The organism is Ruegeria sp. CDSA246, from assembly GCF_059611225.1.
Genome location: NZ_JBXWPD010000003.1, coordinates 172,143 through 229,813 on the forward strand (window position 1 = coordinate 172,143; position 57,671 = coordinate 229,813).

The following is a 57,671-nucleotide window of genomic DNA, read 5'->3' on the forward strand; positions in this document are numbered from 1 at the left end:
GTGGCTGCCCGAAGGAGACGCCCCGTCCTATGGGGACGTCTGGTCCGAAGCAAACGCAGGCAAGACTATGGGCCGCGCGCATTCGATGATGCTGGGTGCGGGTCTGTATATGGAAGCCTCTGGCGAGATGGAGCCTGGCTCTGTCTGGGCCGCGTACGGCGACGAAGACACCATGCGCAAGGTCTGGGGCCAAATCACTGACTGGTGCGTCGAGCGGAAGAACCGGATCAAGCTGATCTGGAACGATGCCGACACCCAGAAAAACGGCCTGTTGAACGAAGGCGTTATTGTCGGCCAGACCTGGGATGGTCCGCCGCTGGCGCTGAAATCAGCGGGTGAGCCGGTGCACTATCAGGCTCCGGTCGAAGGTGCGATGGCATGGGTCGACGGAATGTCGATGCCGACCGGTGCGCAGAACATCGATCAGGTTTATGCCTTCATCGATTTCGCCTATCAGGCCAAGCCTGCAGGTGTCGCCATCGACAGCCACGGGTACAACTCGCCAGTACTGGGTGCCGACCAATATGCGGGCGACACCTACAAGAAGAACTTCGCTGAGGCCTATCCGGGCGACTCGCTGGCAAACCTGAACCCATGGCCTGCTGAGGCTCCGTGGTATGCCGAAACTCGGACCGAGTTCGTCAACAAGTTCAAAAGCGCCTGATTGCTTTGACAAGGTGCCCTCCGCCACTGTGCGGAGGGCTATCAACCCGCATGCCACAAAGGCGTGACGGACGCTATTTCGGTGCGGTCATGGACTGTACCTGACGGAGATACCAAAAATGAGTGCAGGGGTCGGTGTAGATCTTGAGAACCTGTGGATCCGTTTCGGTGATTTTGTTGCCGTGAGGGATGCAAACGTGAACATCAACGGGGGCGATTTCTTTTCGTTTCTCGGTCCCTCGGGGTGCGGCAAAACAACGATCCTGCGGGCAGTTTCGGGCTTTCTTGAACCAAGCGAAGGCAAAGTTCTGATCGGCGGCAAGGATATGCGGGGCATTGGTCCGAACAAACGCCCGACCGCCCTGATTTTTCAGAACCTCGCGTTGTTCCCGCTGATGAAAGTGTGGGAAAATATCACCTTCTCATTGGAGATCAGCGGCGCAAGCGCAAAAGAACGCCGAAAGCGTGCCGATGAGCTGCTGGACATGATCGCGCTGCCCGATCAAGGTGACAAGCTGCCAAGCGAGTTGTCCGGTGGTCAGCGCCAACGGGTTGCCATCGCCCGCGCGCTTTGTGCGGAACCGGACGTGCTGCTGCTGGATGAACCGTTGTCCGCGCTGGACCTCAAACTGCGCCAGCATATGCGCACCGAGCTGCGAGAGATTCAAAAGCGCGTCGGCATCACTTTCATCTATATCACCCACGACCAGGGCGAAGCCCTGACCATGTCAGACAATATCGCTGTCATGCGGGCTGGCGTGATCGATCAAATCGCCGATGGCAAGACTATCTATAATGATCCCAACACTGCATTCGCGGCCTCTTTCGTAGGTGAAAACAACGTATTTCGCGGCAAAATTAAACAGGTTATGGGGAACGAAGCGCTGATTTCAACGAACCGGTCTGGTGAACTGGTTGCACGCATCTCGACCGCCAACCAAGGAAAGCTGACAGTGGGTGATGACGCCATGATGTTCATTCGCCCCGAAGCTTTTGCGATCGCCGCCGATGGTGCGGCAGGCGATCACTTTGTTACCGCGCGGGTGAACCACGAAGAATTCGAAGGTAACGTCTTCAACATCTTCACCGAAGGTGACGGCGGTAAAGAGATCAAGGTGTCCTTGCCAAATCTCGGCCAATCCTTCGATGACCACACAGGCCAAAACATCACGTTGGAATATGAGACCCGCAATGCGGTTCTGGTTCCGGCGGGTGATTTGGCCGCAGAATAAGGGGGCCTTCTATGCCAGGCTTCCTGAAAGAATTCTTCAACCGAAACGGCATCGGCATGGGCGCCGCAATATTGGGTCTTGTCCTGTTCTGGACCATTGGCCTGATCATTCTGCCCCAGCTGTCGATGCTGGATTTCTCCTTCCGTCCGAACCTGCCACCGCCCGAGATTGGCGGGCCTAAGGACGTTTATACGCTGGAGAACTACAAATACCTGATCTATGGCCCCGAAGGCGGCAGTCAGTCCTATAATGCAGTCGACCTGAGGGTCTTTTTTCGCACACTGCTGGCCGCAGTCTGTGTGACGGTCTTCAACCTGATCCTCTGTTACCCGATCGCTTACTACCTGGGTCAGTCCAAAGGCAGCCACATTCGCATCTTCGCGATCATGCTGATCATCCCATATTGGATCAACGAGATTTTGCGCGCCTTTGCCCTGCGGATTATCTTTGGTGAGACCGGTGTTTTGAATACCCTGTTCGTGGGGCTGGGCATCTGGGATACGCCGTTTGACTTTATTCGCAATGACATCGCGCTCTATGCGGGTCTTGGCTATGCCTACATCCTGCTGATGATCTTCCCGATGTACAACGTGATCGAAAGTCTGGACAAAAACCAGATCGAGGCCGCGCGTGATCTTGGTGCGCCATGGTGGCGAATTCACTGGCGTGTGGTCATTCCTTACGCCAAGCCGGGCATCAGCTCGGGCTGTACCATGGTGTTCATGCTAAGCGCCGGTGCGCTGGCCGCGCCGCAAATCCTGGGCGGACCGTCAAGTCTGTGGTTCACGCAGCTGATTTACCAGCAATTCAATGACAACAATGACTGGCCGCAAGGTGCTGCCTACGCCATCGTTCTTCTGGTGACCTGTATCCTGTTCGTGCTGGCGATGATGCGCCTGTTCAAGGTGAACATGGGGGATATCGGGAAATGAATAATTCCTTCCTTCGTGTAAGCATCTGGGTCTATCTGATCATCTTCTTCCTGTACCTGTTGGGCCCGCTGGTAATCATGTCGGTCACGGCCTTCAACTCGTCGGCTTTCCCACGGATGACGCCGTGGGAGTGTCTGACCTTCCAGTGGTTCGGCGAGCTGTTTCAGGATCAGCGTATCCTGAACGGCATCAAGAACTCGCTGATCATTGGCGCCGGAACGGTTGTTCTGTCGGTGGCGATGGGTCTGGCCGGTGCGCTGATGCTGACCCAGATCTGGCCTAAGTTACGGGCGACCTACTATACGATCATCATCGCTCCGATCCTGATCCCGGGTGTTGTTCTGGGCATCTCGACTTTGGTGTTCTGGGATCGGATCAACCGGATGCTGGGACTGGGTGCAGATAGCTTCCTGTCCAACGGTATCTTCCTGACGGTAATCGGCCAATCTACCTTCATTGCAAGCTATTGCATGTTGGTTCTTGTGGCGCGCCTGCAGCGTTACGATGTGGCATTGACCGAAGCGGCACTGGACCTTGGTGCAACGCATGCTCAGGCTTTCCGCAAGATCCTGTTGCCCTTCATGCGTCCTGCGATTGCCTCGGCTGCAGTGCTGGCGTTCCTCGCTTCGTTCGAGAACTACAACACCACCACTTTCACCTTTGGTGAATACCCGACGCTGACGATCGAACTGGCGCAAAAGGTGCGCTACGGCATTACGCCTGCCATTTCGGCTCTGGCCTTCATCATCGTGGCACTGACAGTGTTCTTTGCCTTGTTGAACGAAGCCAAGCTCAAGCGCCAGGAACTGGTGGCCGCAGCCCGCAAGAGCGCCACAGTTGAGGAGCTGGCCGGCAAGATTAAGCTGCCCAGCTTCTTTGCTGGCAACATGGCGGCTGTCTTGCTGGTTGTGTTTGCGGTTGCGACGATCACTGTCGTTGGCACCGCAACGGCCTACAACCCCGGCCAATGCATCGCCAATGTGAAAGAGCAGAAACGCCTAGAAGCCGAACAGCGTATTCAAGAGCTGCGCAAGCAGCGCGAAGAACAGCGCAAAAAGCGTGAGGCCGAAGAAGCCGAACAAGGTGGTGCGCAGCAATCCACACCGAAACCGTCCAACAACAGTGGTTTTGGCAACGTCTTCGCGCCGAATGCTCTGGGTGGCGACGCGGAAGAGGAGAGTTCGGATACTGAAACTCCACCTTCAAACAACGGTGGTTTCGGGGGCGCGTTCGACCCCAACAGTCTGCAGACTGACCAGTAGGTTTCGGAGCGAAATCCAAAACCAGCGCCCGGAGAGGTTATTCCTCTTCGGGCGCATCTTTCTGCGTGAGTGCTACGTCACAGGCGTCAACGACGTCACCGTTCCATGCGACCGGTTGCGCGTTGTAGTTGATTAGGAAAACATGCGTGGCCGTCTCGCGACGGCGCAACCCCTTGGGCATCGGATGAAGGGCAACGTCGGTTTTGCGCGCGGCCATTTCAACAACCCGGTCCCATAATGTGTCATCCGGGAAACCTGCCAGATACCAAAGACGATTTTCGCCCAAAAGCGCAGGGGTGCCGTCTGCAAATGTCAGCAAATTGGGGGCAGTACCCGAAACCCTGTCGATCCAATGTTGCGCCGCGCCGCCGCCTTCAACGCCACGGCGGATGTTAGGCGGCAGTGTCTCGACCAAATCGACGTCGCATTTCAGACCGTTCAGACCGGGTCGTGCCCGAGGAATCTGGAAATCATGTGTGATCGCCCCGCTGCGTGGACCCAGGATGAGCAGATCACTGACCTCCGCCAATTGTCGCTCCAAATTGTCGCTCACGGTGGCTATCCCCGGAGCAAGGATGAACTTGTAGCCAACACGCGGAATGTTGGTTGAGGACACGAAGTCCACAGACAAGCCAGCCCGCCGCAAGGCGCGATACGCCGAGAAAACCAGACGGAAATAGTCAAATCCCGCCCCCTGAGGCTGTGTCGACCAAGCCCAATCCGAGGCGTAGTCGAACAGGATGGCCACCTGGGCCTGTGTTTGCACAACGTTGCCTATTTCTGACAACGCGTCCGAAGTCTGCTTTGCCTCGGTCAGGGCCGGGGCAGGGCGGTTGTTGGGTGTCAGCAACCCCGCATGCATTTGCTCTTGTGCAAACGGGGCCTGCCGCCAGCGGAAATAGCTGACGACCTCTGCCCCGTGCGCCACTGCCTCAAGCGACCAAAGCTTAACCATTCCAGGTAGTGGTGCCGGATTGTATGGTGCCCAATTCACCGGGCCGGGTTGCTGCTCCATCACCCACCAACGGCCTCGGCCGACCGCGCGATACAGGTCATGGTGAAATGCCTGCATGTCCGGGTCGCCCTGCTGAAGAAAGGCGGTTTTGTGCGCTTCATCCGCCTCTAGCCGGTCGGAGAGGAAGCCGATTGGGTAGCTGTCCCATGTGGCGATATCCAGATCTTCGCCAACCTTGAAATGGTCGAAATCCAGCACTCGGCCCATATAATTGTGCAACAAAGGCGCATCGGTCAAGGCGTGCAGTACATCTGCCTGGGCTTTGTTATACGCAACGACCTGATCCGAACTGAAACGCCGGAACGCCAGAACATGCGCCGGGTTGGGTTCGGTCACTGTCAGATTGGGCAGATCAATCTGGTCGAAATCGCGATACTCCATCGCCCAGAATATGTTGCCCCATGCCTCGTTTAGCGCGTCAATGCTGCCGTATCGATCCTTTAGCCAAAGCCGAAAGGCATGCAGAGCGGCGGGGCCGTAACTGACGGTCGTATCGTGACAACCATATTCATTGTCGATCTGCCAGGCCGCAACATGCGGGTTTTGCCCGTAGCGCTCGCCCATGATCCGGGCGATGCGGACGGATTCCTGGACATAACCCGGATGGCTAAAACAATAATGCCTGCGTGAGCCGAATTTGCGGGGGTTTCCTTGCGCATCCACCGCCAGCATGTCGGGATATTTCTCAAGCATCCAACGCGGAGGTGTCGCAGTGGGCGTCCCCAGCACAACCTTGAGCCCAGCCGCCCCCAGCGTGTCGATTGCACGGTCCAGCCAATCCAACTGCAGCTCACCGGGAACTGGCTCCATTCTGCTCCAGGCAAACTCACCGATCCGGACCCAGCTTATGCCAGTTTCGACCATTCGAGCCGCGTCTTCGGCCCACATGGCCTCGGGCCAATGTTCCGGGTAATAGCAAACACCAAGTTCTGGTTTCATAGAAGGACTCTGTGTTCTGCTTGGCCTGTGCCCGCGTCCAATGCGCCAAAGGTCATGCCATTGGTTGGTTGTGCTTCAACAGTGTCTGCGTCCAACCCCTGACGGGCAGTGGTGCAAAACAGCGTCGTCAGATCGTCGCCGCCAAAGGCGGGACAAGATGTATGTGCGGCCTGAAACGAGACCGCATGCCGAAACCGTCCGTTCGGTTCGTAGCAGGCGACACGGTTTGCCCCCCATTGGGCGATCCAGATATTGCCTTCTGCGTCGACCACAGCACCATCGGGGTAAAGGCCATCAGCGCGCAAGTCGAGAAACACCGTGCTATTGCCTTCGGGCCAGCCCATCTCAGCCTCCAGCGAGCAGCGCCTGACCTGTTGTGTGACTGTATCGGTGTAATAGACGCAGGACCTGTCTGGGGCAAAACAGATCGCGTTCGAGATTGTGACCTCGGGCACAAGCAGGCGCAGCTCACCCTGCCAGTACCGATAGATCGCGCCAGCCTGCTTTTCAGCGTTCTTTCCCATCGTCCCGATCCAGAACCCGCCCCACGGGTCTGCGCGCCCGTCATTGGAGCGGGTGTCCGGGTTGTTCGCCTCAAGCGAGACGATCAGGTCTTTTTGACCGCTGTCCAAACCAAACCGCCACAGACCGGTTTCCGATGCCATCACTATTGTATCCCGGTCCACCCAACCTGCCGCTGAGACATGTTCCGAAAACTGCCAGCTGTGTTGCTCGCCCGCTGTCTGCGTCATCAGACGTTTGTTGATGATGTCGAACCAGAACAGTTGCTTGCGTTCAGGATGCCACAGGGGCCCTTCGCCTAACTCACATGGACGGTCGTCAAAAACAAAGCTCATCCAGCTGCCTCGTCATAGGCAGCGACGATCCGCTTGGCCTGACCGGCAATTTCCGCGACGGACATCCCCGGTTTGAACAGGGCCGATCCGATGCCAAACCCGTCTGCCCCAGCCTTGATCCATTCGGCGAAGTTCTCAGGTCCAGCGCCACCAACGGCATAGACCAAAGTCCCCGATGGCAATACAGGTCGCAGTGCGGCCAATCCACTTGGCCCGGCAGTGACACCCGGGAACAGTTTCAATCCCGTCGCGCCAGCCTTAAGTGCCGCAAACGCCTCGGTCGGGGTATAGACGCCCGGCCAGCTTTGCATGTTTAGTGCGACAGAACGCACAATGACCTCGGCGTCATAATTCGGGGAAACGATCAGCTTACCGCCAACTTGCGCAACGGCTTCGACCTGTTCGGGGGTCAGAACCGTGCCAGCGCCGATCAGAGCTTGATCGCCGAATGAGCTGGCCAACGATTCAATGCTGTTCAGCGGGTCAGGCGAATTCAACGGAACCTCGATCTTGTCGATACCGGCTTCGATCAGGGCATGACCCACATCGACGGCTTCTGCCGGTTGCAAGCCACGCAATATGGCGATGATGGGGCGGTTCATGCGGTTTGCCTCGTTAGTTTACGGGCCTGCGACAGGCCTGCCAATGTGCATTGGGTTGCGCTAGCGGTGTCCACGAAAGCACCCTGCAGTTGCAACGCGCCCGCATAGATTTGGGAAATCCCTTCAGCGCCGATGATTGCCAGCTGCTGCCCCAACCAATAGGGGCGTGTTGCGCCCAGTTCAGCCCCGATCAAGAGCCCGGATAATTTTGCCCGGGCTGTCCCCTTGTCCTGATCGTGCAACAAATCCGCCGCCCGCAGTCCAAACAGACGTGCAGCCAATTGTTCGGGTTTTGACAACGTGTCTGCCGTAGCTTCTGCAAAGGCATCGGCGTCCCAGCCGTCACCGACCGAATGCTTGAGCACTGATTGCTCGGAGAGAAGCTCAAACATCTCACCTGTCATGAACGTTCGAAAGCTCACGACTTCTCCTGCGCTGATCTGAACCCATTTTGAATGCGTCCCGGGCAGGCAGATAACCCCGTCCCAGTTCGGGCGGGTTGCCAGAAAGCCAGAAATTTGAGTTTCCTCGCCGCGCATCACATCCGGCGGTGCGTTCTGCTTCAGCCCAGGCACCACGAATGCGCGTATCCGGGCATCGGTACCGGGTACCCGTATAGGCGCATCAGGCAGTGGCGCTGACGGGACGGCCGAGTAGGGGGCTTCGACCCAGCCTTGCCGCGCACCGACCATGCCGCAAGCCACAACATCGACAGGTTCAGCGCCCAACCAATCTTCGATAAGGTCCAGCAAGACAGATTGGAAGTCATCTCTACTCAGACGCGCCATGCCGCGGTCAGACTGCCTTTGCGCCAGTACGGTGTCGGACTGCATAGCCCAGGCCCGCAGTTGGGATGTTCCCCAGTCGACGGCTATCCACTCTGCATTCATGGCCTTACCCCGTTACCACAACGCCGCCATCGACGGCCATGCACTGTCCGGTCATCGCGCGGCTGGCATCCGAGGCCAGGAACAATGTCGGTGCGATCATGTCTTCGGGCGTCAGGTGTTCTTTCAGGCACTGGCGCTCCAAATGCGCTGCCAAGTCATCCGGCGTCGCCCACATATCAAGTTGCTTTTGCGTCAAAACCCATCCGGGAGCCAGCGCATTGATACGGATTTTTTTCGGCCCCAACTCGCGCGCCAATGATCGCGTCATCCCCGTGATACCGGCATTCGACGTCGTATAGATAGGGTACCCCGCATTCCCCATCATGTAGCTGATCGAGCTGAAGTTGACGATTGAACCCCCTTTGCCAGTCATTTGGCGCGCAGCCTCCTGACAAGCGAAGTAGTAGGCCTTGAGGTTCACCTCAATCATCCAGTCCCAGAACTCGGCGGTGGTTTCCTCAAGCGAGTGACGCTTGTCGTTAGCGGCGTTGTTGACCAACACATCCAAAGGTCCATGTGCCTCGGCAGCCTTTTGCATTGTGGCGTGCAGCAATTCGGTATCCGTCATGTCGCCCTGCATGAACAGCGGCGCGCGGCCATGTTTGTCTCGCATTTCCTCAATGAATGCGCTGGCGTCCGAGCGGCCGATAAAGGCAACGTTTGCGCCCTGGGCCAAAAAACCGTCTGTCAGTGCGGCCCCTACACCAGAGCCGCCGCCGGTAATATAGACCGAGGCGCCGTTGAGGTCGTGGAATGTGGCTGGATTGTCCATCAGTGGCTCTCTCTGGTTACAAGGCGCGTGTCTTTGCCAACGAGAAAATCAAGGTCCGCGCCTTTATCGGCCTGTAGCACGTGGTCGATATAGAGTTTCGCGTAACCGCGCGTGTAGTGCGGATCGTCCGGTTGCCACGTGGCACGGCGGGTTTCCAGTTCCTTTTCATCGACCAGCAGCTCTAATTCGCCCTTGCTGGCGGACACGCGGATACGATCGCCGGTTTTGACAAGGGCCAAGGTGCCTCCGGCTTGCGCCTCGGGGCTTAAATGCAGGATCACGGTGCCATATGCAGTGCCTGACATGCGCGCATCCGAGATACGGATCATGTCGCGCACGCCTTCTTTGATCAATTTTCCGGGGATTGGCATGTTCCCGACTTCGGGCATGCCGGGATAGCCCTTTGGGCCGCAACCCTTCAGGACCAGAATGGTTTCGGACGTCACTGGCAGATCATCCCGGTCGATATTGGCTTTCAAATCCTCGACGTTCTCGAAAACGTAGGCCTCAGCTTCGGTTTCCAGCAGCGTATCCGTCGCGGCCGAAGGTTTCACAATGGCCCCGTTGGGCGCGAGGTTTCCGCGCAGCACGCGCAATCCCGCGGCGGGTTTCACCGGATTGTCGAAGGGGCGGATGACGTTGGGGTTAAAGCATTCTGCCCCCTCAAAATGCGCCGAGATATCTTTGTTCAGAACGGTTTTTGCAGGGCGCAGGAAGGGTCTCAACTCGTTCAGAACCACGGGCACACCGCCTGCGTAGCAGAAATCCTCCATCAGGTATTTCCCTGAGGGCATGCAGTTCACCAGCAGCGGGATTTCCGACCCGATTTCAAAGTCTTTCAGCGCCAGGTCTACCCCCACGCGGCCCGCCAGCGCGAGTAAATGCACCACTGCATTGGTCGAGCCGCCAACGGCTGCATTGGCCAGAATGGCATTTTCGAACGCTTCCTTGGTCAGGATGTCCGACGGTTTTAAATCTTCGTCCACCATCTCCACAATCCGTTTGCCTGTCAGATGCGCCAGCGCCATCCGGCGGGCATCAACTGCTGGTAGGGCGGCGTTGGTTGGGAGGGACATGCCCATTGCTTCGACCAACGATGCCATGGTCGAGGCCGTGCCCATGGTCATGCAGACCCCGGCGCTGCGTGACATGCCGGACTCGGCATTCATGAAATCCTTCAGTGTCATCTCACCCGCGCGCACAGCTTCTGAGAATTTCCAAACATCCGTGCCCGAACCAATGTCTTTTCCCTGGTACTTCCCATTCAACATCGGGCCAGAGCTGACCACGATAGAGGGCAGATCTACCGAAGCGGCCCCCATCAGCTGCCCCGGCGTGGTCTTATCGCAACCACCCAACAGGACTACGCCGTCGATGCCATAGGCGCGAATAGATTCCTCGACATCCATTGCCAGCAGGTTGCGGAACAGCATGGCGGTGGGTTTCATTTGGGTCTCGCCCAGCGACATGACGGGAAATTCGACCGGAAACCCTCCAGCCTCCCACACGCCGCGTTTGACACCTTCGGCCAGATCACGCAGGCCCGAGTTGCAGGGTGTGAGTTCCGACCACGTGTTGCAGATGCCAATGATCGGACGACCATCGAAGGCGTGATCAGGAAAGCCTTGGTTCTTCATCCACGATCTGTGGATAAAGCCATCCTTGTCCAGCTTGCCATACCAATGCTGAGAGCGGCGTTTTTTTGTCATTATTTTCAGCCTTCTAAAATTGGGATCAGGCCGCCTTGGCGGGTTTGCACCAGTCTGGCAACCAATCGGCATGTGCCACCAACAGGTCACTAACCAAACTGCGGATCTGACGCAGGTCCAGTTCAGCGGCCGTATGTGGGTCCATCATGGCGGCGTGATAAATGTGTTCGGGGTTCTGCTCAACCAATGCCCGTACAGTCAGTTCCTGCACGTTGATCTGGCTGCGCATTAACGCGATCAGCTGCGGTGGAATGTCGGTGACGACCGAAGGTTGGACACCGTTAGTGTCGACAAGGCAAGGTGTTTCGACAGCCGCGCCAAGGGGGAGTTGAGGGATCTGTCCAGTATTGGGCAGGTTCCCATACGCCACGTAGGGCGTATCAGTCACGATCGCATTCATCAGGTCAGCGGCGAACTCATGGCTTCGGATCACTTCAATATCACGCCCGTCAGTCAGGGTCTTTGCCTGTTCTTTCCAACTGGCGATCTGTTCTTCGCAGCGGGTTGGGTATTCATCTAGAGGGATACTGAACTGCTCAATCAGGTCCCGTCGGCCGTCTTTGATGAACCACGGGACGTATTCCGCCAGGTGTTCGGAACTTTCCGTGCAAAAGTAGCCCAGATGATCCATCACTTCGTACCGCACTTTGTTGGCGCAACGTGGCATCAACAGTGGTGGTTTTGGTATTTGTCCGCTGGCATACCCTTGCCGCAATGCAGGGTAGAGATCGCGCCCGTCATGCTCCAGCCTCAAGAAAAAAGCGACGTGGTTCACGCCTGCCACTTTGTAGCGGAATTCGTCCTTGGGCAGGTCCAGATCGTGCGCCAGTTCCTCGACCGTATTCTGGACCGAATGGCACAAGCCGACATGCTTCAGCGTCGGAAAACGCTCAGCCAGAGCCCATGTGTTGATTGCCATCGGATTTACATATTGAAGCAGCGTCGCGTTTGGGCAGAGCTGCATCATGTCTTGTGCGACATCCCATAACACAGGAACCGTGCGCAGACCGCGCATAATGCCTCCGACGCCAAGCGTGTCGGCGATGGTCTGGCGTAGACCGTATTGTTTGGGAATCTCGAAATCCGTGACCGTGCAGGGCTTATAGCCGCCGATCTGAAAAGCGGTGATGACGAAATCGGCACCCTCCAGCGCGGCGCGCCGGTCGGTATGGGTGGAAACGGTCGCCCCGGTTCCGACAGAGCGGATCATCGCCTTTGTGACGGCCTCGCTTTCTGCAAGACGCATTGTATCGATGTCCATCAGAGCAAAGTGGCTGTCGGCCAATGCGGGGGTCAACAGGGCGTCGCCCACGATATTCTGCATGAATATCGTGGAACCTGCCCCGATAAAGGTGATCTTTGTCATGTGGCAAACCTTTGGTTTGACGTTATTTTACGGCACCGAGGGTCAAACCCGCGATGAAGTGTTTCTGCATGAGGAAAAACATGGCCACCGGCGGCAACGCCGCGACGATGGAACCGGCACTCATCAATTGATAGGCAGCCCGAAACTGGGCGTTGAAACTGGTGATCCCGGCCGTCACGGGCTGGCTTTCCGCGCCCTGAGTCAAAACCACGGCCCAGAAATAATCGTTCCAGATAAAGGTAAAGATCAACACGCTGAGCGCAGCAATCGCTGGCTTCATTAACGGCAAGACAACGTACCAGAAAATACGCCATTCGCTGATGCCCTCGACGCGCGCGGCCTCAATCAACTCGAAGGGCAGGGCGCGGATAAAGTTTCGCATAAACAGGGTACAGAAACCCGTCTGGAATGCGATGTGGAACAAGACGAGGCCTGTTTTGGTGTTGTAGAGACCCAATTCCAGGGTCAGGTCGCGTACAGGGACCATCAGGATCTGGAACGGTACAAAGTTGCCCGCAACAAACATGAAGAAGATCCAGAGGTTTGAGCGGAATTTGTAGATCCCCAGTGCGAACCCGGTCATACAGCTAAGTGCTACGGCCCCGATCACAGTTGGAACGGTGATTAGGAACGAGTTCAACAGATAGCGCGGCATGTCCGAGTTGAAAAATACCTGCCCATAGTTATAGGCGCCCTCAAAACTGGACGGCATTCCCCAGTAGTTTGCGTTGGTAAAGTCGGCGGCCGGTTTGACCGAGAACAACGCCACCGCCAGTAGGGGACCGAGCCACAGCAGCAGAGCCAGCGGCAGCATCGCCTGGTAGGTGATCTGTGCCCCGCGGGGTTGTTTTTCGATGGGTTTGGGAAACATCTTAGTGCCCCCTTTCTTCGCGATACATCGACCACAGGAAATAGGCGATGAAGCACAGCATGATCAGGAACAGGATCACCGCGATGGCGGCGCCATATCCCATGCGGAAGCCGTATTCTGACAGCGCGACTTCGAACATGTAATAGGCAAGCACACGGGACGAACCGAACGGGCCACCCTGGGTCATGATCGAGATCAAGTCGAATGACCGAAGCGCGCCGATGATGGTGACAACGAAAGCAATGAAGGTGGCGGGGCGTAGTTGAGGCAGGATGATATGCCACAGCATCCGCCCGCCTTTTGCACCGTCCAGACGTCCGGCCTCGATCTGTTCAGGATCCACAGCGTTCAGGCCTGTGAGATACAGGATCATGCAATAGGCCGTTTGCGGCCAGAGACCGGCAAAGATGATGCCGTAGGTGACGAAACGCTCATCCCCCAGAACATTCAGCGGGCCGAAGCCGAAGAAGCCCAGGAATTCGTTCAACAGGCCGAAAGTCGGATCATAGAACCACGTAAAAACGAGTCCGACGACGACCTGAGAGATGACAAAGGGGAAGAAAAACAGTGACTTATAGAGCCGAATACCCCAGACGGTTTGATTAAGGAACAGAGCAATGAACAGACCCGCAGGGATCGCCAACAGGTACATGATCAACCAGATCAGGTTGTTCTTCAGTGAAATATAGAACGCGTCACGATCAACAAATTCCCAATACAGGTCTTCGTAGTTGCGAACGCCTACATACTCCGCTGCGCCGAGCCCATCCCATTCGTACAAAGACAGATTGAAGGATTGGAACACCGGAATGATCACATAGACCATGAAGAACAGCAGACCCGGGGCCAAAAATAGCCACGGCGCTATGCGCTGTTGATTTCTGTGGAACCAGCTTTCCTGTTCGGGGACATCGACGGCTGACATGTGCTCACTCGGATTTAGGTCAAAGGTGTAAGTCGGGTATGCACCCGCCTTACGCACGAAGTGGTGCAGGCCGGGCAGAAGCCCGGCCAGACCGGTTTAGTTCTCGTAGATACGCTGACGTGCGCGTTCCAGTTTGGACAGGATACGGTCGGCATTATCCGGCTTGACCATGAATTCCTGGAAGCCTTCCATCGACACTTTTGCCATTTCCGCAGGTGCATCACGGTCCCAGAACTGGGCCACGCCACCGGGGCTGTTGGCGGACAGCATCTCAAAGCCTTGCTGCAGGAACTTGTCGTCATCAACAGACGATTGGGCATTCACAGGCAGCTGTCCCAGGTTTGCGCCGTTGTTGATCTGAGTTTGCTCATCCGCGGAAACGGCAAAGCGCAGGAACTCACGTGCAGCTTCTTTATTCGATGCGTTGGCCGGGATGTGGAAGGTATCAGTTGGCGCATCTTCCGCCAATTCTACATCCGGGTTGATAGAAACGAACTGATAGAAGTCCAATTGGTCGTCGGTCAGTCCCGCTTCGCGCAGAGGCGCAACGGCAAAGTTACCCATCAAATAGGCGGCGGCTTCGCCGTTCACCATGAAGGGCAAGGCCTCTTGCCAGCTGTACGTCTGATGGTTGTCGACGAACGCGCCCATGTCGATCAGCTGTTTCCAGTTGGCGAAGGTCTGCTTGACCCGGTCGTCTTCCCAGCTGATTTCGCCATTGGCGAGCTGGTTGTGGAAGTCGAACCCGTTGGTGCGCATGTTTAGGTAGTCGAACCAACCGCCAGCGGTCCACAGGAACTTGGTGCCGATCGTATAGCAGGCGCGACCGGAATCGACGATCTTCTGGCAGTTCGCCAGCTCTTCTTCCCAAGTCGTTGGCTCGGTCAGGCCCAGCTCGTCAAAGATGTCTTTGCGATAGTAAACACCCCACTGGTAATAGGTGTAGGGTACACCCCACTGCTTGCCGTCGATGGTCATCGCACCTTTGGTCGAGGCCAGATTTTCGGCGATCTCAGGTTCGGCCCACAAGTCCGATACATCTTCGAACAGGCCTGCCTCGACGTAGGGCTTCATGCGGTTTGCCGCATACCACGTCGCCACGTCCGGCGTATCCGCAGTCAGGAAGTTGCGGATCTGGGTCTTGTACGCCTCCCGGTCGATTACCGTGGTTTCGATCTCCAGTCCCGGATGCTGTTCCGCAAAACGGTCGATCATTGCCTCCATCGTCGCGCGTGGCGCCGGGTTGGAGGTATCGAGAAAGATTCGCAGCTCGCCGGTCAGTTCGGCGGCGACAGGTGCGGCAAGTGCGACACTGGCTGCCAAAGCGGCGGCAGTGCGCTTGTACATGGAATGCATGGTTTCCTCCCTTAGCTTCCATTTTATACTTTTGCAGTTCCAAATAATGAAACTGTGTTTTATATATTGAAAACTACACATCAACTCGGTTAGTCTTGTCAAGACCCTCGTGCCGATTGCGATGGGTTAATTGGAGGAGAACAGGCATCCGTGGCTGGTGACGGAACAATAGGAAAAGCATGTGATGTGCTGGATCAGGTGGCTGCGTTCGCGCGCCCGGTTCGATTCGCAGAGCTGTTGGAAAGCAGCAATTTCCCCAAGGCGACCCTGTATCGGTTCCTGCAAACGCTGACCAATCAGGGAATGCTGTCGTATGATCCGGACCGACAGACATATACGCCTGGTTTGCGATTGGTTCGGCTGGCTCATGCAGCGTGGACACAAAGCTCGCTCGCGCCGATTGCGCGACCGTTTCTGGATGCATTGAGCCGGGAAACCGGGGAAACGGTGCATTTGGCACAGCTTGATTCAAATCAGGTGCTGTACGTGGATAAACGCAACGCAGCCCAGCCGATTGAGATGTATTCGCAGGCTGGCAAGGTCGGTCCGGCCTATTGCACAGGCGTGGGTAAAGCCATGATGGCGTTTCTGGATGAGGCCGCGCTGGACCGCGCCGCGTCTCAGCAAAGCTACCACGGCTTTACCGACAAAACACTGACATCCGAGGCGGCGTTGCGCGCCGATCTCGACCTGATCCGCAGTCGTGGCTATGCCGTCGATGACGAAGAGCATGAGCCCGGCATCATCTGCATTGCCTGTCCAATCCTCACCTCGGGCGGGCGGATGTTGGGGGCGATTTCCGTGACCGGATCGACCGAACGGATGAATTTCGACCAATTGGAAACCTGGGTTCCCCGTGTTCGCCGTGTGGCCGAACAAATCGGAGCCGAAGCACAGGCCTGGCGGTTCCCCGAGACCCGCCCGAGCGCCGAAACAGACAGGATGCAAGCGACATGACAGGTGTGACTCTGAACCAGGCGATCAAGCGGTATGGCGAGACGCAGGTTATTCACGGCATTGATCTGGAGATCGAAGATGGAGAGTTCTGTGTCTTCGTCGGCCCTTCGGGTTGTGGTAAATCCACTTTGCTGCGGATGATAGCGGGCCTTGAGGAAACGACCGAAGGGCAAGTCCATATCGGCGCTCGCGACGTGACCCATATGGACCCGGCCAAGCGCGGCGTGGCCATGGTGTTCCAGACCTATGCCCTTTATCCGCACATGACCGTGGCCGAGAACATGGGCTTTGGATTGCGCATGAATGGTGTACCCAAGTCCGAGATCAACAAGAAAGTGCAAGACGCCTCGAATATCCTCAAGTTGGATCAATACCTTAAGCGCAAACCCAAGGCCTTGTCCGGCGGGCAACGCCAGCGTGTCGCCATCGGGCGTGCCATCGTGCGGGGGCCCGAGGTGTTTTTGTTCGACGAACCTCTGTCCAACCTTGATGCGGAGCTGCGCGTAGAAATGCGGGTCGAGATCGCGCGACTGCACAATGAAATTGGCGCGACCATGATCTACGTGACCCACGATCAGGTCGAAGCGATGACAATGGCCGACAAGATAGTGGTGCTGCGCGATGGCCGGATCGAGCAGGTCGGCGCGCCAATGGACTTGTATCGGGACCCGGACAATCGGTTTGTAGCGGGGTTCATCGGATCGCCTGCAATGAACTTCCTTGACTGCGATATTGTCGATGGGAAGGTCTCGCACCCGGCCCTTAGTGAACCGTTGGATGTGCCTGTAAACGTACCGGCTGGGATGAACAAAGTGACTCTTGGTATACGTCCGGAGCACATCACAGTGGACCGGGCAGGCGACACTTGCACGGTTGATCTGACCGAAGCGCTTGGCGGCGTGAGCTATACGTATTTGCTGACGCCCAATGGCGATAAGTTGATTGTCGAGGAACGAGAAGATCAGCGCAGCAAGCAAGGTGAGCGCATCGGGCTGTCAGTGCGGCCGGAACGCGCGATGCTATTTGATCCCGAAACAGGTCACCGCCTTCGCTGAAAAATCCATTTTGTAATTTGAGCGCGCCCGATCATCGATCCGGCGCGTTTTCAATTTTTCTGGATTTTGTATCCAATATCCGTTATGGCGATTCCAAAAGCGTGTGTAACCGCCCAGCCATCGAGGAATTTACCAATGTCGACCAATGTGTTCACCGGCACGATGCCCGCTCTGATGACACCATGCAAACCCGACCGGACGCCTGACTTTGATGCCTTGGTGCACAAAGGAAAGCAGATGATCGGGGCGGGTATGTCCGCGGTGGTCTACTGCGGTTCGATGGGGGATTGGCCCTTGTTGACAGATGCGCAGCGGATGGAAGGCGTCGAGCGTTTGGTCGATGGGGGTTTGCCCGTTGTGGTCGGGACCGGCGCCATCAACACCAAGTCCGCCGTAGCCCATGCAGCCCATGCGCAAAAGGTAGGCGCCGTTGGCCTGATGGTCATTCCACGCGTTCTGTCTCGCGGCAGTTCACCTACCGCACAGAAGAACCACTTCAAAGCGATCTTGACAGCCGCCCCCGATGTTCCGGCAATCATTTACAACAGTCCGTATTATGGCTTTGCTACGCGGGCCGATCTGTTCTTTGCTCTGCGCGCGGAACATTCAAACCTGATCGGATTCAAGGAGTTCGGTGGCAAAGACGACCTGCGCTATGCGGCTGAAAACATCACCAGTCAGGATGATCAGGTCACCCTAATGGTTGGTGTTGATACCGAGGTTTACCACGGTATCGTAAATTGCGGTGCAACCGGATCGATCACGGGAATAGGCACAGCCTTGCCGCGCGAAGCATTGCTGCTGGCCGCCCTGTCCAAAAAGGCGGCGCAAGGCCATGCCGAGGCCCGCCAACGTGCGCAGGAACTCACAGAGGCGATTCAAGTGCTTTCCAGCTTTGACGAAGGCCCGGATTTGGTGCTCTACTACAAGCACTTGCTGGTCCTGAACGGGGAGCAGGAATACCGCCTGCACTTTAACGAAACGGATGAACTGACCGATGCACAGCGTAATTATTGCGAGCAGCAATATGATCTGTTCCAAACATGGTTCGCCGATTGGTCGAGGCAGGGTGGGGTGATCGCTGAATGCATGTGATCGACAGTCACACTGGCGGTGAACCAACGCGCGTCATTCTGGATGGCGCGCCGGGACTTGGATCCGGGTCTTTGACTGAGCGGGCAAGTCGCCTGGCGACCGAACATGAGGCGTTCTATCGCTCGGTCATGTTAGAGCCGCGCGGTCAGCCAGCCATGGTCGCTGCGTTACTGGTCGAGCCGGTTGATCCGACATGCGTGACCGGTGTGATCTATTTCGATGTCGACGCCGTTTTGGGCATGTGTGGGCACGGAACCATCGGTTTGGCGGTCACATTGGCTCATCTGGGACGAATCGACGTAGGCCAACACCGGATCGAAACGCCCGCTGGTGTAGTGACGGTCAAGTTGCACGATGCAAACACCGTTACCGTGACCAACATTGAAAGCCGCAGGGTTCATCAGGACATTACCCTGGATGTCGCGGGCTATGGCCATGTCACAGGCGACGTTGCATATGGCGGCAACTGGTTCTTCATCGTTGACCCCAGCCCGATCCCGGTCGAGCCCGTGAACATTCGTAACCTAACGGACATGTCGATCGCCATCCGCGAAGCCTCGATCGCGCAAGGGGCTGGTGGAGAAAATGGCGAACCGATTGACCATGTCATCTTACAGGAATCTTCACCGGACCCGGCGGTACACAGTCGCAATTTCGTTCTGTGCCCCGATGACAATTACGACCGCTCACCATGTGGAACGGGCAGTTCGGCTCGGCTGGCCTGTCTGGCGGCCGACGGCCGTTTGGCGCCGAGTCAGGAGATCATCCAGCAAAGCGTGATTGGCAGTTCCTATCAATTGTCTTACCAGCCCGGGCCAAACGGGGGTGTTATCCCCTCGATCACCGGGCAGGCCTTTATCATGGCTGAGGCCACGTTGTTGTTCGACGAACACGATCCTTTCAAAGCCGGGATCGAAACATGACCCCACAAGTCGTTGTCATCGGTGCCGGAGTAATTGGGATTACGACCGCGCTCGAACTGCAACGACGCGGCCATTCCGTCCTTGTATTGGACCGTAAGGGCGTCGCGGCCGAAACATCAGCCGGCAACGCCGGTGCCTTTGCCTTTTCTGAGGTCGAACCACTAGCCACGCCCGGCATCATGCGAAAAGCTCCAAAGTGGTTGTTGGATCCGTTGGGCCCACTGTCTATCCCGCCGGCCTACGCCTTGAAAATTGCACCGTGGATGTACCGGTTTTGGCGGGCCAGTCGACCGGATCGCTATGAAAACTTACTTGGCGCACAAGCCAGTTTGATGGCGTTATCCAAAACTACGCTTGAACAGCTGATACCAAACGTCGACGCCGAATACTTGTTGCAACGCGATGGGCAGATGCAGTTGTATGAAGGCGAGGCTGAATATCGCGCCAGTTTGCCGACATGGAACTTGCGCCGCGAACACGGGATCGAATTTGAACTGCTTGAAAGCCCGGCCGCGATTGCTGAGATGCAGCCGGGCCTCAGCCCTCGGTTCACCCATGCGGGGTTTACACCGAACTGGCTGAACACTGTTGATCCGAAGCGATGGGTCGAACACCTTGCTGAGGTCTTTCAGGGTCGAGGCGGTCGGTTCGAACGGAAAAATATCCGAACCCTGTTACCGCAGGAAAATGGTGTGCGCGTATCATGCGCGGACGGAACAATTGAAGCGAGCAAGGTGGTGGTTGCCGCAGGTGCCTGGTCTCACCACATAGTGCAAACATTGGGCGATCGCATTCCACTGGAAACCGAGCGTGGATACAATACGACTTTGCCGGAAGGCGCATTTGATTTGCGTATGCACCTAACATTCTCGCGCCACGGCTTTGTTGCCAGCAAAATAAATGGTGGCGTGCGTGTAGGGGGGGCCGTCGAACTGGGCGGGTTAACCTTACCACCAAACTACAAGCGCGCCGATATTTTGTTGGAAAAGGCGGCGGCGTTCCTGCCTGGACTAAAAACCGAAAGTGGCACGCAATGGATGGGGTATCGTCCATCGTTGCCGGACAGCATTCCGGTGATCGGCCCGTCTCGTAAATCGGCGGATGTCGTTTACGCATTCGGGCACGGGCATTTGGGCCTGACCCAATCTGCGGGAACTGCGGAACTCGTCGGGGCGCTGGTCGATGGGCAAGACCCACCAATATCATTGTCGCCTTACGCCGCCACCCGATTTTAAGGAGGGGATATGCGCAGCATTAAGACCATTCATGTTGTGTCGGCCCATGCCGAAGGCGAGGTCGGCGACGTCATCGTTGGCGGGGTCTCTCCGCCGCCCGGTGACACGATCTGGGAGCAACGGACGCATATCGCCAACAATCAAACGTTACGAAATTTCGTACTGAACGAACCGCGAGGCGGTGTGTTTCGTCATGTCAATCTTCTGGTTCCGCCCAAACATCCGGATGCCGATGCCGCCTTTATCATTATGGAGCCCGAGGACACTCCACCCATGTCCGGCTCAAACTCAATCTGTGTTGCGACGGTATTGCTGGATAGCGGGATCATAGCAATGCAAGAACCCGAGACAATTCTGACGCTTGAAGCGCCCGGAGGCCTGGTTCGCGTGCGCGCTGAATGCCGGGGCGGTAAGGCAGAACGGATCCACGTGCAGAACCTCCCCAGTTTTGCGGGTAAGCTCTCTGTCCCGTTAGAGGTTCCGGGTTTGGGCACGCTGACTGTTGATACGGCTTTTGGAGGCGACAGTTTCGTGGTTGTAGATGCCGCCAAGCTGGGGTTTGACATAACCCAAGACGAAGCGCGTGAAATCGCCCGGACCGGCGTTAAAATTACGAATGCCGCCAATGCCCAATTGGGGTTCTCGCATCCTGAGAACCCGGATTGGACCCACATTTCCTTTTGCGCTTTTTGTGGCCCGCTTGAAAAGACCCCGACTGGTTGGCGCGGTAAATCTGCCGTTGCCATTCAGCCCGGAAAGGTGGACCGCTCGCCCACTGGCACAGCGGTATCTGCGCGTATGGCGCTAATGGCGGCCAAAGGGCAGATGACGGTCGGGCAAACCTTCGAAGCTGTTTCGGTCATCGGCTCGCGCTTTACCGGGCGGATTGTTCGGGAAACGCAAGTTGGTGCCCAACCCGCTATCATTCCAGAAATCAGCGGGCGCGGATGGATCACCGGAACCCATCAGCACATGCTTGATCCAGACGACCCCTGGCCGGGTGGGTATCGGTTGAGTGACACTTGGGGCGTTTGATCAACTTCTGCGATTGCGCTTGTGTCTTTTCCGTTTCATTACGCAAATTTGGCGACCCGTTTCCTTGAGTATAGGTTCTGGATTGCCACTTTAAGGTGAGTGATTTGAACAGATTGGAGGTGTAATGCACATTCGTCTTGCCGCCCTGGCTATTGTGATCGCCACGTTGTTGCTGTCCTTCAATTCACCATCAAAATCTGGACCAAACTACACGCAGCTGGCCCAGTCATGCCTTGGCAACAAAGGCGGCATGGCAAATGTGGTTGCGGCCTGCACAACTTTGATGAATGGCGTGGATGTTACCCCAAAAAACCGGAGCACGCTGCTGAGATCTCGTGGTTGGGCGTACTACAGCGGCAAACAGTACGAAAAAGCAATTTCGGACTATAGCAGTGCTTTGGCTCTCGCTCTCGACGACCCACATTCAACTTTGTGGCGTGCTATTGCCTATCACGCGACGGGCGATGTCCAATCTGCTGAAACAGCGTATGAAAAAGCTCTGTCGCTTGCACCAAGCAGCACTGAGGCATTGTTTCACAAGGCCCAGTTCGACAGGGATCAAGGAAACACATCTGCCGCTATTCATGGTTTTGAGAAGGTTCTGGATCTCGACCCGAGTCATGCGGGGAGCGGGAACCTCGGTTCCACGCGAGGCGGACGCTGGTTCTGTTGAGCATTTGGACACCGCAATTGAAGATCACGTGAACCAAATTGCAAACGAAGGCGGGTTCAAGGCGTTTTGGACCGGCAAAAAAGCTGTATCAATAACTACCCGCAAACTTACTGATCAATAGTTATACCCATGGTCCAATCCGTAAATCTGACTACCCGTGGCAATATGCGCGCGCTTTAGATGATTGATCCCAGGCCCTTCCTGATTTATGGGAGGCCCTGTCAAATCAGAGTCACCGTCGGGGCGGTAGGAGAAACGCGCCCCCCCCTACGCCACGCAAAAGTGGAACACTCTTGGATCGCACGCCCCGAAAGGTTTAAAAAAGGTAAAAGAATATGGCAGATAACTCGAACTTCGACATATTGTATACCATTGTAGACGAAGCGCCCGAACTGGCCAGCGCCTCGTTTCTGCCCATCATTCGCAAGTTTGCTAGTGCCGCAGGTGTCAGTGTTGGCACCAAGGATATTTCATTGGTCGGTCGTATTCTCTCGACCTTTCCGGATAAACTGACTGATGCACAGCGCATCACCGACGATTTGGCCGCATTAGGCGAGCTGGTGAAAACGCCGGACGCCAACGTGATCAAACTGCCAAACATCTCGGCATCGGTCCCGCAACTGGTGGCGGCCGTCGAGGAACTCCAGTCACAAGGCTATGACATCCCGAGCTACCCCGAAGAGCCGTCGACCGATGAGGAAAAGGCGATCCGTGCGCGTTACGACGCTATCAAGGGCTCGGCCGTGAACCCGGTTCTGCGCGAAGGTAACTCGGATCGTCGCGCGGCGCGTGCGGTGAAGAACTATGCTCAGAAGAACCCGCATTCGATGGGGGAGTGGGCGTCGGACAGCAAAACCAAAGTGTCGTCGATGTCTGGCAATGATTTCTATGCCAACGAGAAGTCCGCCACCATTACCGCCGCTCAGGCCGGTGATGCCAAGATCGAATTTGTCGGCAAAGACGGCAGCGTCACTGTCCTGAAAGACGCCTGGCCACTGGCCGAGGGCACCGTTGCAGACGCCACATTCATGTCCGTCAAGGCGCTGTCATCCTTCCTGACAGATGCGATTGAGGACACAAAGAAAGACGGAACGATGTTCTCGCTGCACATGAAAGCCACGATGATGAAGGTCTCGGACCCAATCATCTTTGGCTATGCTGTCAAAGCGTGGCTGGCTCCGGTGTTCGAGAAATTTGGCGCAGAGCTGGACGCATTGGGAGTGAACCCAAACTCGGGTCTGGGCGATTTGCTGGAACGTGTTCAGGACAATGCCGAAATCATGGCGGCAATTGACGCGATCAAGGCTGATCGCCCGTCCATGTATATGGTCGACAGTGACAAAAGCATTACCAACCTGCACGTGCCGTCGGACGTGATCATCGATGCCTCGATGCCTGCCGTAATCCGTGCAGGCGGCAAAGGCTGGGACGAGGCCGGTGCCAAGGGCGACACCAACTGTGTGATCCCTGACCGCTGCTATGCATCGGTTTATGATGAGAGCATTAACTTTTTCAAAGCCAATGGCGCGCTGAACCCAGCCACTGTCGGTGCTGTCGCCAACGTCGGCCTGATGGCGCAAAAAGCGGAAGAATACGGTTCGCACCCGACGACGTTCCAAGCGCCGGCCGACGGCACCATCCGTATCGTTCTGGCCAATGGCGAAAGGCTGCATTCACACGACGTTGAAAAGGGCGACATTTGGCGTGCCTGCACTGTGAAGAAAGCTCCGATCGAAAACTGGATCCAGTTGGCCATGGACCGTCAGCGCCTGACCGGATCCGAAGCGATCTTCTGGCTGGACGCAAACCGCGCTCACGATGCGGAATTGATCAAATACGTCAAACCGGCGCTTGAGGCGGCTGGGGTTGCCGACAAGTTCCTGATTATGGCTCCGCGCGAGGCGACCCGCCAGTCGTTGGAAACCATCACGGCAGGTAAGGACAGCATCGCAATCACGGGCAACGTTTTGCGCGACTACCTGACTGACCTGTTCCCGATTCTGGAACTGGGCACGTCGGCCAAGATGCTGTCGATTGTAAAGCTGATGAATGGCGGTGGTCTGTTCGAAACTGGTGCGGGTGGGTCCGCTCCGAAACACGTGCAGCAATTGGTCGAGGAAAACCACCTGCGCTGGGACTCGATGGGTGAATTCTGTGCTTTGGGTGAATCGCTGAACTTCCTGGCCGACAACAAAGGCAACGCCAAAGCGGGTGTTTTAGGTGCTGCGGCCGAAGCGGCCACGCAAGGCATCCTGGACAACAATAAATCGCCCAGCCGTAAAGTTGGACAGCCGGACAACCGCGACAGCCACTACTGGTTCGCGCGTTATTGGGCCGAAGCCCTTGCCGCGCAGTCCGATGATGCTGAATTGGCAGCAGAATTTGCGCCGATTGCAAAAGAGCTGGCGGACAACGAAGGCAAGATCCTGTCTGAATTGGCGACCGCTCAGGGTGCTGCGGCGGATCTCGGTGGATACTACCACACCGATCCTGCGAAGACCGCAGCGGTAATGCGCCCCAGCGCAACACTGAACGCGATCATCGGCTGATAAACAGTACCCACGCTTTGCGGCGTGGGTATTTTTGGATTGATGAGATCAATAGAAAGAAGGGTCGACCCCCAAAGTCGACCCTTTTTTGAGTGAGTGGTCAGGCCGAAGCCTCACCGGTGTAGTTGATTTCATGTTAACCAATCCACAATTCTTGGAAATTAGGGGATTCCCGTACTATTCGAGTTTTAAGGTCCAAACTTCTCATAAATTCCGACGAAAAATGAAAAAGGGCCGGTCAGAAGACCGGCCCAAGGCGTTCGGATTTCCGAATTATCAGTTGGAAGCTGCCATCAGCTTTTCGTTGTGCTCACGCAACGTGTCCGAGACAACGGCGTACCATTCACCGGATTCACGCATCTCGTTCAGACCTTTGTTCAGCATCGCCAAATACTGCTTGCCGAATGGATTGCTGCGGTGGCTGATGAAGCGCAGCGACGACAGCGAGGTGACGAAGGGGTTCTCGATCAGGTCGTTCTGGTTCAGACCCATTTCTACCATGGTGTCCGAGAACAATTGAACTTCGAAAGTAGCGACATCTGCGGTGCCGGTCAGAACCGCGTCAAGGCATTCGCGCGCCGTGATCGGCTGCATCAGCGTCATGGTATCGCCGTTGTGCAGGCCTTCCTGCTCCATGTCATGGATGAACCAGCCGTCCATACGGCAGATTGTGGAACCCTGAAGCTCATCGAAAGTAGTGGCGCTTGCGTACTGGCTTTCCGGCAGCGTGTAGAAGCCAACGACAATATCATAAACCGGAACCGACGAGTCGAACTGAGTGCAACGCACTTCGGTTTCCCAGGACCATTCGTATGTGCGGTTGGTGCAGTCCGGCATGTTCCAGGCCATCGAGACGTCGAACGCCCCCAGCGGCAGCAGTGTTTCCAAGTGCGAATTCCAGTCATCCACGAAGCTGACCGAGTAGTCGCGTGCGTTGCCGCCACGCTGCAGCGCGGTTGTGCCCAGACGAGTGATCGCGCCACCACCATTCAGTGATTCATCAGCGAAAGGTGCCCAACCGTTGCCGGTGACCAGCTTGATCGGCGGCTGATAAACGCTGGAGCGTTGCACGCTCGCAGCCCGCTGTTCTTCCGCCGCGATGATTTCCTGGGCGGTCTGACCGTTCGGCAGGCTACCGTCTTCACACGGCAGGGCCAGAACCAGGCCCGGCGCAAGCGCGTTCGGGTTGGTGATGACGTTTCGGTTCGCGTTGAAGATCGGCTGATAGTTCGATGTGCCGTAAGCTGCGATCGCGATGGTTGCCATCGTGTCGCCATCGGCAACGGTATAGTTGGTACAAGCTTCCTGCGCAGCGGCGGCGCCGGCGCTCAGAGCGGTGACGGCGGTGGCCGACATTACAACTTTCTTAAGGTTGATTTCAAACATGTCCACTTCCTCTAGACTTTTCTTATAGTTAGGCCAAAAGGGGCCTTAACCGTTTTCCATTTGATGACGCAGAGCGGCTGCCACGATGTCTCGCCACTCTCCGGATTGCTGCATGATCGCCAGACCCTGATTGAGCGTCTCAAGGATCGCTTCCCCATCCGGATTATCTTTGTGGGTCATGACGTTAAGCGACTTGATTGCCGCCAGATTGGGGTTCTCGATGATACGGTGTTCATAACCCAGTCGGCCGATTGCCTCGACAGCTAGATGAGCTTCGATTGCGACGATATCGGCTGTCCCGTTCATAAGCGCGTGAAAGCAGTCATCGGGTGAAACCGGACGCAAAAGCGAGATTGCCGGTTCGTACAATCCGACCGTATCCATGTGCGACAAGGACCAGCCTTCCGGGCGACAGATGGTTGTCCCGGCGAAGTCGGCATAGGTCAGCGTTTGCTCATAGCCCGAGCCGTCGCGGGCAAAGAACGTGTCCACAACTTCGTAGAACGGGTTAGAGAAGTTGTATGTATCACACCGCGCACGATCTTTTTCAGAAAGCGCCCCGGCCTCTTCGCAGTTTGGACGCGACCAGGGGAAGGTGGCATCGAACGCGAGTGTCGGCATCAGAAGGTCCAGATGCGATGACCAATCGTTGACGAACTGGATTTTATAGGACTGTTCGGGCGCGGCACGCAGCATCGCTGTTTCGACAAGGTAGGTGTAGAGCCCGCGATTGGGCAGTGCCTCGTCGGTGAACGGCGCATAGTCACCGCCAGTGATAAGCAACAACTGACGGTCACGGATTTCCGGGCGTTCGCCGGCATCTGCATTACGGATCAGCGCTGCGGCTTCTGCCCGGGCGGCTTCGATCTCGTCCTTGGCTGCCGCTTTTGCGGCGATCACTGCATCTTCGCTTGCCTTTTTGGCTTCTGCTTCGGCATCGGCAACGCGGGCTTCCGCCTCGGCGATGGCTTTCGCCGCGCGATCCTCGGCGGCCTTGACCAGCTCGGCTGCCATTTCCGCGGCCATTGCCTCGGCTTCGGTCTGCGGAGCGGCCGGGGCACGGCCGATCTCTTCCAGACAAGGCATGGTCAGAACGTCACCCACCCGGATGATGTTCGGGTTGTTGCCGATCACGTCCCGGTTTGCATCGTAAATGATACGAAAGTCTTCGGTCGAATACACTTCGATCGTAAGCTCTCGCAGGCTGTCGCCGCGTTGGATTTCGTAGGTTGAGCACGCCTGTTGCGCCGAGGCAGTGCCCGCTGCGGCAGCAAGTGCCAGGCTTGATATGATCAGATGGTTTCTCATGGGTCCTGTTGCTTTGCCTTGTTTAGTTTTTTGTAAGTTTGACAACACCGATTGAGATGTTGTCCTGATCCGGGTCGCCCTTAGCGTTCAGCGCGGCCTGCAGCGCCCCGGCTATGTCTTGTGCAAGCCCGCTGGCATTGGATTGAAGAATGGCCTGAATTTCTGCGTTGCTGAGATATTGCAGGCCGTCGCTTCCCAGAACCAAAACATCCGAAGGTGTCAGGTCCAACGGGGTTTCCGGGCAATCGACCTTTGGAATTGCAGCACCCATGATGACCGAAGTCAGTTGGTTGCGGTCAGGATGCGCCAGCGCTTCGGCTTCGGTCAAAGTGCCTTCGGCCATTTGCGCATCAATCATGGGTGCCATCGAGTGATCTTCGTTGATCTGCGACAGCTCTCCGTCCCGGAATAAGTATAGTGGACTGTCGCCGATCGAAATCCAGAACAGCCGTTGGCCCAGCAACAAAGTGCCCAACATGGTCGAGCCCATGTTGAATCCAGCCTCTTGTTCCTCGGAATAGCGGGCGATGGAGGCATTGGCCTGCATCGCCGCCAGGGGCAACGCGTCGATCAATGCGGACTCGGGTGTTGTTGTACCTTCAAGCTCAGCATCTAACGCGTCACGCCAGGCCTGGATCACAAGGTCAGAGGCGACTTCGCCCGCCGCATGCCCGCCCATGCCGTCAGCGACGACGACATAGCTTGCGTTCGCCGCATCGAACATGCGCGAGGCAACCGCGTCCTCCTGCGTGTCACGCTGGCCCTTGTCCAGGATCAGCGCAATATCATATGCCGGTGTCGCCAGCATCTATCAGGAATCCCGCCAGTCAAAGCCATCGTCACAGAAGGCGGCAAAGCGGATTGAGGTTTCACTGATGCGGATCAGGTCCCCGCTGGACAGTGGGACGGTGCTGAGGACCGGCTTGCCGTTCAGGCGCACCAGGTTGGCCTTGCCGCCGTGTCCCAAGTAACATTTGCGGTCCTCGGGATCATAGGCAATCACCGCATGGTTGCTGCGGGAAATACCAGTGTCTCCAAAGTCCAGTTGAATGGCCTGATCGTCATTGCGTCCAATCTGCATCAAGCCCTCGGTCAGCGTTACGCTTGCACCCCGACCCGGACCGCCAGTGATGACCAGCCAACCAACCGGGAAAGACTGTTCGGCATTGTCGGTTTTGGCTGCAGGTTCTGCTGTCTCAATGAGGTCCTGCACATGTGTATCGGCGCGTTCGAAACCCAGGAAGGTTGTCTTGACGCGACCACGACGATCTTCGGCAGCCGCGGGTTGCGGAACCGGTGCAACCTCAACCAACGGTTCTTCGGCGACCGGTGTTTCTGCAACCGGTTCTGCGGCGGGTTCGTCAGCGACAACCTCGATAATCTGTTCCGGCTCGGGGTCCACGACTTGAACTACTTCGTGCTCGACAACCTCTTCAGTGACCGCTTCGACCTCTTCCTCAACTGCCGAGTGCAGCGTCAACACGGTCTCTGCTTCGGGCGCGGGTGCCTCGTCCGCCACGTCCTGAACTTCTGCGATAACTTCAGCGACGACGATTTCATCCTCAGCCTCAGTTGTGTCCAGCGCGCCTTCCTCAGAGAAATCTGGCATTTTCTCTTCGGGTACCAACTCATCGGTTTCTTCGTAGCTGTCCGAGGTCATATTGCCACCTGCCAGCGCTTCGCGCAGGGCATTGAAATCGGCGATTGGTTCGGTCTTTTCCGCCTCTGGCGTTACAGCTTCCTCGGCTTCGTTCTCTTTCGGTTTGCCGGCACCTTCGAGAAGCCGGCTAAGAGGGCTTTTGTATTTGAACATGGTGTCGACACCTTTATTTCTTGGCACAGGACAACGGTCCCATGGGGCTGCTTCTTACCTCTGTGCGCGGTTGCACAACGGCATGGATAGTTGCGATAACAAGTCACTTTCTACTTCCGCGACGGGCCGGTTCCCGTCAGGGGTGCCGAATTTGACACAACCCTCAGCAAACACTTACTGGCAGATCACACACGAACCGGTCAGATCACTCCTGCGCTAAGGGCATGTCAGCATTCGTTTCGACCCCACTGCGCAAAACGCTGAAACGGGCCTGCGGCTGGTTTTCGGAAACAAGTTTGGCCAACAAAACATCAAGGCTGTCCGAGCCATCAATGCCAGTTCCCGAATTTGTCTCTGCGACCAGGACATCCCCTTCCTGCAAGCTGCCTGTCGCCTCGGGTGGAACCGAGCTCAGGACTGTTTTCCATCCCGCACCGTCTTTGTTCTGAATTGTGAAAACGTAGCCATTTTCCAGGCCGAGCACGCGCATCGCGGGCAGTGCCAACAATCCGTTCTGAGGGCGGGTTTCACCCAATGTGCGATACCGGGCAGAAACGCGGATGTAGCCGTCCGGGTCCACCTTCAGATCGTTCAACACCTGAGCGGCAAAAGTCGTATCCGCCTGCACCGGTGTGCCATTCAGAGTAAAGATCGTGGCGCCGCGCTTGACCCACTCACCCACAATCGACGCGTCCATATCCTGGTCAACACCGGTTATCGCAATCACGTTGCCGGTCGAAGCCCGGCGGCGTGATGTCTGAAACGGGATGTCTACGTCCCAGTGAGAGAATGCGATCTGCTGTTCTGCCAGGTTCACCGGTTCCGCCGGAACAAGCGGCGTCGGCTCAACGGTCGCGGCTTCGGCCGTTTCCGTCGCCGCAGCTTCTTCCTGCTCCGTGGCGACCGGGTCTTCTTGCGCTTGCTCGATAGGCTCTGGAGTGGATGCGACTTCGGCCTGCGTGGGCTCAGTTGGTTCTGGTGCCGGCTCCACTTCGGCTGCGGTCACTTGCTCGACCGGTTCCTGCTCAGTTGTTTCGACTGCGGCGGTTTCTTCCGCCGGTTCCGCCACCACGGGTGTTTGGGTCGATGCGGTGTCCTCGACCGGAGTTTCCTCTCCGGACATCAGGAAGAACCCGCCTGCCGCCAAAGCGGCGACCACGGCCACACCCGCAACAATTTTGCCTGCACCACTGGATCCGCTTTTGACCACTGTATCCACCGCGACCGGAGCTTCATCCTTCGATGTGAACGTAGCGAGCCCGTCGTCGTTCTTGTCCTCATTGCCCAGTGCAATGTCAGTGTTTCCGGCAAGCAATGCGGTGACAACGGCTTCGGCGTTTTCGCTTTCAGCCTTGATCCTGGCTTTCTCTTCTTCTTCGTCTTTTTGGTCCATCGCCACGATCACCGACACCGGCCGATAGTCAAAGCTGTCGAACATCACGCCGGGGCCGCGGAACATGCGTAGCCAATCTAATGCGGTCTGCAGGCGATCCGTTGCGTGAACTTCCATCGCCTTGTCAATGGCTTCCAGGAACCCATCGGGGTAGCCTTCGATACGCCCTGCCAGCGGTGTGTAGGGGTCCGTCTGACCGTTGTTGAATGCGTTCAGGCGGGTCTGACCGTCGATCGGACGTTCGCCGCTGATGGCGTGATACAGGGTCGCCGCAAGAACATAGAGGTCACTGCTTGGCCCTTGTTCCGCGCCGCGTACATAAAACTCATGCGGCGAATAGCCATCCTTGATAACCCGCAGGGTCATCAGCGCGGCGGACTGGTGCGCAGCCTGTTCACGCGCGGCGCCAAAGTCGATCAGCACCGGATCACCGTTTTCGTCGATCAGGATGTTGTCGGGCGAAATATCGCGGTGCAGCATGCCGCTTTGGTGTATGAAAGACACCGCTGACAGCATTTTTTCAGTGACCTGAACGATAAAGTCCGGACCAGCCTTGTTTTTGGAGTCTTCAACGTAGTCCAGCAGATCGCAGCCACGGATGAAATCCATCGCGATATAAGCGGTCTCGTTGTCTTCGAACACCTGATGAACGTCGACGATATTGGGGTGTACCAAGCGGGCGTGATTGCGTGCTTCGAGGATAAACAAGTCGATGATTGCGCGCAGATCGTCCTTGTAGTCCGGCTCGACCGGTTCAACCATATCGCCGTTACGACGGCAAAGGGCACCGGGATAGCACTCTTTGATCACAACTTCGCGTTCCAGACTGTCCCGCGCAAGATAGGTGATCCCAAATCCGCCATTGCTGATAAAGCGCAGGATCTCGTACTGCCCGCGCAACAGCTTGGCGCCTGGTTGAAGACCTTCAATTTTCGGTTCGTCGTGCGTCGCGCCGACGGCCTGGTTGTGGCTCATTTCTTTCCGCCCGTTCTAATCGTTTTGCGGCTTACTTAACTGGGCTTTCAGCCCGCGAACTCACAACCAAACACAACCGCAGGACACTCAAGTACGTTAGACGTTTCAAATTTGACTTTATTGGGGCCGCCTGATGGCTTCACTAAGAACCCAGCGCCAAGAAAATCCACATATGGTGCCATTGCGTGCGCGTGAATCTAAATGTTGATTTTTTACCGGTAAAACTTGCGGACTGAGTGCCTGTTTTTTGCGGATTGGTCACTAAATCCGAAACAATAAACGCGCAATTCTGAGGGCTTCGAATCGCTGCATTGCGGCTCAATTAAAACGGGTAGGCGTCAGGTTCCGGTTTTTGCCTGAACGGAATCGACGCGGCTGCCGGCCCAGGCGAGGTTGTCGCTTAGCTGGGCGAGGATGCTGATTGCGTCCTTCAGTGGCGCGTCACCGCTTTCGAATTGCAGCAGCAAAAGAAGATCGGTGGCCTTTTCAAACTCACCGGGGATCCAGTCGGCTTCAGTGGCGATTTCGCCTCCTTGCTCCAGACGCTCCGCAAAATCTTCGACGATTTCCTGACAACTGTTCAGGAATGCGGCCGGTTCTATATCTGATGTCTCGCGCAAGTCGTCATAGATGCTGGCAATTGCCGCCAGCCAGTCTTCAAGGATCGGGTTTTCAAGCGGGGGAAGGGCGGATTCCAACGTCGCATGAATCGACGGTGCTTCGACCTGCGCTGGTTCAGCTTCTGCGATGTCCAGGGTGGAGAGATACGGAAGAAACTCTTGCTCGATGTCATTTCGGGCAGCTTCCAAATCCTTCAAACGCCGCTCGGATGCGACTTGCAGGACCTGTTCGGCCAAATTTTGACCGCCACAGGTCTCCCACAGATCAAAATCAGGCTCGGGTTCTTGCGCCATGGCTTTGACCGCGACTGGTGTGCCGATAGGCACGACAGACCGGAAGAATTTACCTTTTCCTTTTTCCAATCGGTTCAGAACACGGTCCAGCGCGTCGCGGACCGGGGGGAGATCCGCGTGGGTTACGGCCAGCAAGCTATTCGAGCGCAACTCTTGCGGAACTTGTGCCCACAGGTGGCGCTCAGTCTCACGCCAGGCATTGGTTCCGTTCGTGCACCAGATGGCACAATCGACATAGGACAATAGGTCCAAAGTGGACTTGTAGGTGTCATCCAATGCGCCGGTTCCCGGCAGATCGAACAATGAGATCTCTTGCAGGGCAGGGGTATTCAGCCCAATCGAGATAAAGTCCGGGTCGTCTGCCGCGGCTTTTTCCAGTGCAATGCCGGAATAGACTTTGGGCTCTTTGTCCCACCAGCCAACGGTGGTTTCCGGTGCATCCGCATAGGCCACTATAACCAATGGCAATTTCAAGTGTTGAGGGCCGGTTGGCAGAATGTCCGCCCCGGCTAGCATGTTTGCGAGGCTGGATTTTCCGGCCCCGAATTCCCCGGCAAAACCGATGTTTACCGCATTCGAAAGCCGTTCGGCATGGAACAAGGCGCGCTCGCGCATCTTGTCCAGACCCGCCTCTGAAGGCAGGTTTTCGGTGGCGGTCAGGAAGCGTTCAAGCTTGCGTACTTCCTGTTCGGTTCCGGGAAATTCAATCATTCCGCAGCCTCTGCTAATTTCTTGTCGGCGCTATTGCCGCCAAATACCGCATCCAGATCATCTGCAACACGTTGTGCCTGATCGAATGCTGCCTGTGCTTCTGCACGAACATTGGTTTGGCCGGTTCCGGCGCGTTGTTCAAGATGTCCGGCCAACAAGGCCAGATAGTGATCAAGAACGGTGTTCAGACGCTCAAGCAGATCGGCGCGCGCCGTGTCCACCAGATCGTCCCCGATCATTTCGAATTCCTGAACGATCATCCGTTCGGCCCGAGCGACCACACTTTTACGCGAAATCAGACGGGACAGCCAACTGACGCGCAGTTCCACGGTAATGCCACGCGTCAGTGCGGTGGTATCCGGACGGAACCACCGAACCGCACTGGTATTCATCCGACTGTCGGTCGGGTCTTGCCAGCCGGGCAGGGCGCGAAGTGCGGCATTGCTGTTCATGTCGACCGCATAAAGCTCGCTGAGCATTCGCTGCCGCACCACCTGTGTCGCACCCTGAACCAGCTCGCGCATGCGGTCCCGCAGCGGCGAAAAGTTCAATTCAGTGTCACCGCCCTTGGCCAACAAAGGGGAATCGCCATTCGGTCCGCGGACAACGGCGGAGACGGCTTCGGATACAGTGTCATCCATGACGCCGCGAAGATTGGCCAACACATCATCCATATCGTCAATGATCTGTGTGGTTTTTTGCGAAACCAGCGCGCGCAGCTCGGCCAATGTTTTGTCGTTTTCGTCGCCGTCGGTAATGTCGGCGGAGTTTTCGTCGTCAATTACGCGCAGATGGGCCTTAGACCGTTCCAGCTCACCTTGCGCAAAACTGTTAAGGTGCTGCCAGGCCATCTTGAGCTGTTCGTCACGGGGCCCTTGGGTCAAGGCGTGCGTAACGTGGCGGCGCAGATCGGGTAGACCAGAGGCGATCATTGCGGCAAAGCGCAAAACGCCCTCACGGCTGATTGGGCCAGGGCCCTGTTTGATCTCTTCTACACCGTCCAGATATTGCTTCATCTGCTCGGGGTGGGCGCGCAGCCAAGCCAGAACGTGATCGTGGTTCACGCCGGTATCGTCACCAGTCAAGGCATAATGGGCCCATTGGGCGCTGCCCATCAGAACATCAATGTCCGAGTTGCCCAGGGCTTTTTCCAGGCCATCCAACACGTCCGTCCGGACTTTTCCAGCGTCTTCAGCGCCGCCGCCCAGTTCGTCCACGCGATTGATGAAGACGACGATCTGCCCCAGTTCCAGCGCCTGCATCAGGCGGAACAACTTAAGATCCGCACGGGACAGCGCCTGATGTGCGGACAATACAACAACAAAGAAATCGGATTCCTTGAGGTATTGGCGCGAGATTTCTTCGCGGATCAGCAGCGGGTCGTTGACGCCGGGCGTATCCGTGACCGTCAGCGGGAACGGAAAATGGCCAATGTCAAAGTAGACCTCGGCCTTGCGCGTGATGTCACTGTACAGTCCCCGATCTGAACCGGGGTCGTATTCTTCGCTGTCGGTCGGATCGTCACCCGCACAAACATAACGGGCCAGATCGTCCGAGTTCAGATGCTCCAGATCGTGATGCTGACCCAGCAACTGCTCATAGCTGTCGCCTAATCGCAGTTGTGCGCGGGTTTTCATCGCGTCGACCTGCTCTTCGATCATCTCGCGCTTATAGCTGTCCTCGTCGTCGGGGAACATGTTGCGCAGCTCTTCGCCCTCGGCGATCAGCGCCTGCCATTGACGGTTATCGAAGAAATGAAATTCGGCCCCTTGGGTCCGACCCGAGGGGTGACCGAAATGCATGTCGGTGATCACGGTCGTCCACGGATTAACATCCGAGGGCAGGTATTCGGCCTGCCCCGTAAACCCGTTGATAAGGCGGGACTTGCCAGCCTTGATTTGCCCGACAAATGCAATTGACGGTTTTAGATTTGAAAGGTCGCCGACAATACGCGAAATGAACTGGCGGGTCTCGTCATTGCTGACCCCGTTCATATCTTCGGCGATTCTTATTAACTCACGACGGTTATTTTCACTCATACTGTTACCCTGGGTACTTGCAATCACAGATTGAATTAGTCGAAAAATTGAATATTACGGGCGCGCTCATTCGGAACGCTTCGTCAGAGATGTCCACAGATTCACAATGGCGCCTAGCTTGCGCGCCTCGTGAACGACCATGGAAAATTCTTCGCCGTCGTTCAGGACGGCCAAACCAGAACCTTTACCGCCGGACGGACGCATGACGATCAATTGCGGATGATCCAGCGCCGCGGCTGCGTCATCATCCCAGCCCGACAGGTCATGCGCGAACTGCGCCAGCAAAGTTTCATCTGCATGTAATGGCTGATCTTCACTACAATCGCCGTCAGACTGAACCATTTCCCCGCCTTCAGCTTTGACCCGGATGCGACCAACAGCCAAACGCTGGCTGCCGAGATAGAACTGATTGGCCAAATCGCTGGCATCGTCTGTTGCTTCCACGTAATTTGCTGGCTCGGCTGTGTCCGGAACGACTGCTATGACGGGTTCAGCGGGCATTTCGATCATCGTGCAAGCACTAGCGATTTCGCTAAAAGTGATTCCGACATCGTCCGCTTCCAGCGTGGCGTCCGGCCGTAGGGATATCAGGCTGAGCGGTGCAGGCGCCGCGGCAATATCGGTTACCAGTTGCGCCAATTGCCCAGCCAGCGTATCGCGCTCTTCGGTTTCAAAATCAGGCGCAACGCCGGACCGGACACGAAAGACATCTGTAACCCGAGAGCTGTTGACCTCAATCGCGAGACAATCGCCATTGGCAGCCGTAAACTCCAACCGGCGCGGCAAAACAGTGCCACGGATGGACTGCAATACCTTTTCGCGGCGCTCAAGCGCAGTGTCACCAGCAAGCGCGACGGCTGGCTCCAGTCGGGCAACCGATGATCGCCCAATGTCCTCGAGCAAATCGAGTATGTTTGTATCCATCATGCCGTGACCCCCTCTGGTCCCGTCTAAACTGCGGCCGCGACGGGCCCCAGACTGAGATGCGATTTTGTCAGTGCCAACCCTACATTCGCGCTGTTGCGACAGATGTAGCAGACCACATGATCCGGATAGGCCTGCGTCCGCAAAAAAATGTTCAACCGATCCTTTGAAAACACCGCGATTTCCCCAAATCCCGGATTTTCGGTATCAGCATTACCCGATTTCCGCAGCAATGCTTCAAAAGCACCCACGCCGCCGCCCTGAAACAGGTTCGCCACTGCAAGCGCGAGACTGTCCAGCACTTCGGCGTCCTCTTGATCGCGGACACTGGTCCCCAATAACATCCCTGTTTCCATGTCGATATACCCGGCTGCGACGCAGTCGGGTATCGTTTCCATCGCAGATTTCAGTGCGGCTTCGATAGACATCGGGCTTCCCGTCCTTCTACCTTGATTTCACGTTATAAAACATGCCATTCAGCCCCGCCCTTGTTCCCGGCTTTCGGAAGCGTTGAAACGTCTTTTTTTGCGTCGCGGGCGCCGTGTTCAGCGGCGATCTTGTCGAACTCTACCAGGAAGGCCACAAAAACTTTTTTCAGGCCTTCGGAGTCTTCAGGAAGATCCTCACCAGCGGTGATCTCGCGCCACATCGCCGATGCGCTGAGTGTTGATCCGGCGTCCGCATTCAGCAATTTCTCAAGGGTTTCAGACTCAGGCTCGGCCTCGGACGTTCCGTTTGACATAGGCACGACCTGTGTTTCGATCAGGCCGCTGGTTTCGGGTTCCAGTTCGAACTCATCGGCCGTACCATCCGATTGCTCGGCGAGCAATGCAACGATTGACGACACAGATGTGTCAGCACGTTGCGCGTCTGCTTCGGTGTTTTCGGATACAGCATCTTCAGCTGCGTCAGCCAGCTTATCCTCAATCGACGCCAATAGGTGATCCTGACCATCGGAGCCGGTGTCAGGCTGATTTGCCTCGCCTTCACTCTCGACTTCCAGTTCCAAGGTCTCTTCTTCGTCGAAATCCTCGTCATCCAGTTCAAGAAACGCGTTTTCTTCCGAAGGGATCTCGGCAACATCGGCCAAATTCAGAGGCTGACTGGGCGTTTCCCGGAAGAAAGAACGCAGCTCGTCCTGATCGGTTTCGGTCTCAGGTTTGGTTTCTTCCGATATCGCGGTCATCTCAGCGCGCAACCGTTCAGCCTCATCCGCATCAATCCGGGGGGCACGTTCCGTATCGTTTGAGCGTGCTTCAACGCGGGCAGGGCGTACAGGAAAGCTTGTTACCACTTCGTCCTGCGCATTTTCGTCCTGAACGGGATTGACCAGCTTTAGTGGAGTGGGCTGTTCTGCGCTTTCAGTGGTTTTGCGTGGGGGGATCGGTTGGACACGTGGCCCATCAGCAAGGCTATTGTCGATCTGGTACCGCGCCAGCATGTCTGCGCGATTGTCCATGATCTGCTCGGTGATCTCAAGAAAGCTGTCTACCATCTTGCCGCCACCGCTGCGTCCCCACAGTTCGGCATCGCCGCTCTTGTCGCGGGCGGTGATCGCATCGCGAGCTGAGAACAAAATCGACCGGTTGAACAGATGCCCTGCCTCGCGGTTGACGCGGCGCAACACCTTTTGGCGGTCTTTCGGACCCAGTGTATCCGCACGTGTTACCAACAGCAGCGAGTTGTGCTGCAACCGTTCGGGCAGGGCGACCCAAGTCGCCCGCTCGGTCTCGCGCCAGGCTTGGGTTGCATGTGTGCACCACAGCACGCCATTGGCCTGACCTACGGCGCGACGCCAAACATCGGTTGAAATCTTGGGGTCCGAGATACCCGGCGTGTCGATCAGATCAACCGCTTCGAGGATATCGGATTCAAGAAAAATACGAATGAATTGGGCGTCGTTTACGCCGATCGATTCCAACGCATCCAGTTCAATATTCTCGCGCATACCATCATGGCGCTGCACATAGGCTGATTGCTTACCCCAGCTGAACCAGACCGGCGGTAACTGTGTGGCCGTCACCTGGGTTGGCAGCGCGTGCGACCGAAGCAGAAAGTTCATCAGCGTCGATTTGCCGGCGCTGAACTCTCCCATAAGGGCAAAGACCGGCTTGCGGCGGGACCACTGCTCGATGCGTTCCCATGCTTTGGGCGAGACGAAACGGGTTTGTGAGTCTTTTGCCATATCGCTACTTATGCTGCCTCGTTACTAAGATCTTTCAGGATGTCGCCCAGAATATCGTCACGCGATTTCTGTGGTGTCAGTCCTGCCATCAGAGCTGCGTTGCGGCTTGGGTCATTCTCGGCCGAGGCCGAAATGCTAAGCAACGTCTCTTTCTGCTCGCGCATGAAATCCGACAGGACGGCACGTACGTTTTCCAATACGGCTGCGACCTGATTTTCTTCGATATCCTTGGTGATCGAATTCGCCTCGGACGCGATCAGGCGCGTATAGTCGGCTGCATAAGCTTCGAACCCTTTGCGGCGCTGCCACCAGCGACGCCACCAGGTGCTTTGCAAGTCCAAAGCGATTGTTCGCCCAATTCCGAGTGGGGGTGGGACACGCGGAACAATGGGCGCTTCGATACTGAACTCACCCAGGTGGTTGCCCAGTATCTTCTGATAAAGCGTCTCAATATCTGCGGCCGCCGTATTGTACAGCGCACTTGCTTCTTTGCGCATCGACCGCGCAAAGCTGAAATATGCGGCCTTTTGCAAGGTGCGCAGCCCCGCTGGGTCATACTGCCATGTGCCTTGTTCGCCGTTCAGCTCAAGGTGGGCAATCAGCGAATCCGTTGCACGTTTGACAAAGTTCGATTCCGCTGAATTCAGTCGCTCCAACACCTTCGCACGCAGGGATGCGGTCAATTCGGCCGCTTTCTTTTCATATTGATCCGAGAGTGTGGCAATCGCTTCCTCTGGCGATACCCCGTCCAAATCACGCACAAGGCCTTCGCCGCCCGAAAGGGTCTTGGCAACGGCCGTGGCGCGGATTTGACTGGCGATATTGCGGGCGCGGTGACGGACGCGATCCAGCAACCGGGTGCCTGCGCCTTCGGCGATGCGTTCGTTCATGGCCAACAGCAAATCGGGCAAGCCGGACAGTGCCCAAATCTTGTCGAGCGAGGGTGCCTGATCGCCAAAACCGGCGGCCAGATAGAACGTGTTCAACGCCTCGCGGGATTCATCGGAAAGAATCTCAGGGTTGCCCGTCAACGCGGCCTCGGCCCACAAGGCGCTGCCAAAGACAACACTGGTATTGGCGTCGATATTGTTCTGTTTGAGTGTATCCTGAATGCGGTCGCGGATTTCCGGCACCTGATTGACCGGATCCGCCAATTCGTCAATTCGGTTCACAAACAGGATGATCTGCCGGTTTTCGAATTGCGCGATAATGCGCATCAGCGCCATGTCCATTGTCGTCAGCGCCTGGCTGGCAGCCAGAACAACAACGCAGACCTCAGATCCGCGCAAGCTGCGCAGGGTGATCTGTTCGCGGACCATAAAGGTATCGTTGACACCCGGCGTGTCGCACAGTTTGAGCGCAATCGGGTATTGCGGGATATCCATATACAGCTCTGCCGACTTCGTCACATCGGCGAACCGCCCGGTCTTGGGGTTGATGTCCGGGTCATCTTCGTCACCCAGACAGACATAGCGCTGGATCAGCTCTTCGTCGAAGTAATCATATTGATGGCTCTGCCCCAGAATCAGGTCGAAATGCTGGCCCAATCTGGATTCGGATTTAGCCTTCATCTCGCCGATTTGGCGGCGAATGTCATCCATCTCGTCATCGGCTCCGGCGCGGTTTGCCAACTCACCCAGGCGGCCGCCGCCGACCATCAGATTGTCCCATTCTTCCTGTTCAAAGAAGGTAAACTTGGCGCGTTTGTCGCCTTCGGTGCGGGTGTTGATGTTCAACGTGGTCACCACCGATGTCCACGGGTTTACATCCGATGGAAGCAGGGCAGGGCGCCCGGCCAGGATGTTCACGATCGAGGACTTACCAGCCTTGACCTGCCCGACCATTGTAACGCTGGCCGAGAAATTCTCCATCCGCGTCTTGAGCGTGGCAAGACGTGCGGACGAACGTGCATCCGCCACCTCTGTCAGTTGATCAATCTGTGCGGTCAGCGAGTTCATCGCTGACGTCATGGGCGTCAGTGCCTCATTGCCAACTGACAAAAGATGGTCGTTGCGCGCCATGTTCAGCCTCCGGTTCCTGTCGCGGCCAACGTGTCTGTCGGCGTGCTGGTCATGGTGTCGATTCGGGCGATCAGATTCAGGGCATTGCCCAGGATCGCAGCTTCGGCCCCCGGCGAAATCGATTCGAAGGTGTGGCAATCCGCCAGAACTTCGATCGAGCTAAATCGCTCGCTGTTTTCAAGGCGGGCAAGACGACGCCCGGTCGGAAAGCCCTCGGATTTGGTTTCGGGCAGCGGCATACGCGAGTTGGCTAGCAAATATCGCCGCCCGGAGCGGGTGCGCAACGAAACGCCAAACCCGGTGTTTGGATGGTCGCGGTTCAGGGATTTGAGTTCACCAAGAAAACTTTCACGCGCAAGGCCAACGGCTTCTTGCTCGGCAGCAGCGGAGTTCATCATATTGGTCACGTTTCAGACCCTTGTACTGGAGTTGAGCGAAAAAACTCGTACAGCGCCCGAAGGCAAAAAAGACTCATTAACTCCTACTGCTCATAAGTGACTTTCAAGGCGTTCTTATTTTGACGCGAATAAGATTTTTTGGCGTTTGAATTGTGGCGCAATTGTGTTTGGTAACATTTTTCAACCACAACCTACGGGCGTATTTTCGGCGTCAATGTGAACAGCGCCATTTATCGTTAGCAGCATTCAAGAGCAGAAAACTTGCAACGATGCGCACGTGTTGTATTTTTGGTAGTGCGTCTAGAGCACTGTTCATAAACAGTAATTACTCTATCTTTTGAAATCAACCTGACACCAAATCTACCCAGAGGACGTCTGTAAAATATATGTATGTTGCATTCGTCTTTGGGTTCTCATCATAGCCCGCCCTTAGATGAGGGGCATTTTACTCAACGTAAGATAGTTTTCTTCTTCTCACCAAAGGGACCTGAGTGTTGCTAAATACAAAACAATAAAATTAGTCAAACTTGCCCAAGTAATCTTTTCTCTCTACTCGTAGAACGCCAAAAATCAGGCTGCTTTCCTGCCGCGAACAGCAACACATGAGAATATCCCGCATCCCGCTTAGCGGCAGCGTCCGGCAGACACCATATGTGCACGACGGTCAGTTCAGAAGCATGTTGCGCCGATGTCATCAATAATCTTGCGCACAACTCAATTTTCCCTCTCGCACTCCGTGGCAAGCTTTGCTATTCACCCCGACATTCCGGCACCGAGTGCCTGGGTTGCGGGTGTGGCGAAATTGGTAGACGCACCAGATTTAGGTTCTGGCGCCGCAAGGCGTGGGGGTTCAAGTCCCTCCACCCGCACCATACCATTTCAGAGAATTTTCCCGTCCGGACCGCCTTTGCCGGCTTTCAGGCAATGACCAACGTTTCGTACGGGACAGCCGACTGGATTTTGACGTTTGAACAGTCGGGTCCGCTCGCCAAGCGAACGATTAGGTGACTGCATCCATAGTGAAAACACCGGCCTCTATGATTTGGAAATGCAGGTTACATGGCCTGCATTTCGGAACGCGCAGTCAGGAGAACAGGTAGTAGGTCGTTGGTGACGTGGCTAAAATAGCCAATGCAACGACAAGCCAAACCAAAACGCAAACCCAGTAGGTTCCCGGATTTTCAGCGCGGGTTACCCGTTCCCACAAGTAGGTCGAACCAAACACCAAGTCTCTGATAGCCCATAACAACAAGCCAAGCCCCACATAGAACCAAATATCCATAATTCCCTCGCGTGATGAGTTTGGCGCAACTTAGGTTGTCAAAAATGATTGCGCAATTGTGCATTGATCATTTTCGGCAATTGCTGACCAAAGAATTTGGTTAATTTCGGCCTTTCAGCGATCTCTTCACGTCCATAGCACGCGCTTGCGGACCCACAACGCCGCCACTATTGCCCGGCCAATCCCATCTGGCGCACGGCCAGGTCGCGCATTATCTCTTCGGATCCGCCGCCAATTGCCATTATTTTGATTTCGCGCCAGATCCGCTCGACCGGATTGCCCAGCATGTATGCGGCACCGCCAAAGATCTGCATCGCTTCGGAAGCAACAAATTGCAGTGACGTCGTGGCCTGAACCTTGGCCTTTGCAATTTCGGCGACTGGCATCAGGCCCTGTTCAATTGCCCAGCAGATCCGTTCGATATATGCCTCATTCATATCAATCCGGGCAGACATTTCTGCAAACTTGTGGCCAATGACCTGATGTTCGACCAGTCGCCTGCCGAATGTCTTGCGTTCCCGTGCCCAGTCCAGGGCACTATCGTAGCATAGTTTCATCATACCCAACGAAGCGGATGTCAGGCCAAGCCGTTCAAAGTTAAAGTTGTTCATGATTGCGATAAAGCCCCTGTTCTCAGGCCCCAACAGGGCAGTAGAATCCAGCTCGCAATCATCGAAATGCAGCGTCGCTTGCTGTGAACTGTGCCAACCCATCTTGCCACCCAACGGCGTGCGGCTGAACCCGGGCGCGTCATGAGGGACCAAAAACAATGAGATACCGGTCAGGCCCGGGCCGCCAGTGCGGGCGCCGATCACAAACCATTCGGCATCCATACCCCCGGTGATATAGGTCTTTTCCCCGTTCAGAATCCATCGGCCGCCTTTGCGCTCGGCACTTGTTTGAATATTGGCAACGTCCGACCCTGCGCCTGGTTCGGTGATCCCAAGGGCCGACATCATGCGCCCCGAGATGATCTCGGGCAGCACTTTCTGTTTGAACTCCTCGGAAGCAAATTTCGCAATTGGGCTGATGGAAATCGTACGTCCCCCAACGGCGGCTCCGATACCGGATGCCCCACAGCCGAACAGGATTTCACTATAATCATGGCGCATAAAGGCGTTGTCGAAACCTAGACCGCCGTATTCCTCATCGATCCCAAAGCCAAATACGCCGAACTCAGCAATTGCGGCATGCAGCTCCCACGGGACGCTGCGATCCGCCTCCCATTGCTCAATATGAGGTTTGATTTCGGCATCGACAAAACGCTGGAAATTTCCGCGGAAAGCTTCGCGTTCAGGGGCCATGAAAGGGGATGGCAGGGTCATTTGACCTCCTCAACGTCATTTTCGGGCAATACCTGAAGCTGGCTTTCCATCATGCGTGCGAAGCGATCCATCATCTGCGTAAGGTATTCTGGCGATGAAACGAATTTCTCATGCAACAACAAACCACGCAGGAAATTCCGGGCGATGCTCCACAACAATTCAGTGTCGTTACGGTCACCCGTTGCGCTGACATACCGGGCGGAGATCAGGGTGAGGTTCGACTTGTCCCAGTCTCTCAGGCTCTGTTCAAGCATGCCGAACAGTTCCGGATCGGTTCGGCAAGCAACCAGAATCTCGACTATGGCGCGCCCACCTGCGGAATTTACGATATTGGCCCAGGCAGACATAATCAGGTCATAGACGGGCTGAGGCGCGCGATCATGTGGCCAGAGCGGGTTTTGCGCATTGCCCAATAGTCGCATCGCGGTCGCTGCGACCAATGCCTGCTTCGTGGGGAAGTGATGCGTTATTGCCCCGCGTGAGATACCCGCCTTGGCTTGTACTTTGGCAAAAGTGGTCTCGGCATACCCAAGCTGATCCAGACAAGTGACCGTCGCATTGCTGATTTTGGCCTGCATATCTCGGGACCTTTGATCCTGGACTGAAGGTTTTTTTGGCATCGATTCCGTCATCTTCCGTCGCGTCGCAGTGGTAAATCTTCGTTGACCAAGGTGGTCAGTAAATCATAAAAACAGAACAGTCGGTCTGTAAACTGCGGATCGCACCCAAGCGGGAGAGACGTGGCGTGACACATTCTCTGCGGATCGGAGGAGCAAGTGGTTTTTGGGGGGATGCCCCTCATGCGACACAGCAATTGCTGCGTGCCCCGGGGCTCGATTTTCTGGTCTACGATTACCTCGCCGAAATCACCATGTCGATCATGGCCCGCGCCCGTCTTAAAGACCCCCAAAAGGGATATGCGGTGGATTTCGTCTCTGACGTTATGGCCAACAATTTAACCCAAATCGCCGAGCAAGGCGTCAAGGTCTTGTCAAATGCAGGCGGGGTCAACCCAGTTGCCTGTGCTGATGAATTACGTCGCAAATCTGCAGAGTTGGGATTGAACTTGAAAGTTGCAGTGGTCGAAGGCGACGACCTGCTGCCGCGTGTGGCTGAGTTTGTCGATCGGACTGAGATGTTTTCCGGTGCGCCGATGCCACCGATCGAAAAGATCGCCTCGGTGAATGCTTATATTGGGGCTGGGCCGATATTGGTGGCGCTGCACGGCGGTGCTGATATCGTCATCACAGGCCGCTGCGTCGACAGCGCTCTGACTTTAGCGGCGTGCATGTATCATTTTGGATGGCGGCCCGAAGACCACGACTTATTGGCTGCCGGGTCGCTTGCAGGGCATTTGATAGAATGTGGTCCGCAAGCCACCGGAGGCAATTTCACGGACTGGAAATTGGCAGGCGACATCGCCAAGATCGGCTATCCAATTGTCGAGGTAAACGCCGATGGCGGGCTGGTCCTGACCAAGCCGCAGGGCACAGCTGGATGTGTGACCCCGGCTTCGGTCTGCGAGCAGATGCTGTATGAGATCGGCGACCCGCAGTCCTATATTCTGCCTGACGTGATTTGCGACTTTTCCAATGTCAGGATTAAGCACTCCGAGCCAGACCATGTAACCGTTTTGGGTGCAAAAGGCCGCGCGCCGACCGGGCAGCTCAAAGTGTCCGCCACCTGGGCGGATGGCTATCGCGCGGGCATTACGATTCTGATCAACGGGCGTGAGGCACGACAAAAGGCGAAGGCTTTTGCCCAAGCGGGGTTGGATCGTGCGCGCGCTGTCCTCCACCAGATCGGTTCTCCCGACTATCGCGAGGTGTCGTTTGAAACCTTCGGAGGTCGGCCTGGCGACGGCGATTACGAAGAGATCTCGTTCAAGGCAGCCGTGAAACACGACGACCCCCGCGCGGTTGGCGTATTCCTGCGTGAGATGACCGGGTGCGCACTGGCCGCACCGCCGGGGTTGCACATCTTTACCGGAGGAGGACGGCCAAAACCCTCGCCAGTCGTTGCCCTGTTTTCCTTCTTGGTGCCAAACGACACGCTGACCTATTGCGTAACGATGGATGGGGACGATATCGCATACAATCCGCCAAAAACGCCCACTCAAGACCCGGAACCTGTCCCGGCAAAAGCCCCGGAAATAGCCGATGAAAAGGTGACCGAGTGGATCACATGCCCTTTGGAAGATTTGGCCTGTGCTAGATCTGGGGACAAAGGCGACACCGCAAACATTGGGGTCATTGTACGTCATGCTACCTTTTTGCCCTACATTTGGGCCGCGCTGACCGAAGCGACGCTGGCAGATGTTTTTTCTAACTACCTATCTGGCAGGGTCGAACGGTTCTTTCTTCCAGGAACGCTTTCCATGAACATTCTGCTGCACAATGCGCTGGGTGGCGGTGGCGTAGCCTCGTTGCGCAACGACGCGCAAGGCAAGAGTTATGCCCAGATATTGCTGGCCACACCGATCAGGATTCCTGCAGAGTTATCCTCATACACCGAGCGAGGAGAAATCTGATGGGTTTTGTCAGTAAAGTCGTCCGCGATTCTGGCAGCTTTGCCAAGAACCGAGCCGATATGCTGGCTCTTGTCGACGAGATGCGCGCGCTTGAAGCACGTCCTGTCGCCCTGTCAGAGAAACGGCGTGAACGGATGGAGGCCCGGGGGCAGATCACACCCCGTGACCGTTTGACCCAACTGTTGGATCCTGGAATGCCTTTTTTGCAGCTGCACGGGTTGGCGGGTTACTGCGTCGATACAGACGATCCTGATCAATCGGTTCCGGGCGCGTCATTGGTTATTGGCATCGGTTTCATCTCGGGCGTGCGCTGCATGATCATCGTCGACGATGCAGGGATCAAGGCCGGCGCGATGGTCGAGATGTCAGCTGCGGCCTTCCTGAGTGCGCAAGACATGGCTTTGAAACAGAACCTGCCTTTTGTGCATCTTGTCGAAAGCGCCGGTGCAAATCTTATGGAGTACAAGGTCGAATTCTGGGCCAATGGCGGCAAACTGTTCCGCAATCTGGCCCGCCATTCGGCCGCTGGCCTGCCCAACATCGCGGTACTGCATGGCCCGTCAACCGCCGGTGGGGCTTATATGCCAGGCCTTGCAGACTATGTTGTCGGCGTGAAGAACAATGGTATGGCCGCATTGGCCGGTGCAGCCTTGGTTCACGCGGCGACGGGCGAAAAGGCCAATGACCGCGATCTGGGCGGGTCCGAGATGCATGCCACCACATCCGGGCTGGTCGACTATCTGGCCGAGGATGATGCGCACGGTATCGAAATGGCCCGGAACGTGATGGCCCGGCTGGATTGGAACAAATCCTTGCCTGTGCGTCGCTGCAAAGACGTGCAGCCTCCGAAATATGATACGGATGAGATCGCAGGCCTTGTTCCAACCGATTATCGCGTTCCCTATGACGTTCGCGAGGTCGTGGCCCGCATTGTGGATGGCTCGGATTTTGAGGATTTCAAACCCGACTATTGCTCAGCGACTGTCTGTTTGCAGGCCACAATCAATGGTATCGCTGTGGGCATTCTTGGAAACAACGGGCCACTGGACCCTGCAGGCGCGAACAAAGCCGCGCAGTTTATTCAGCTATGTGGTCAGGCTGACACTCCCCTTATCTTTCTGAACAATATCACAGGTTTCATGGTCGGCACCCAATATGAACAAAGCGGCATGATCAAACATGGGGCCAAGATGATTCAGGCCGTTACATCTGTCGATGTGCCCAAGATCACGCTCTATGTCGGGGCAAGTTTCGGGGCGGGCAATTACGGGATGTGCGGCTACGCCTATGACCCGGACTTCCTGTTCGCCTGGCCCAATGCGGCAACGGGCGTGATGGGCGGCGAGCAAGCCGCCGGGACGATGGAACTGGTCGCGCGCGCAGGGTTCAAACGCAAAGGGATCGACCCCGACGAAGCCAAACTGTCTGCGCAGAAGGCAGCGATCACAGCGCATTTCACACGACAGGAAAATGCGTTTTATACCTCGGGCCGGTGTATCGATCATGGCGTCATTGACCCCCGCGACACGCGGCGCGTGCTGGGTTTTTGCCTTGAAACCTGCCTTGAGGGTCGCGCGCGAACGGTCAAACCCAGCTCGTACGGGGTGCACAGGTTTTGATCATACTGCATTACTCACCAAATCCACATCCAAGACAGATAGCAGAGGCTGAGGCATGACATTCGACACGCTTCTTGTTGCCAATCGTGGGGAAATCGCCGCGCGTATCATCCGAACCGCCCGGTCGCTTGGGCTGCGCACGGTGGCCGTTTATACAACCGCTGACGCGCGGGCACCCAATGTCGAACTTGCTGATGAGGCGGTTTGGATCGGTGAAGGGCCGGTTGGTGATAGCTATCTGAACGCAGAAAAGACCATTGCTGCCGCTCAGAAAGCCGGGGCAGGGGCAATTCACCCGGGCTATGGGTTTTTGTCCGAAAATGCGGGTTTTTCAGCGGCAGTCGAGACCGCGGGTCTGACTTTTATCGGACCCGATCCCGAAGCGATCAGGCTGATGGGCGACAAGGCCGTCGCCAAACGCCTGATGATCGGCGCGGGCGTTCCCTGCGTTCCGGGGTATGAAGGCGATGATCAATCGGATGCCGCTCTGGTCACAGAAGCGGACAAGATCGGCTTTCCTATTATGGTTAAAGCCGCAGCTGGTGGCGGTGGTCGCGGAATGCGCGTGGTCCAATCCGCCGACGCTCTTTCTGAGGCGATTGCGCTTGCCAGATCCGAGGCCGAGAACGCTTTTGGATCCGGCAAATTGATCCTTGAGAAAGCGATCGGTGATGCGCGCCATATCGAATTTCAGATTTTTGTCGATGGGTACGGGAACGTAATTCATCTGGGCGAAAGGGAATGCTCGATTCAGCGTCGCCACCAAAAAGTCATCGAAGAAGCCCCAAGCCCCGCCATGACGCCAGAATTGCGCGAAAAAATGGGAGCCGTGGCGATTGAGGCGGCCCGTGCGGTGAACTATCGCGGCGCCGGAACCGTGGAGTTCCTATTGGAACCGTCCGGCGTTTTCTATTTCCTTGAAATGAACACCCGACTGCAGGTTGAGCATCCTGTCACCGAGATGGTCACTGGCATCGACCTAGTGGCGCTACAGATCGCTGTCGCGCAGGGTGACGCCCTTCCGATCTCTCAGGAAGACGTCACCATGAACGGCCACGCCATTGAGGCGCGGCTTTATGCCGAAGACCCCGCTAACGGATATCTACCGGCAACCGGTCCAATTGATTTCTGGCAGGCTGCGACTGGACCCGGAGTGCGTGTGGACTCCGGCATTCAACAAGGGCAGGAGGTATCGCCTTTCTATGACGCCATGCTTGCAAAGATCATTGCGCATGGTCCAACCCGCGAAACGGCACGTGCGCGGCTGATCAAGGCTGTGAACGAATCTATTTTGCTGGGAACGGTGACAAATTCGCGGTTTCTTGCAGATGTGCTGCAGCACAGAGATTTCATTGCTGGTGATGCAACGACAACATTTTTGGATCGGACCTACCCCCGGGGCTTTCTTGCGTACCGGGTAACTGCGCCGGACATCGCCTTGGCGGCTGCGCTGTTGTTGGATGCGGATCAATCCCGCGCAAGGGCGGCGTCGGGCTACGTATCCGCCGAACAGTTGGGTTGGTCTAGCGCGGCGTTGCCGCCGTTCGCCGTGACGCTTGCCTATGTTGACGAAGAGATACAAACGCGCGCACTCGCCCGCCCCGAAGGATGGACCGTATGGGTTGAGGGCAACGCGTATGATGTCTCGTTCATCAAGCGCAGCAGCGGGAAGGTCCGGGCACGCATAAATGACAACACCGTCGACGCCACCGCACACATAACCCGGGACACGGCCCAGATCGCCATCGGCGCCGAGCGCCGGACGTTTCGACGCCTGCGTCCCGGTGCATTGGATGCGGGAACGATCGCTAGCGGTCGCGTCACCGCCCCCATGCCGGGTGCCCTGGTCGAGGTGGCGGCAAGACCTGGTCAAAGCGTTTCGAATGGCGACTGTCTGGCCGTTCTCGAAGCCATGAAGATGCAGCACCAAATCACTGCCGCCGTTGCGGGCGTCGTGACCTCTGTACACGTTGAGATCGGACAACAGGTGGCGGCGGGGGATGTTATGATCGAGATTGACGAAACATAGGTAGAATTGGGTGTGTGTCGGCTACCGCCGCTCAGGCACTGCATCCGGGGACATCGAACAGGCAAACACAAAATCGAGGGAACAAGCAGTGCAACAGGCAATGGATTTTTTGCAAGAAAGCGAGGCATTGTTTGCCATTCTAGCCGATATTTCGGGCGACCAATGGGAAAACCAAACCCAGTTCAAGGGATGGACGCTGAACGATGTTCTGGTGCATCTGCACTATTGGAACCAGATGGCCGATTTGTCGCTTCAGGACCCCGACGCATTTGCTGCGCGCATTGGCGCATTGTTTGTCAAAGCCAATGCCGAAGGGCTGCGCGCAGCCGAGAACGAAGCGATTTTGCTGCGTGGGAACGAGCTGCGCGATGCTTGGCGGACACTTTACACAGATATTGGCACACGTTGGGCCGATCTCGATCCCAAGCACCGGGTGAAATGGGCCGGTCCGGATATGTCTGTACGCTCGTCGATCACGGCCCGCCAGATGGAGACTTGGGCACACGGGCAAGAGATTTTTGACGTTCTTGGTGTCGAGCGCGTCGAACAGGACCGAGTCAAGAACATCGTCATTCTGGGTGTGAATACCTTTGGTTGGGCTTATCAGGTCAACGGCAAACCTGTGCCCGAGGCGATGCCGCGACTTGAACTGACCGCACCTTCCGGAGCCTTATGGGAGTTCGGTGAACCGGGGGACAATCGGATAACAGGACCTGCGGTAGAGTTTGCGCAAGTCTCGGCCCAAACCCGCAACATCGCAGATACATCTCTAAAGGTGGAAGGGCCGGTTTCTGCCGAATGGATGTCAATCGCGCAGTGTTTTGCCGGTGGTCGCGAAACGCCTCCAGCACCGGGTAGCCGTCACTGCGCTCGGGGCGCTCAGATTGCGTGAAAGACGTTGAATATAAGCCTAGAACCCGGCACAAAAGGACCCACACGTCCGACCGAAAGCGAAGATATGCTGCAGTTTAATGTGACAAAACTTGCATCTGGCCTGATCGTCGCTGTTGTCATCGGCTGGCTGCTGGTGCTGGGCAAGAGCATTTTTCTTCCGGTGCTTTTGGGCATTATCGGAATATACATTCTGGACTCGACCGCCTCGACAATCGGCCGTGTTCCGGGGTTGCGCCACATTCCACGCCGCGGGCGCCGTTTACTTGCACTGCTTGCCATATTTCTAACGCTGATTCTGATAGGGGTTTTTCTTGAGGCAAACGCGCAAGCGGTCGCCCAGAATATCCCGCGTTACCAAACCAACCTAAAAGCGCTGGTTGACTCGGCAATGGCGATTTTGGGTGTCAAAAAACTGCCAGACTGGTCCACGATCGAGCAGACGATTGCTGGCAAGTTCGATGTTTTGGGTTTTGTGCAGGGGACGCTTTCCACAGTGCAGGGTTTCGGGACGGTCATGTTAATGACAATCCTTTATATTGTGTTCATCCTGTCCGATCTGGACGATATGCCGGAAAAAGTTAGAAAGGCTTTGGGTGATGCTGAAACAGCTGACCGGTCGCTGCAAATTGTCGCCCAGATAAACCAGAAAATCGGCAGCTACCTAAGCGCAAAGACCCTGATCAACGTCATTTTGGCTGTGATCTCATATGTGATCATGTTGTTGCTTGGCATCGAGTTCGCAATGTTCTGGGCCATATTGATCGGCCTTTTGAACTATATCCCATACCTGGGTTCCATTGTTGGCGTTCTGTTTCCCGTCATGCTGAGCCTCGTGCAATTCGGCGGCATCTGGCACGCCGGTGTCGCGCTGATCGCGCTCATGGCCGCTCAGCTGTTTGTCGGAAACTTCCTTGAACCCCGCCTGGTCGGAAATTCGGTGAACCTGAGCGGGTTTATGGTGCTGTTTTCGCTGACGATCTGGACCGCGATGTGGGGTCTGGCAGGCACCATATTGGCGATACCGTTGACTGCCGTGGTGATGATCATCTTGTCGCAAATCCATTCTACACGACCGCTGGCGATTTTGATGTCAGAAAGCGGTGAACTTGACTGATTTTTCCAAAGCCCGGTTTTAAGTGATCGAATTATTCGTCATCTTTGGTGCGCGACCGCCACCCATTGGTCGGGGTGACGGTCGGTTTATAAGTTCTGGCGTTTAAAGCTTGATGCGGAACGCGGCGAAACCATCGGCGCCTTCGCCGGCGTCTTCGATCACCACTCCATTGACGTCGCTCATATAGTCGCGCGCTTTGGGGCCGGTTTCGAAAAGCACCGTGGTATCTGCGAGCGGGGCGAAGGACCAGTTGGCGTCCGCCTTTGGATCGATTGTGCCCTGTTCGACAATGTAACGCACGATGACGTCGCGGTTGGTGTCTGGGGCCTCGAAAACAATCGTGTCACCCAATGCGCCCGGGAAGGACCCACCGCCAGACGCGCGGTAATTGTTGGTGGCGATGATGAACTCCATATCATCCGTAACCGGCGTGCCGTTGAAGGAAAGGTTCACAATCCGAGCCGCATCTGGGTTCACCTCTTCGCCTTTTGGTCCAAATCGCGAGGGCTGGGACAGGTCGATCTGATAGGTCACGCCGTCCATAACATCAAAGTTGTAGGACGGGAATTCCGGGTTCAGTAGAATTGCGTCGGCCGAGCCCGGCTCAACCTGATTGAACATACCTGCCGAACGCTCCAGCCAACCCCGGACCTGTGCCCCGTTCACGCGGACCGCCCGCACGGTGTTCGGATAGAGATACAGGTCAGCCACGTTTTTGATTGCCACATCGCCCACTGGAACATCGGTATAATACTCTGGCCCACCACGGCCACCGGCCTTGAACGGGGCTGCGGCTGATAGGATGGGCAGCCCCTCGTGCTCGGTGCCCTTCATCATCTCTTCAACATACCATTTTTGTGCGATCGACACGATTTGCACCGACGGATCATCCGCGACGAGCGCGAAATAGCTGTGCAAAGGCGCGGACGTCTTCCCTACGGCGCGGCGAACATATGCCAGTGTTTCGTCGTGATCTTTGGCAACCGAATCCAGCACGGTCTGGTCGTCGCCAACCAGCGCAGTGATTGAGCGATCTTCGTTGCGCTTTGAGATCGGGCGCGCCTCGGACGTCGTTGTTACGACGCGCCATTCGTTCCCGTCGCGTTCCAGCAGCAGGTCCAACAGACCCAGATGCGAGCCCCAGAAACCGCCCATGACCGCTGGTTTGCCCAGCAAGGTACCTTTTTCGACGTCGATACCTGGACGATCCGCGAAGGTGGGCGAAGGGAAGACCAGGTGATTGTGGCCTGTGACCAGCGCGTCGATGCCATCGACGCCAGCCAGCGCGACTGAGGCGTTCTCCATCCCGTCGGCATGGTCTGCCTCACCGATACCCGAATGCGACAGGGCGATGATCAGGTCGCAGCCTTGCTCTTGCATTTCTGGTACATAGGCTTTCGCCGTATCGACAATGTCTCGGGCCTGAACGTTGCCTTCCAGATGCTTGCGATCCCAATTCATGATCTGAGGTGGTGTAAAGCCAATGACGCCGACCTTGATTGGATGCTTGCTGCCGTCGCCCATTTCAATTTCCCGGTCCAGAATGGCGTAAGGCTTGACCAGGGTCTTATCATCGCGTGGCCCTGCACCCTGTTTTTTGGCGACGTTGGCCAACACGACAGGGAAATCAGCGCCGGCGAGTGACTTTTCCAGAAAATCCAAACCGTAATTGAACTCGTGGTTGCCCAAAGTAGCGGCGTCATAGCCTACGGTGTTGAATGCGGCGATGATCGGATGGCTGTCGCCTTCTTTCATACCACGCTCATAAGCGATGTAATCGCCCATCGGGTTGCCCTGCAAAAAGTCGCCATTATCCACCAGCAACGAGTTGGTTGCCTCTGACCGAATGTCATTGATGATCGATGCGGTGCGCGACAGGCCTACCGTATCGCGCGGCTTGTCTGCGTAGTAATCATAAGGGAAGACATGCACATGGATATCGGTGGTTTCCATGATCCGAAGATGCGCCTGATTGTCGGCAGCGGCGGCCGAAAAAGGGTGCAGGGTGATTGCGGCGGCGCTGGCCGTGGTTGTGGCAAGGAACTGGCGGCGAGACATCGAAAAATGGTTGGAGGAGGTCATTCGGAACCTTTCAATATGTTGGCTAACGCGCCTTCTGCATAACTTACAAAACAACCGTGTGACACTGGTATCCAACGCGTTTGCAGCGGCGCGGCGCATGCGGGAATGTTTGGTACTGATGCCCATTGTGATCTGCTTACCCAATCATGGCAACATGTGTCGATTTGAGACGGTTGATTTTCGCGCGGTGCATATTGCGGAAATGGCGGCAGCCGCATTGGGATAGAATGTTCCGCATCGTTTGCTGAAGCGGCGTTGGCACAGCGGACCATTGCAAGCATCCGCGTTTTTCCGCCTGAGTGACGCAGATGGTAGAATCTGGTTGTGATAACGATCTTTATCTATAAAAGTATGCGCAGCCATGAGAGTTTTCGAAAAGTATCTATAAAATGAAAAACACCTCCCCGCTGTGGTCCCGCGAAGCTGCCCAAGCGTTGTATGACCTTCCGTTGATGGATCTGCTGTTTCGCGCTCAGACTGTGCACCGCGAAAACTTTGATCCCAACAAGGTTCAGACATCCAAACTATTGTCGATCAAAACCGGTGGATGCGCCGAGGATTGTGCCTATTGCTCGCAATCGGCGCGGAACGGATCAAAGCTGTCGGCCTCCAAATTGATCGAGGTTCAGCGCGTTCTGACCGAAGCGCGCAAGGCTCGCGACGGTGGGGCAACCCGGTTCTGCATGGGCGCTGCGTGGCGCGAACCCAAAGACCGGGATATGGATGCCCTTGTTGCCATGGTCGAAGGCGTGCGCGAGATGGGGATGGAAACATGTATGACCCTTGGCATGCTGGACGACAATCAGGTGGTCCGTTTGCGCGATGCGGGGCTGGATTACTATAACCACAACATCGACACGTCCGAGCGGTATTATCCCGAAGTCATCACCACACGCACCTTTGCGGACCGGATTGACACGATGAACCGTGTGCAGGAAGCGGGTATCAAAGTCTGTTCCGGCGGTATCCTCGGAATGGGCGAAGAGGTTCAGGACCGGGTCGATATGCTTGTCACTTTGGCCAATATGAACCCGGCGCCGGATTCAGTGCCGATCAATATGCTGATGCCGCAGGAAGACACACCATTGGCAGACGCGAAGCCCATCGACCCGATCGACTTTGTGCGGGTAATAGCCGTGGCGCGGATAATGATGCCGCAGTCTTATGTTCGTCTGTCCGCAGGGCGCAGCGATATGAGTGAGGAATTGCAGGCCATGTGCTTCTTCGCCGGTGCGAACTCGATCTTTGTTGGTGAAACGCTTTTGACGGCAGAAAACCCCGAAGAAGACACTGATGCCATATTGTTTGCCAAGCTTGGGTTGCAGGCGGAAACATCGGCCGAAAAATCCTGTTTGGATGCTGCTGAATGATAGCACTGAGTCGATTGAACTCGATGCTTGAACTGTTGGACACCCGGCACCGTCGCCGGGTGTTGGCATCACGGCGCGGTCTGGACTTTGCGTCCAATGATTACCTAGGTTTGGCGCAATCGGCATTCCTTCGCGTTGCCGCGCAAACGGCATTGGCGCAGGGCGTGCCGCTGGGATCCGGTGGTTCCCGTCTTTTGCGGGGCAATCATCCCGAACATGAGGCGCTTGAACACGAGGCCGCCGCCTTTTTTGATGCTGAGGCTGCTTTGTTCATGGGCGGAGGATTCCAGGCCAATCAGGCGATTTTCTCGACCCTTCCTGCCGCCGAAGATCTGATCCTTTACGATGCTTTGGTTCATGCAAGCGCGCATGAAGGCATGCGGATGGGACGTGGCCAAACACGTGCCTTTGCTCATAATGACGTGACCGCAGCGCGTCTGGCCATTGAGGAGTGGCTGGCAAAAGGCGGGTCTGGTCAAATCTGGATCGCCGTGGAAAGCATCTATTCCATGGAGGGCGACATTGCGCCCTTGGCTGCGCTGTCTGATCTGGCCTGTGAACACGGTGCCATATTGATCGTGGATGAGGCTCATGCGACCGGAGTATTTGGCCCGAACGGAAAGGGTCTGGCGCATGGCCTCAAGGCTGAGTTGCTGACTTTGCACACATGCGGCAAAGGGTTGGGGGTTTCTGGAGGGCTGATTTGTGGCCCGCGGGTGTTGATCGAAACATTGATCAACCGCGCGCGCCCGTTTATCTTTGCGACATCCCCATCTCCGCTCAATGCGGCCCTTGTTCGCGTGGTTCTGCAGCATCTTCAAACAGATAGTTCGCTGCCCCTGAACGCCCTGTCCCGCACCCGCCACGCGCATGCCGTTGCACGTCAGATCGGAACACCCCAAGAGGCGCTGAACAGCCAGATTATCCCCATAATTTTGGGCGATGACGCCAAAACCATGGAAATGGCCGCAACGTTACAGGCCAAAGGTTTTGATGTCCGTGGTATCCGGCCGCCGACCGTGCCACGGGGCACGTCGCGCCTGCGCGTGTCGATCACCGGCAACGTGGGCAAGGATGACATAAGCGCCCTGTTCGAAGCACTGGCGCATCAACAGACCGAGGCGGCATGAGCGCTGTAATCGTCACAGGCACCGACACTGGTGTCGGAAAAACGGTTTTTGCTGCGGGCCTGACGGCCGCGCTTGGCGCAACCTATTGGAAGCCGGTGCAATCCGGGCTTGAGGATGCAACGGACACAGAAACCGTCGCGGCGCTTTCCGGTGCTGTAATTTTGCCGGAAGCCTATCGCCTGAACATGCCAGCCTCACCACATTTGTCGGCCGAAGACATAGGCGTCGAGATTTCGCCGGATCGGCTTGCGCTGCCTCAGGTCAACGGACCCCTGGTCGTCGAGGGGGCAGGCGGGATCATGGTGCCGCTGAACCGCAAGACCTTTTTCCTTGATGTCATCTCGGTGTGGCGGGCGCCCGTGGTTCTGGTGGCCCGGACCGCATTGGGTACGATCAACCACACAAGCCTGTCCCTGATGGCTTTGCGGGGAGCAGGTTGCAACGTCGTCGGCGTAGCGTTTGTAGGCGACGCTGAACCAGAGGTTGAACAGACCATCGCCGAGATGTGTCAGGTTACCCATTTGGGACGCTTGCCGTATCTTGAAACCCTGTCGGGAGAAACGCTGTCGGATGCTTTCGATGCGATTGACACAGCAACAATTCGGAGAGCTTTGTGACCGCTCTGGAGTTTGATGCCCGCCACCTGTGGCATCCCTATACTAATGTTCTGAACCCCGGTCCGATGCATCTGATCACCGAGGCCGAAGGGGTATGGCTGACCCGGGAAGACGGCACTCGGATGATCGATGCTATGTCGTCGTGGTGGTGTGCGGTGCACGGGCATCGTCATCCGGCCATTACTGCTGCGATGCAGGAACAGCTGCGGCAAATGCCCCATGTCATGTTCGGTGGCCTGACGCATCGACCCGCTATTGAACTGGGTCGCAAGCTGGTCGAGCTGTTGCCTGACGGGCTGGATCGCATTTTCTACAGCGATAGCGGATCGGTCGCGATTGAAGTCGCCTTGAAAATGGCTGTGCAGTATCAGATGGCGCTGGGTCACACGGGGCGCACGCAATTTGCGACCATTCGCGGCGGATACCACGGGGACACATGGAAAGCGATGAGCGTCTGCGACCCCGAGAATGGGATGCATGGGCTGTTCAGCGGCGCGCTGTCGATCCAACATTTCCTGCCCCGCCCACCGATATCGTTTGATCAGGAATGGACGGATGATCCAACCCTGAATGGGCTGGATGCACTGGCTGAGCTGCTGGAAGCCAAGACCGATCAGATCGCGGCCCTGATCCTTGAGCCTGTGGTGCAGGGCGCGGGTGGCATGTATTTCTATCACCCCAAGTGGTTAAAAGGCGCGC

General features: G+C 56.4%; 47 protein-coding genes and 1 tRNA gene (2 of these 48 cut by a window edge). 22 read left to right on the forward strand and 26 right to left on the reverse strand.

The features are described 5' to 3' along the window. From AC2FI9_RS05465 to AC2FI9_RS05480, 4 genes are all read left to right on the forward strand, one after another. A protein-coding gene (locus tag AC2FI9_RS05465; RefSeq protein ID WP_496766357.1) for an extracellular solute-binding protein crosses the window boundary here: on the forward strand, positions 1–664 show its 3' portion. 461 nt of this gene lie to the left of the window's left edge; 664 of the gene's 1,125 nt are visible here — the last part of the coding sequence; its start codon lies beyond the left edge, outside the window; the stop codon is at positions 662–664. 118 nt (positions 665–782) lie between these two features. Then, positions 783–1,895 carry an ABC transporter ATP-binding protein gene (locus tag AC2FI9_RS05470; protein ID WP_496739067.1) on the forward strand — a complete coding sequence of 371 codons (1,113 nt, stop codon included), beginning with the start codon at positions 783–785 and terminating at the stop codon, positions 1,893–1,895. Between the two features lie 11 nt (positions 1,896–1,906). Continuing rightward, positions 1,907–2,827: an ABC transporter permease gene (locus AC2FI9_RS05475; protein WP_496766359.1), complete on the forward strand. Its 921-nt coding sequence runs from the start codon at positions 1,907–1,909 to the stop codon at positions 2,825–2,827. After that, a complete protein-coding gene (locus tag AC2FI9_RS05480) occupies positions 2,824–4,089 on the forward strand; it encodes an ABC transporter permease (RefSeq protein ID WP_496766362.1) in 1,266 nt (421 codons plus the stop codon). The genes AC2FI9_RS05475 and AC2FI9_RS05480 overlap by 4 nt, the downstream gene beginning before the upstream one ends. Before the next feature lie 37 nt (positions 4,090–4,126). Here AC2FI9_RS05480 and AC2FI9_RS05485 read toward each other — a convergent pair whose 3' ends face one another. The 10 genes from AC2FI9_RS05485 to AC2FI9_RS05530 all read right to left on the reverse strand — a co-directional run bounded on the left by AC2FI9_RS05485 (position 4,127) and on the right by AC2FI9_RS05530 (position 15,391). Next, complete coding sequence (locus tag AC2FI9_RS05485; RefSeq protein WP_496766364.1) at positions 4,127–6,043, reverse strand: beta-galactosidase; 1,917 nt, start codon at positions 6,041–6,043, stop codon at positions 4,127–4,129. Beyond that, the gene (locus AC2FI9_RS05490; protein WP_496766366.1) at positions 6,040–6,900 is read right to left on the reverse strand and encodes an SMP-30/gluconolactonase/LRE family protein; all 861 of its coding nucleotides are present in this window, start codon (positions 6,898–6,900) and stop codon (positions 6,040–6,042) included. The genes AC2FI9_RS05485 and AC2FI9_RS05490 overlap by 4 nt, the downstream gene beginning before the upstream one ends. After that, a complete protein-coding gene (locus AC2FI9_RS05495; protein ID WP_496766368.1) occupies positions 6,897–7,502 on the reverse strand; it encodes a 2-dehydro-3-deoxy-6-phosphogalactonate aldolase in 606 nt (201 codons plus the stop codon). Before AC2FI9_RS05495 ends, AC2FI9_RS05490 begins: the two co-directional genes overlap by 4 nt. Further along, positions 7,499–8,392 carry a 2-dehydro-3-deoxygalactonokinase gene (locus tag AC2FI9_RS05500; protein ID WP_496766370.1) on the reverse strand — a complete coding sequence of 298 codons (894 nt, stop codon included), beginning with the start codon at positions 8,390–8,392 and terminating at the stop codon, positions 7,499–7,501. The genes AC2FI9_RS05495 and AC2FI9_RS05500 overlap by 4 nt, the downstream gene beginning before the upstream one ends. Positions 8,393–8,396: 4 nt before the next feature. Then, entirely contained in the window at positions 8,397–9,164 is a 768-nt protein-coding gene (locus AC2FI9_RS05505; RefSeq protein ID WP_496766372.1) for an SDR family NAD(P)-dependent oxidoreductase, read from the reverse strand. Next, a complete protein-coding gene (locus AC2FI9_RS05510; RefSeq protein WP_496766374.1) occupies positions 9,164–10,873 on the reverse strand; it encodes an IlvD/Edd family dehydratase in 1,710 nt (569 codons plus the stop codon). The genes AC2FI9_RS05505 and AC2FI9_RS05510 overlap by 1 nt, the downstream gene beginning before the upstream one ends. Before the next feature lie 25 nt (positions 10,874–10,898). Next, positions 10,899–12,239, reverse strand: a complete 1,341-nt coding sequence (locus AC2FI9_RS05515; protein WP_496766376.1) for an alpha-glucosidase/alpha-galactosidase — start codon at positions 12,237–12,239, stop codon at positions 10,899–10,901. A gap of 22 nt (positions 12,240–12,261) precedes the next feature. Then, positions 12,262–13,110, reverse strand: coding sequence for a carbohydrate ABC transporter permease (locus AC2FI9_RS05520; protein ID WP_170418690.1), 849 nt, complete (start codon positions 13,108–13,110; stop codon positions 12,262–12,264). Between the two features lies 1 nt (position 13,111). Further along, positions 13,112–14,035, reverse strand: a complete 924-nt coding sequence (locus AC2FI9_RS05525) for a carbohydrate ABC transporter permease (protein WP_496766378.1) — start codon at positions 14,033–14,035, stop codon at positions 13,112–13,114. Positions 14,036–14,131: 96 nt separating this feature from the next. Continuing rightward, positions 14,132–15,391: an ABC transporter substrate-binding protein gene (locus tag AC2FI9_RS05530; RefSeq protein WP_496766380.1), complete on the reverse strand. Its 1,260-nt coding sequence runs from the start codon at positions 15,389–15,391 to the stop codon at positions 14,132–14,134. 150 nt (positions 15,392–15,541) lie between these two features. On the opposite strand from AC2FI9_RS05530, the gene AC2FI9_RS05535 reads away from it, so the two are divergent. The 8 genes from AC2FI9_RS05535 (at position 15,542) to AC2FI9_RS05570 (ending at position 24,913) form a co-directional block, all read left to right on the forward strand. Then, complete coding sequence (locus AC2FI9_RS05535) at positions 15,542–16,348, forward strand: IclR family transcriptional regulator (protein WP_496766382.1); 807 nt, start codon at positions 15,542–15,544, stop codon at positions 16,346–16,348. After that, positions 16,345–17,403 carry an ABC transporter ATP-binding protein gene (locus AC2FI9_RS05540; protein ID WP_496766392.1) on the forward strand — a complete coding sequence of 353 codons (1,059 nt, stop codon included), beginning with the start codon at positions 16,345–16,347 and terminating at the stop codon, positions 17,401–17,403. Before AC2FI9_RS05535 ends, AC2FI9_RS05540 begins: the two co-directional genes overlap by 4 nt. Positions 17,404–17,538: 135 nt before the next feature. Then, on the forward strand, positions 17,539–18,498 hold the full coding sequence (locus AC2FI9_RS05545) for a dihydrodipicolinate synthase family protein (RefSeq protein ID WP_496724731.1): 960 nt from the start codon (positions 17,539–17,541) through the stop codon (positions 18,496–18,498). After that, a complete protein-coding gene (locus AC2FI9_RS05550; protein WP_496766402.1) occupies positions 18,489–19,421 on the forward strand; it encodes a 4-hydroxyproline epimerase in 933 nt (310 codons plus the stop codon). Before AC2FI9_RS05545 ends, AC2FI9_RS05550 begins: the two co-directional genes overlap by 10 nt. Further along, positions 19,418–20,656, forward strand: coding sequence for an NAD(P)/FAD-dependent oxidoreductase (locus AC2FI9_RS05555; RefSeq protein ID WP_496766404.1), 1,239 nt, complete (start codon positions 19,418–19,420; stop codon positions 20,654–20,656). Before AC2FI9_RS05550 ends, AC2FI9_RS05555 begins: the two co-directional genes overlap by 4 nt. A 9-nt stretch (positions 20,657–20,665) precedes the next feature. Then, positions 20,666–21,691 (forward strand): trans-3-hydroxy-L-proline dehydratase, encoded by a 1,026-nt coding sequence (locus tag AC2FI9_RS05560; RefSeq protein WP_496766406.1) that lies wholly within the window; start codon positions 20,666–20,668, stop codon positions 21,689–21,691. A gap of 124 nt (positions 21,692–21,815) precedes the next feature. Next, positions 21,816–22,364, forward strand: a complete 549-nt coding sequence (locus tag AC2FI9_RS05565; protein ID WP_496724723.1) for a tetratricopeptide repeat protein — start codon at positions 21,816–21,818, stop codon at positions 22,362–22,364. A gap of 335 nt (positions 22,365–22,699) precedes the next feature. Continuing rightward, the gene (locus AC2FI9_RS05570; protein WP_496766409.1) at positions 22,700–24,913 is read left to right on the forward strand and encodes an NADP-dependent isocitrate dehydrogenase; all 2,214 of its coding nucleotides are present in this window, start codon (positions 22,700–22,702) and stop codon (positions 24,911–24,913) included. A 276-nt stretch (positions 24,914–25,189) separates the two neighbouring features. On the opposite strand, the gene AC2FI9_RS05575 is transcribed toward AC2FI9_RS05570, so the two are convergent. The 12 genes from AC2FI9_RS05575 to AC2FI9_RS05630 form a co-directional block, all read right to left on the reverse strand. After that, positions 25,190–26,299 carry a peptidoglycan-binding protein LysM gene (locus AC2FI9_RS05575; protein ID WP_496766411.1) on the reverse strand — a complete coding sequence of 370 codons (1,110 nt, stop codon included), beginning with the start codon at positions 26,297–26,299 and terminating at the stop codon, positions 25,190–25,192. Positions 26,300–26,344: 45 nt separating this feature from the next. Then, positions 26,345–27,607 carry a type 2 periplasmic-binding domain-containing protein gene (locus AC2FI9_RS05580; RefSeq protein WP_496724718.1) on the reverse strand — a complete coding sequence of 421 codons (1,263 nt, stop codon included), beginning with the start codon at positions 27,605–27,607 and terminating at the stop codon, positions 26,345–26,347. A 22-nt stretch (positions 27,608–27,629) separates the two neighbouring features. Beyond that, complete coding sequence (locus AC2FI9_RS05585) at positions 27,630–28,415, reverse strand: PP2C family protein-serine/threonine phosphatase (protein WP_496766413.1); 786 nt, start codon at positions 28,413–28,415, stop codon at positions 27,630–27,632. Positions 28,416–28,418: 3 nt separating this feature from the next. After that, entirely contained in the window at positions 28,419–29,420 is a 1,002-nt protein-coding gene (locus AC2FI9_RS05590; protein WP_496766417.1) for an FHA domain-containing protein, read from the reverse strand. 205 nt (positions 29,421–29,625) lie between these two features. Then, complete coding sequence (locus tag AC2FI9_RS05595; protein WP_496766419.1) at positions 29,626–31,788, reverse strand: serine/threonine protein kinase; 2,163 nt, start codon at positions 31,786–31,788, stop codon at positions 29,626–29,628. A 338-nt stretch (positions 31,789–32,126) separates the two neighbouring features. After that, positions 32,127–33,413 (reverse strand): dynamin family protein, encoded by a 1,287-nt coding sequence (locus AC2FI9_RS05600; protein ID WP_496766421.1) that lies wholly within the window; start codon positions 33,411–33,413, stop codon positions 32,127–32,129. Then, the gene (locus tag AC2FI9_RS05605; RefSeq protein WP_496766423.1) at positions 33,410–35,452 is read right to left on the reverse strand and encodes a dynamin family protein; all 2,043 of its coding nucleotides are present in this window, start codon (positions 35,450–35,452) and stop codon (positions 33,410–33,412) included. Before AC2FI9_RS05605 ends, AC2FI9_RS05600 begins: the two co-directional genes overlap by 4 nt. Before the next feature lie 66 nt (positions 35,453–35,518). Continuing rightward, positions 35,519–36,379 carry a hypothetical protein gene (locus AC2FI9_RS05610; protein WP_496766425.1) on the reverse strand — a complete coding sequence of 287 codons (861 nt, stop codon included), beginning with the start codon at positions 36,377–36,379 and terminating at the stop codon, positions 35,519–35,521. A gap of 23 nt (positions 36,380–36,402) precedes the next feature. Further along, on the reverse strand, positions 36,403–36,804 hold the full coding sequence (locus tag AC2FI9_RS05615; protein ID WP_058276616.1) for a hypothetical protein: 402 nt from the start codon (positions 36,802–36,804) through the stop codon (positions 36,403–36,405). A gap of 32 nt (positions 36,805–36,836) precedes the next feature. Beyond that, positions 36,837–38,561: a dynamin family protein gene (locus AC2FI9_RS05620; protein WP_496766427.1), complete on the reverse strand. Its 1,725-nt coding sequence runs from the start codon at positions 38,559–38,561 to the stop codon at positions 36,837–36,839. An 8-nt stretch (positions 38,562–38,569) separates the two neighbouring features. Next, positions 38,570–40,582, reverse strand: a complete 2,013-nt coding sequence (locus tag AC2FI9_RS05625) for a dynamin family protein (protein WP_496766429.1) — start codon at positions 40,580–40,582, stop codon at positions 38,570–38,572. Positions 40,583–40,584: 2 nt separating this feature from the next. After that, positions 40,585–40,980 (reverse strand): hypothetical protein, encoded by a 396-nt coding sequence (locus AC2FI9_RS05630; protein ID WP_174822482.1) that lies wholly within the window; start codon positions 40,978–40,980, stop codon positions 40,585–40,587. A gap of 787 nt (positions 40,981–41,767) precedes the next feature. Between AC2FI9_RS05630 and AC2FI9_RS05635 the strand changes: the two genes are divergently transcribed. Next, a tRNA-Leu gene (locus AC2FI9_RS05635) sits at positions 41,768–41,852 on the forward strand. A 212-nt stretch (positions 41,853–42,064) separates the two neighbouring features. On the opposite strand, the gene AC2FI9_RS05640 is transcribed toward AC2FI9_RS05635, so the two are convergent. The 3 genes from AC2FI9_RS05640 to AC2FI9_RS05650 form a co-directional block, all read right to left on the reverse strand. After that, the gene (locus tag AC2FI9_RS05640; protein ID WP_496724700.1) at positions 42,065–42,262 is read right to left on the reverse strand and encodes a hypothetical protein; all 198 of its coding nucleotides are present in this window, start codon (positions 42,260–42,262) and stop codon (positions 42,065–42,067) included. A 167-nt stretch (positions 42,263–42,429) separates the two neighbouring features. Then, complete coding sequence (locus AC2FI9_RS05645; protein WP_496766431.1) at positions 42,430–43,587, reverse strand: acyl-CoA dehydrogenase family protein; 1,158 nt, start codon at positions 43,585–43,587, stop codon at positions 42,430–42,432. Further along, positions 43,584–44,165 carry a TetR/AcrR family transcriptional regulator gene (locus AC2FI9_RS05650; RefSeq protein WP_496766433.1) on the reverse strand — a complete coding sequence of 194 codons (582 nt, stop codon included), beginning with the start codon at positions 44,163–44,165 and terminating at the stop codon, positions 43,584–43,586. Before AC2FI9_RS05650 ends, AC2FI9_RS05645 begins: the two co-directional genes overlap by 4 nt. Before the next feature lie 167 nt (positions 44,166–44,332). Here AC2FI9_RS05650 and AC2FI9_RS05655 point away from each other — a divergent pair, with 167 nt between their 5' ends. From AC2FI9_RS05655 to AC2FI9_RS05675, 5 genes are all read left to right on the forward strand, one after another. Beyond that, positions 44,333–46,117, forward strand: a complete 1,785-nt coding sequence (locus AC2FI9_RS05655) for an acyclic terpene utilization AtuA family protein (protein WP_496766435.1) — start codon at positions 44,333–44,335, stop codon at positions 46,115–46,117. Next, a complete protein-coding gene (locus AC2FI9_RS05660) occupies positions 46,117–47,736 on the forward strand; it encodes an acyl-CoA carboxylase subunit beta (RefSeq protein ID WP_496766437.1) in 1,620 nt (539 codons plus the stop codon). Before AC2FI9_RS05655 ends, AC2FI9_RS05660 begins: the two co-directional genes overlap by 1 nt. 55 nt (positions 47,737–47,791) lie before the next feature. Next, positions 47,792–49,765, forward strand: a complete 1,974-nt coding sequence (locus tag AC2FI9_RS05665) for an acetyl/propionyl/methylcrotonyl-CoA carboxylase subunit alpha (protein WP_496766439.1) — start codon at positions 47,792–47,794, stop codon at positions 49,763–49,765. Positions 49,766–49,865: 100 nt separating this feature from the next. Continuing rightward, positions 49,866–50,657, forward strand: coding sequence for a TIGR03084 family metal-binding protein (locus AC2FI9_RS05670; RefSeq protein WP_496724688.1), 792 nt, complete (start codon positions 49,866–49,868; stop codon positions 50,655–50,657). Positions 50,658–50,723: 66 nt separating this feature from the next. Then, positions 50,724–51,773 (forward strand): AI-2E family transporter, encoded by a 1,050-nt coding sequence (locus AC2FI9_RS05675; RefSeq protein WP_496766441.1) that lies wholly within the window; start codon positions 50,724–50,726, stop codon positions 51,771–51,773. Between the two features lie 102 nt (positions 51,774–51,875). Here the strand turns inward: AC2FI9_RS05675 and AC2FI9_RS05680 are convergent, their stop codons facing one another. Further along, positions 51,876–53,855, reverse strand: a complete 1,980-nt coding sequence (locus AC2FI9_RS05680) for a bifunctional 2',3'-cyclic-nucleotide 2'-phosphodiesterase/3'-nucleotidase (RefSeq protein ID WP_496766443.1) — start codon at positions 53,853–53,855, stop codon at positions 51,876–51,878. A gap of 389 nt (positions 53,856–54,244) precedes the next feature. Between AC2FI9_RS05680 and bioB the strand changes: the two genes are divergently transcribed. The 4 genes in view from bioB to bioA are tightly spaced (each overlapping or abutting the next) and all read left to right on the forward strand, a layout consistent with a single transcriptional unit that may run on beyond the window. Continuing rightward, the gene (gene bioB / locus AC2FI9_RS05685; protein WP_496766445.1) at positions 54,245–55,225 is read left to right on the forward strand and encodes a biotin synthase BioB; all 981 of its coding nucleotides are present in this window, start codon (positions 54,245–54,247) and stop codon (positions 55,223–55,225) included. Continuing rightward, entirely contained in the window at positions 55,222–56,355 is a 1,134-nt protein-coding gene (locus AC2FI9_RS05690) for an 8-amino-7-oxononanoate synthase (RefSeq protein WP_496766447.1), read from the forward strand. The genes bioB and AC2FI9_RS05690 overlap by 4 nt, the downstream gene beginning before the upstream one ends. Further along, positions 56,352–56,972, forward strand: a complete 621-nt coding sequence (gene bioD, locus AC2FI9_RS05695) for a dethiobiotin synthase (RefSeq protein WP_496766449.1) — start codon at positions 56,352–56,354, stop codon at positions 56,970–56,972. The genes AC2FI9_RS05690 and bioD overlap by 4 nt, the downstream gene beginning before the upstream one ends. Next, positions 56,969–57,671: the 5' portion of an adenosylmethionine--8-amino-7-oxononanoate transaminase gene (gene bioA, locus AC2FI9_RS05700; RefSeq protein ID WP_496766451.1), read on the forward strand. The gene runs 584 nt beyond the window's last position; only the first 703 of its 1,287 coding nucleotides appear in the window; its start codon is at positions 56,969–56,971; the stop codon falls past the right edge of the window. Before bioD ends, bioA begins: the two co-directional genes overlap by 4 nt.

What these genes read in the sequence shown, in the direction of transcription:
- AC2FI9_RS05470 (WP_496739067.1), top strand. Translation starts at nt 783, where the DNA reads ATGAGTGCAGGGGTCGGTGTAGATCTTGAGAACCTGTGGATCCGTTTC.
- AC2FI9_RS05475 (WP_496766359.1), top strand. Translation starts at nt 1,907, where the DNA reads ATGCCAGGCTTCCTGAAAGAATTCTTCAACCGAAACGGCATCGGCATG.
- AC2FI9_RS05480 (WP_496766362.1), top strand. Translation starts at nt 2,824, where the DNA reads ATGAATAATTCCTTCCTTCGTGTAAGCATCTGGGTCTATCTGATCATC.
- AC2FI9_RS05485 (WP_496766364.1), bottom strand. Translation starts at nt 6,043, where the DNA reads ATGAAACCAGAACTTGGTGTTTGCTATTACCCGGAACATTGGCCCGAG.
- AC2FI9_RS05490 (WP_496766366.1), bottom strand. Translation starts at nt 6,900, where the DNA reads ATGAGCTTTGTTTTTGACGACCGTCCATGTGAGTTAGGCGAAGGGCCC.
- AC2FI9_RS05495 (WP_496766368.1), bottom strand. Translation starts at nt 7,502, where the DNA reads ATGAACCGCCCCATCATCGCCATATTGCGTGGCTTGCAACCGGCAGAA.
- AC2FI9_RS05500 (WP_496766370.1), bottom strand. Translation starts at nt 8,392, where the DNA reads ATGAATGCAGAGTGGATAGCCGTCGACTGGGGAACATCCCAACTGCGG.
- AC2FI9_RS05505 (WP_496766372.1), bottom strand. Translation starts at nt 9,164, where the DNA reads ATGGACAATCCAGCCACATTCCACGACCTCAACGGCGCCTCGGTCTAT.
- AC2FI9_RS05510 (WP_496766374.1), bottom strand. Translation starts at nt 10,873, where the DNA reads ATGACAAAAAAACGCCGCTCTCAGCATTGGTATGGCAAGCTGGACAAG.
- AC2FI9_RS05515 (WP_496766376.1), bottom strand. Translation starts at nt 12,239, where the DNA reads ATGACAAAGATCACCTTTATCGGGGCAGGTTCCACGATATTCATGCAG.
- AC2FI9_RS05520 (WP_170418690.1), bottom strand. Translation starts at nt 13,110, where the DNA reads ATGTTTCCCAAACCCATCGAAAAACAACCCCGCGGGGCACAGATCACC.
- AC2FI9_RS05525 (WP_496766378.1), bottom strand. Translation starts at nt 14,035, where the DNA reads ATGTCAGCCGTCGATGTCCCCGAACAGGAAAGCTGGTTCCACAGAAAT.
- AC2FI9_RS05530 (WP_496766380.1), bottom strand. Translation starts at nt 15,391, where the DNA reads ATGCATTCCATGTACAAGCGCACTGCCGCCGCTTTGGCAGCCAGTGTC.
- AC2FI9_RS05540 (WP_496766392.1), top strand. Translation starts at nt 16,345, where the DNA reads ATGACAGGTGTGACTCTGAACCAGGCGATCAAGCGGTATGGCGAGACG.
- AC2FI9_RS05545 (WP_496724731.1), top strand. Translation starts at nt 17,539, where the DNA reads ATGTCGACCAATGTGTTCACCGGCACGATGCCCGCTCTGATGACACCA.
- AC2FI9_RS05550 (WP_496766402.1), top strand. Translation starts at nt 18,489, where the DNA reads ATGCATGTGATCGACAGTCACACTGGCGGTGAACCAACGCGCGTCATT.
- AC2FI9_RS05555 (WP_496766404.1), top strand. Translation starts at nt 19,418, where the DNA reads ATGACCCCACAAGTCGTTGTCATCGGTGCCGGAGTAATTGGGATTACG.
- AC2FI9_RS05560 (WP_496766406.1), top strand. Translation starts at nt 20,666, where the DNA reads ATGCGCAGCATTAAGACCATTCATGTTGTGTCGGCCCATGCCGAAGGC.
- AC2FI9_RS05565 (WP_496724723.1), top strand. Translation starts at nt 21,816, where the DNA reads ATGCACATTCGTCTTGCCGCCCTGGCTATTGTGATCGCCACGTTGTTG.
- AC2FI9_RS05570 (WP_496766409.1), top strand. Translation starts at nt 22,700, where the DNA reads ATGGCAGATAACTCGAACTTCGACATATTGTATACCATTGTAGACGAA.
- AC2FI9_RS05575 (WP_496766411.1), bottom strand. Translation starts at nt 26,299, where the DNA reads ATGTTTGAAATCAACCTTAAGAAAGTTGTAATGTCGGCCACCGCCGTC.
- AC2FI9_RS05580 (WP_496724718.1), bottom strand. Translation starts at nt 27,607, where the DNA reads ATGAGAAACCATCTGATCATATCAAGCCTGGCACTTGCTGCCGCAGCG.
- AC2FI9_RS05585 (WP_496766413.1), bottom strand. Translation starts at nt 28,415, where the DNA reads ATGCTGGCGACACCGGCATATGATATTGCGCTGATCCTGGACAAGGGC.
- AC2FI9_RS05590 (WP_496766417.1), bottom strand. Translation starts at nt 29,420, where the DNA reads ATGTTCAAATACAAAAGCCCTCTTAGCCGGCTTCTCGAAGGTGCCGGC.
- AC2FI9_RS05595 (WP_496766419.1), bottom strand. Translation starts at nt 31,788, where the DNA reads ATGAGCCACAACCAGGCCGTCGGCGCGACGCACGACGAACCGAAAATT.
- AC2FI9_RS05600 (WP_496766421.1), bottom strand. Translation starts at nt 33,413, where the DNA reads ATGATTGAATTTCCCGGAACCGAACAGGAAGTACGCAAGCTTGAACGC.
- AC2FI9_RS05605 (WP_496766423.1), bottom strand. Translation starts at nt 35,452, where the DNA reads ATGAGTGAAAATAACCGTCGTGAGTTAATAAGAATCGCCGAAGATATG.
- AC2FI9_RS05610 (WP_496766425.1), bottom strand. Translation starts at nt 36,379, where the DNA reads ATGATGGATACAAACATACTCGATTTGCTCGAGGACATTGGGCGATCA.
- AC2FI9_RS05615 (WP_058276616.1), bottom strand. Translation starts at nt 36,804, where the DNA reads ATGTCTATCGAAGCCGCACTGAAATCTGCGATGGAAACGATACCCGAC.
- AC2FI9_RS05620 (WP_496766427.1), bottom strand. Translation starts at nt 38,561, where the DNA reads ATGGCAAAAGACTCACAAACCCGTTTCGTCTCGCCCAAAGCATGGGAA.
- AC2FI9_RS05625 (WP_496766429.1), bottom strand. Translation starts at nt 40,582, where the DNA reads ATGGCGCGCAACGACCATCTTTTGTCAGTTGGCAATGAGGCACTGACG.
- AC2FI9_RS05630 (WP_174822482.1), bottom strand. Translation starts at nt 40,980, where the DNA reads ATGATGAACTCCGCTGCTGCCGAGCAAGAAGCCGTTGGCCTTGCGCGT.
- AC2FI9_RS05640 (WP_496724700.1), bottom strand. Translation starts at nt 42,262, where the DNA reads ATGGATATTTGGTTCTATGTGGGGCTTGGCTTGTTGTTATGGGCTATC.
- AC2FI9_RS05645 (WP_496766431.1), bottom strand. Translation starts at nt 43,587, where the DNA reads ATGACCCTGCCATCCCCTTTCATGGCCCCTGAACGCGAAGCTTTCCGC.
- AC2FI9_RS05650 (WP_496766433.1), bottom strand. Translation starts at nt 44,165, where the DNA reads ATGCAGGCCAAAATCAGCAATGCGACGGTCACTTGTCTGGATCAGCTT.
- AC2FI9_RS05660 (WP_496766437.1), top strand. Translation starts at nt 46,117, where the DNA reads ATGGGTTTTGTCAGTAAAGTCGTCCGCGATTCTGGCAGCTTTGCCAAG.
- AC2FI9_RS05665 (WP_496766439.1), top strand. Translation starts at nt 47,792, where the DNA reads ATGACATTCGACACGCTTCTTGTTGCCAATCGTGGGGAAATCGCCGCG.
- AC2FI9_RS05670 (WP_496724688.1), top strand. Translation starts at nt 49,866, where the DNA reads ATGGATTTTTTGCAAGAAAGCGAGGCATTGTTTGCCATTCTAGCCGAT.
- AC2FI9_RS05675 (WP_496766441.1), top strand. Translation starts at nt 50,724, where the DNA reads ATGCTGCAGTTTAATGTGACAAAACTTGCATCTGGCCTGATCGTCGCT.
- AC2FI9_RS05680 (WP_496766443.1), bottom strand. Translation starts at nt 53,855, where the DNA reads ATGACCTCCTCCAACCATTTTTCGATGTCTCGCCGCCAGTTCCTTGCC.
- bioB (WP_496766445.1), top strand. Translation starts at nt 54,245, where the DNA reads ATGAAAAACACCTCCCCGCTGTGGTCCCGCGAAGCTGCCCAAGCGTTG.
- AC2FI9_RS05690 (WP_496766447.1), top strand. Translation starts at nt 55,222, where the DNA reads ATGATAGCACTGAGTCGATTGAACTCGATGCTTGAACTGTTGGACACC.
- bioD (WP_496766449.1), top strand. Translation starts at nt 56,352, where the DNA reads ATGAGCGCTGTAATCGTCACAGGCACCGACACTGGTGTCGGAAAAACG.